Annotated in this window: 48 protein-coding genes and 2 pseudogenes (2 of these 50 running past the window's edge); 31 read left to right on the forward strand and 19 right to left on the reverse strand. The window is 58.2% G+C overall.

Annotation, left to right across the window (positions count from 1 at the left end; all coding sequences use genetic code 11):
- Positions 1 to 523, forward strand: the 3' portion of a protein-coding gene (locus AFIDRAFT_RS03110; RefSeq protein WP_009337625.1) for a prephenate dehydratase. It extends 344 nt beyond the left edge of the window; only the last 523 of its 867 coding nucleotides appear in the window; the start codon falls outside the window, past its left edge; the stop codon is at positions 521 to 523.
- 4 nt (positions 524 to 527) lie between these two features.
- Here AFIDRAFT_RS03110 and AFIDRAFT_RS03115 read toward each other — a convergent pair whose 3' ends face one another.
- Complete coding sequence (locus AFIDRAFT_RS03115; protein ID WP_009337626.1) at positions 528 to 1547, reverse strand: LLM class flavin-dependent oxidoreductase; 1020 nt, start codon at positions 1545 to 1547, stop codon at positions 528 to 530.
- Between the two features lie 322 nt (positions 1548 to 1869).
- Here AFIDRAFT_RS03115 and metF point away from each other — a divergent pair, with 322 nt between their 5' ends.
- The 3 genes from metF (at position 1870) to AFIDRAFT_RS03130 (ending at position 7446) form a co-directional block, all read left to right on the forward strand.
- Complete coding sequence (metF, locus tag AFIDRAFT_RS03120; RefSeq protein ID WP_009337627.1) at positions 1870 to 2775, forward strand: methylenetetrahydrofolate reductase [NAD(P)H]; 906 nt, start codon at positions 1870 to 1872, stop codon at positions 2773 to 2775.
- 58 nt (positions 2776 to 2833) lie between these two features.
- The gene (gene metH, locus AFIDRAFT_RS03125; protein ID WP_009337628.1) at positions 2834 to 6682 is read left to right on the forward strand and encodes a methionine synthase; all 3849 of its coding nucleotides are present in this window, start codon (positions 2834 to 2836) and stop codon (positions 6680 to 6682) included.
- A gap of 233 nt (positions 6683 to 6915) precedes the next feature.
- Positions 6916 to 7446 carry a hypothetical protein gene (locus AFIDRAFT_RS03130; protein ID WP_009337629.1) on the forward strand — a complete coding sequence of 177 codons (531 nt, stop codon included), beginning with the start codon at positions 6916 to 6918 and terminating at the stop codon, positions 7444 to 7446.
- A 60-nt stretch (positions 7447 to 7506) separates the two neighbouring features.
- Here the strand turns inward: AFIDRAFT_RS03130 and glpK are convergent, their stop codons facing one another.
- Both glpK and AFIDRAFT_RS03140 read right to left on the reverse strand, forming a co-directional pair.
- Entirely contained in the window at positions 7507 to 9009 is a 1503-nt protein-coding gene (glpK, locus tag AFIDRAFT_RS03135) for a glycerol kinase GlpK (RefSeq protein WP_009337630.1), read from the reverse strand.
- A gap of 9 nt (positions 9010 to 9018) precedes the next feature.
- The gene (locus tag AFIDRAFT_RS03140) at positions 9019 to 10206 is read right to left on the reverse strand and encodes an acetyl-CoA C-acyltransferase (protein ID WP_009337631.1); all 1188 of its coding nucleotides are present in this window, start codon (positions 10204 to 10206) and stop codon (positions 9019 to 9021) included.
- Positions 10207 to 10434: 228 nt separating this feature from the next.
- Between AFIDRAFT_RS03140 and AFIDRAFT_RS03145 the strand changes: the two genes are divergently transcribed.
- Complete coding sequence (locus AFIDRAFT_RS03145; RefSeq protein ID WP_009337632.1) at positions 10435 to 11715, forward strand: glycerate kinase type-2 family protein; 1281 nt, start codon at positions 10435 to 10437, stop codon at positions 11713 to 11715.
- Positions 11716 to 11798: 83 nt separating this feature from the next.
- Here the strand turns inward: AFIDRAFT_RS03145 and AFIDRAFT_RS03150 are convergent, their stop codons facing one another.
- The 5 genes from AFIDRAFT_RS03150 to AFIDRAFT_RS03170 all read right to left on the reverse strand — a co-directional run bounded on the left by AFIDRAFT_RS03150 (position 11799) and on the right by AFIDRAFT_RS03170 (position 15025).
- Positions 11799 to 12185 carry a hypothetical protein gene (locus AFIDRAFT_RS03150; protein ID WP_009337633.1) on the reverse strand — a complete coding sequence of 129 codons (387 nt, stop codon included), beginning with the start codon at positions 12183 to 12185 and terminating at the stop codon, positions 11799 to 11801.
- Between the two features lie 80 nt (positions 12186 to 12265).
- Positions 12266 to 12889, reverse strand: a complete 624-nt coding sequence (locus AFIDRAFT_RS03155; protein WP_009337634.1) for a hypothetical protein — start codon at positions 12887 to 12889, stop codon at positions 12266 to 12268.
- Between the two features lie 112 nt (positions 12890 to 13001).
- Positions 13002 to 13505, reverse strand: a complete 504-nt coding sequence (locus tag AFIDRAFT_RS03160) for a TPM domain-containing protein (protein ID WP_009337635.1) — start codon at positions 13503 to 13505, stop codon at positions 13002 to 13004.
- A gap of 11 nt (positions 13506 to 13516) precedes the next feature.
- Positions 13517 to 14377: a TPM domain-containing protein gene (locus AFIDRAFT_RS03165; RefSeq protein WP_009337636.1), complete on the reverse strand. Its 861-nt coding sequence runs from the start codon at positions 14375 to 14377 to the stop codon at positions 13517 to 13519.
- A 24-nt stretch (positions 14378 to 14401) separates the two neighbouring features.
- Positions 14402 to 15025, reverse strand: coding sequence for a LemA family protein (locus AFIDRAFT_RS03170; RefSeq protein ID WP_009337637.1), 624 nt, complete (start codon positions 15023 to 15025; stop codon positions 14402 to 14404).
- A gap of 314 nt (positions 15026 to 15339) precedes the next feature.
- Here AFIDRAFT_RS03170 and AFIDRAFT_RS03175 point away from each other — a divergent pair, with 314 nt between their 5' ends.
- From AFIDRAFT_RS03175 to AFIDRAFT_RS03200, 6 genes and pseudogenes are all read left to right on the forward strand, one after another.
- Positions 15340 to 16512: an ABC transporter substrate-binding protein gene (locus tag AFIDRAFT_RS03175; protein WP_009337638.1), complete on the forward strand. Its 1173-nt coding sequence runs from the start codon at positions 15340 to 15342 to the stop codon at positions 16510 to 16512.
- Positions 16513 to 16571: 59 nt separating this feature from the next.
- Positions 16572 to 18689 (forward strand): methyl-accepting chemotaxis protein, encoded by a 2118-nt coding sequence (locus AFIDRAFT_RS03180; protein WP_009337639.1) that lies wholly within the window; start codon positions 16572 to 16574, stop codon positions 18687 to 18689.
- Between the two features lie 372 nt (positions 18690 to 19061).
- The gene (locus tag AFIDRAFT_RS03185) at positions 19062 to 20165 is read left to right on the forward strand and encodes an HlyD family secretion protein (RefSeq protein WP_156786830.1); all 1104 of its coding nucleotides are present in this window, start codon (positions 19062 to 19064) and stop codon (positions 20163 to 20165) included.
- Positions 20162 to 22933 (forward strand): ribosome-associated ATPase/putative transporter RbbA, encoded by a 2772-nt coding sequence (gene rbbA / locus AFIDRAFT_RS03190; protein WP_009337641.1) that lies wholly within the window; start codon positions 20162 to 20164, stop codon positions 22931 to 22933. The genes AFIDRAFT_RS03185 and rbbA overlap by 4 nt, the downstream gene beginning before the upstream one ends.
- Positions 22934 to 22939: 6 nt before the next feature.
- Complete coding sequence (locus AFIDRAFT_RS03195; RefSeq protein WP_009337642.1) at positions 22940 to 24067, forward strand: ABC transporter permease; 1128 nt, start codon at positions 22940 to 22942, stop codon at positions 24065 to 24067.
- 91 nt (positions 24068 to 24158) lie between these two features.
- A pseudogene (locus AFIDRAFT_RS03200) lies at positions 24159 to 25959 on the forward strand (HAD-IC family P-type ATPase); the annotation flags it as partial.
- A 609-nt stretch (positions 25960 to 26568) separates the two neighbouring features.
- On the opposite strand, the gene AFIDRAFT_RS03205 reads toward AFIDRAFT_RS03200, so the two are convergent.
- Complete coding sequence (locus AFIDRAFT_RS03205; RefSeq protein ID WP_009337645.1) at positions 26569 to 27402, reverse strand: universal stress protein; 834 nt, start codon at positions 27400 to 27402, stop codon at positions 26569 to 26571.
- Positions 27403 to 27591: 189 nt separating this feature from the next.
- Here AFIDRAFT_RS03205 and AFIDRAFT_RS03210 point away from each other — a divergent pair, with 189 nt between their 5' ends.
- A complete protein-coding gene (locus AFIDRAFT_RS03210; RefSeq protein WP_009337646.1) occupies positions 27592 to 29358 on the forward strand; it encodes a PHA/PHB synthase family protein in 1767 nt (588 codons plus the stop codon).
- 92 nt (positions 29359 to 29450) lie between these two features.
- Positions 29451 to 29837: a hypothetical protein gene (locus AFIDRAFT_RS03215; RefSeq protein WP_009337647.1), complete on the forward strand. Its 387-nt coding sequence runs from the start codon at positions 29451 to 29453 to the stop codon at positions 29835 to 29837.
- Positions 29838 to 29991: 154 nt separating this feature from the next.
- Here AFIDRAFT_RS03215 and AFIDRAFT_RS03220 read toward each other — a convergent pair whose 3' ends face one another.
- Positions 29992 to 30339: a hypothetical protein gene (locus tag AFIDRAFT_RS03220; RefSeq protein WP_156186797.1), complete on the reverse strand. Its 348-nt coding sequence runs from the start codon at positions 30337 to 30339 to the stop codon at positions 29992 to 29994.
- A 279-nt stretch (positions 30340 to 30618) separates the two neighbouring features.
- Here AFIDRAFT_RS03220 and AFIDRAFT_RS03225 point away from each other — a divergent pair, with 279 nt between their 5' ends.
- From AFIDRAFT_RS03225 to AFIDRAFT_RS03245, 5 genes are all read left to right on the forward strand, one after another.
- The gene (locus AFIDRAFT_RS03225) at positions 30619 to 31593 is read left to right on the forward strand and encodes a CHAD domain-containing protein (protein ID WP_040298008.1); all 975 of its coding nucleotides are present in this window, start codon (positions 30619 to 30621) and stop codon (positions 31591 to 31593) included.
- Between the two features lie 115 nt (positions 31594 to 31708).
- The gene (locus AFIDRAFT_RS03230) at positions 31709 to 32356 is read left to right on the forward strand and encodes a BON domain-containing protein (protein WP_009337649.1); all 648 of its coding nucleotides are present in this window, start codon (positions 31709 to 31711) and stop codon (positions 32354 to 32356) included.
- 103 nt (positions 32357 to 32459) lie between these two features.
- Positions 32460 to 32717 (forward strand): hypothetical protein, encoded by a 258-nt coding sequence (locus AFIDRAFT_RS03235; RefSeq protein ID WP_009337650.1) that lies wholly within the window; start codon positions 32460 to 32462, stop codon positions 32715 to 32717.
- Positions 32714 to 35278, forward strand: a complete 2565-nt coding sequence (gene mgtA, locus AFIDRAFT_RS03240; RefSeq protein WP_009337651.1) for a magnesium-translocating P-type ATPase — start codon at positions 32714 to 32716, stop codon at positions 35276 to 35278. Before AFIDRAFT_RS03235 ends, mgtA begins: the two co-directional genes overlap by 4 nt.
- Positions 35279 to 35347: 69 nt before the next feature.
- The gene (locus AFIDRAFT_RS03245; RefSeq protein ID WP_009337652.1) at positions 35348 to 35821 is read left to right on the forward strand and encodes a hypothetical protein; all 474 of its coding nucleotides are present in this window, start codon (positions 35348 to 35350) and stop codon (positions 35819 to 35821) included.
- Positions 35822 to 35868: 47 nt separating this feature from the next.
- Here the strand turns inward: AFIDRAFT_RS03245 and AFIDRAFT_RS03250 are convergent, their stop codons facing one another.
- Together AFIDRAFT_RS03250 and AFIDRAFT_RS03255 are read right to left on the reverse strand one after the other, a co-directional pair.
- Positions 35869 to 38238, reverse strand: a complete 2370-nt coding sequence (locus tag AFIDRAFT_RS03250; RefSeq protein ID WP_009337653.1) for a phosphoketolase family protein — start codon at positions 38236 to 38238, stop codon at positions 35869 to 35871.
- 126 nt (positions 38239 to 38364) lie between these two features.
- Entirely contained in the window at positions 38365 to 39045 is a 681-nt protein-coding gene (locus tag AFIDRAFT_RS03255) for a helix-turn-helix domain-containing protein (RefSeq protein WP_009337654.1), read from the reverse strand.
- Positions 39046 to 39254: 209 nt separating this feature from the next.
- On the opposite strand from AFIDRAFT_RS03255, the gene AFIDRAFT_RS03260 reads away from it, so the two are divergent.
- Together AFIDRAFT_RS03260 and AFIDRAFT_RS03265 are read left to right on the forward strand one after the other, a co-directional pair.
- The gene (locus AFIDRAFT_RS03260; RefSeq protein WP_009337655.1) at positions 39255 to 40457 is read left to right on the forward strand and encodes an acetate/propionate family kinase; all 1203 of its coding nucleotides are present in this window, start codon (positions 39255 to 39257) and stop codon (positions 40455 to 40457) included.
- Between the two features lie 124 nt (positions 40458 to 40581).
- A complete protein-coding gene (locus tag AFIDRAFT_RS03265) occupies positions 40582 to 40854 on the forward strand; it encodes a hypothetical protein (protein ID WP_009337656.1) in 273 nt (90 codons plus the stop codon).
- 128 nt (positions 40855 to 40982) lie between these two features.
- On the opposite strand, the gene AFIDRAFT_RS03270 is transcribed toward AFIDRAFT_RS03265, so the two are convergent.
- A complete protein-coding gene (locus AFIDRAFT_RS03270) occupies positions 40983 to 41711 on the reverse strand; it encodes a CBS domain-containing protein (protein ID WP_009337657.1) in 729 nt (242 codons plus the stop codon).
- 82 nt (positions 41712 to 41793) lie between these two features.
- Complete coding sequence (locus AFIDRAFT_RS03275; RefSeq protein ID WP_009337658.1) at positions 41794 to 42777, reverse strand: zinc-dependent alcohol dehydrogenase family protein; 984 nt, start codon at positions 42775 to 42777, stop codon at positions 41794 to 41796.
- A gap of 127 nt (positions 42778 to 42904) precedes the next feature.
- On the opposite strand from AFIDRAFT_RS03275, the gene AFIDRAFT_RS03280 reads away from it, so the two are divergent.
- Entirely contained in the window at positions 42905 to 43378 is a 474-nt protein-coding gene (locus AFIDRAFT_RS03280; RefSeq protein ID WP_009337659.1) for an Hsp20/alpha crystallin family protein, read from the forward strand.
- 65 nt (positions 43379 to 43443) lie between these two features.
- On the opposite strand, the gene AFIDRAFT_RS03285 is transcribed toward AFIDRAFT_RS03280, so the two are convergent.
- Positions 43444 to 43839 carry a hypothetical protein gene (locus AFIDRAFT_RS03285; protein ID WP_009337660.1) on the reverse strand — a complete coding sequence of 132 codons (396 nt, stop codon included), beginning with the start codon at positions 43837 to 43839 and terminating at the stop codon, positions 43444 to 43446.
- A gap of 166 nt (positions 43840 to 44005) precedes the next feature.
- On the opposite strand from AFIDRAFT_RS03285, the gene AFIDRAFT_RS03290 reads away from it, so the two are divergent.
- Genes AFIDRAFT_RS03290 through AFIDRAFT_RS03300 form a run of 3 tightly spaced genes read left to right on the forward strand, consistent with a single transcriptional unit; the run spans position 44006 to position 47042 of the window.
- On the forward strand, positions 44006 to 45139 hold the full coding sequence (locus AFIDRAFT_RS03290; RefSeq protein WP_009337661.1) for an MlaE family lipid ABC transporter permease subunit: 1134 nt from the start codon (positions 44006 to 44008) through the stop codon (positions 45137 to 45139).
- A gap of 2 nt (positions 45140 to 45141) precedes the next feature.
- Positions 45142 to 45921 (forward strand): ABC transporter ATP-binding protein, encoded by a 780-nt coding sequence (locus AFIDRAFT_RS03295; protein WP_009337662.1) that lies wholly within the window; start codon positions 45142 to 45144, stop codon positions 45919 to 45921.
- 8 nt (positions 45922 to 45929) lie between these two features.
- Positions 45930 to 47042, forward strand: coding sequence for an ABC-type transport auxiliary lipoprotein family protein (locus tag AFIDRAFT_RS03300; protein ID WP_009337663.1), 1113 nt, complete (start codon positions 45930 to 45932; stop codon positions 47040 to 47042).
- A gap of 46 nt (positions 47043 to 47088) precedes the next feature.
- On the opposite strand, the gene AFIDRAFT_RS03305 is transcribed toward AFIDRAFT_RS03300, so the two are convergent.
- Complete coding sequence (locus AFIDRAFT_RS03305) at positions 47089 to 47373, reverse strand: c-type cytochrome (RefSeq protein WP_048756807.1); 285 nt, start codon at positions 47371 to 47373, stop codon at positions 47089 to 47091.
- A 215-nt stretch (positions 47374 to 47588) separates the two neighbouring features.
- Here AFIDRAFT_RS03305 and AFIDRAFT_RS03310 point away from each other — a divergent pair, with 215 nt between their 5' ends.
- Together AFIDRAFT_RS03310 and AFIDRAFT_RS03315 are read left to right on the forward strand one after the other, a co-directional pair.
- Positions 47589 to 47831, forward strand: a complete 243-nt coding sequence (locus AFIDRAFT_RS03310) for a lipoyl domain-containing protein (protein WP_009337665.1) — start codon at positions 47589 to 47591, stop codon at positions 47829 to 47831.
- 49 nt (positions 47832 to 47880) lie between these two features.
- On the forward strand, positions 47881 to 48342 hold the full coding sequence (locus AFIDRAFT_RS03315; RefSeq protein WP_009337666.1) for a baeRF12 domain-containing protein: 462 nt from the start codon (positions 47881 to 47883) through the stop codon (positions 48340 to 48342).
- Positions 48343 to 48349: 7 nt separating this feature from the next.
- Here AFIDRAFT_RS03315 and AFIDRAFT_RS03320 read toward each other — a convergent pair whose 3' ends face one another.
- On the reverse strand, positions 48350 to 49576 hold the full coding sequence (locus AFIDRAFT_RS03320) for a cyclic nucleotide-gated ion channel (protein ID WP_009337668.1): 1227 nt from the start codon (positions 49574 to 49576) through the stop codon (positions 48350 to 48352).
- Positions 49577 to 49786: 210 nt separating this feature from the next.
- On the opposite strand from AFIDRAFT_RS03320, the gene AFIDRAFT_RS03325 reads away from it, so the two are divergent.
- A complete protein-coding gene (locus AFIDRAFT_RS03325) occupies positions 49787 to 51346 on the forward strand; it encodes a thymidine phosphorylase family protein (protein ID WP_009337670.1) in 1560 nt (519 codons plus the stop codon).
- Between the two features lie 9 nt (positions 51347 to 51355).
- A complete protein-coding gene (locus AFIDRAFT_RS03330) occupies positions 51356 to 52948 on the forward strand; it encodes an MBL fold metallo-hydrolase RNA specificity domain-containing protein (RefSeq protein ID WP_009337671.1) in 1593 nt (530 codons plus the stop codon).
- A gap of 83 nt (positions 52949 to 53031) precedes the next feature.
- Here AFIDRAFT_RS03330 and AFIDRAFT_RS03335 read toward each other — a convergent pair whose 3' ends face one another.
- Together AFIDRAFT_RS03335 and AFIDRAFT_RS03340 are read right to left on the reverse strand one after the other, a co-directional pair.
- Positions 53032 to 53436, reverse strand: a complete 405-nt coding sequence (locus AFIDRAFT_RS03335; RefSeq protein WP_009337672.1) for a response regulator — start codon at positions 53434 to 53436, stop codon at positions 53032 to 53034.
- A gap of 43 nt (positions 53437 to 53479) precedes the next feature.
- Positions 53480 to 53661, reverse strand: a pseudogene (locus AFIDRAFT_RS03340) (LuxR C-terminal-related transcriptional regulator); the annotation flags it as partial.
- Between the two features lie 175 nt (positions 53662 to 53836).
- On the opposite strand from AFIDRAFT_RS03340, the gene AFIDRAFT_RS03345 reads away from it, so the two are divergent.
- The 3 genes from AFIDRAFT_RS03345 to AFIDRAFT_RS03355 form a co-directional block, all read left to right on the forward strand.
- Positions 53837 to 54505: a CBS domain-containing protein gene (locus AFIDRAFT_RS03345; RefSeq protein WP_244469007.1), complete on the forward strand. Its 669-nt coding sequence runs from the start codon at positions 53837 to 53839 to the stop codon at positions 54503 to 54505.
- 259 nt (positions 54506 to 54764) lie between these two features.
- A complete protein-coding gene (locus tag AFIDRAFT_RS03350) occupies positions 54765 to 55610 on the forward strand; it encodes a universal stress protein (RefSeq protein ID WP_009337674.1) in 846 nt (281 codons plus the stop codon).
- Positions 55573 to 57671, forward strand: the 5' portion of a protein-coding gene (locus AFIDRAFT_RS03355) for a cation-translocating P-type ATPase (protein WP_156786832.1). 502 nt of this gene lie beyond the right edge of the window; only the first 2099 of its 2601 coding nucleotides appear in the window; its start codon is at positions 55573 to 55575; its stop codon lies beyond the right edge, outside the window. The genes AFIDRAFT_RS03350 and AFIDRAFT_RS03355 overlap by 38 nt, the downstream gene beginning before the upstream one ends.

Here is a 57671-nt window from a genome sequence, read left to right on the forward strand (position 1 = left end):
CAACATCATCCGCAGGCTCGGCGTGCGCTCGATCGTGTCGCCCGATACCGCGGGTTCGGCCCGCGCGGTCGCGGCGGCGGGCGACAAGACCCGCGCGGCGCTCGCGCCGAAGATCGCAGCCGATATCTACGGTCTCGACATTTTGGCTGAAGATGTCGAGGACGAGCATCACAACACCACGCGCTTCGTCGTGCTGGCCCGCGAGCCGAAATGGGCGCCGCACGATTCCGGGGCCACGGTCACGTCGTTCGTCTTCCGCGTGCGCAACCTGCCGGCCGCGCTCTACAAGGCGCTCGGCGGCTTCGCGACCAACAGCGTCAACATGACCAAGCTGGAAAGCTACATGGTGGAAGGCAATTTCGCCGCCACGCAGTTCTTCGCCGATGTCGACGGCCATCCCGACGACCAGAACCTCGCTTATGCGCTGGAGGAACTGAAATTCTTCTCGGCGGAGCTGCGCATTGTCGGCGTCTATCCGGCGCATCCGTTCCGCATCGCGTTCAACGGCAGGAACGGCAAGTAGGCGGCTACGCCGCCGCTTGCTTGTTCAGCCCGAACGCCTCGGCGAGCAGCCGATAGGACCGCTTGCGCGCGCTATGGTCGTAGATCGCGCTCGTCACCATCACCTCGTCGGCTCCACTCGCCTCGATCAATGGCGTCAGCCGCTCCAGAACTCTCGCAGGCGAGCCGACGAACAGCTTTGCGCGGTTGCGGGCGATGATCGCGCGGTCGGCCTCCGAATACGGATAGGCTTTCGCCTCCGCGACGCTCGGGATCGGCAGATAGGCGCCCCGCTCGCGCTGCAGGCGGTTGAGGTCCATCGACATCGCCAGTTCTTCAGCCTCCGCATTGGTCGGCGCCGTGACGACCGCGACCGCGAGAATGCCGTGCGGCGTCTGCCGCCAGCGCGAGGGACGAAAATGCGCGCGATAATGGGTGAGCGCTGCGACAGCATCGAACGATGCGAAATGATGTGCGAAGGCGAAGCCCATGCCGACCTGCGCCGCGAGTTGCGCGCTGTAGTCGCTGGAGCCGAGCAGCCATAAAGGCGGCAGCGGCGTATCGTCGGGCATCGCAACCACCTTGTTGAAGGGATGATCGACCGGGAATTCCCGCGTCTCCCACAACATCAATTCCTGCAGCCGCTCCAGAAAATCGTCGCCGGGCCGCGCTTCCAGTCGATTGCGCAGCGCATAGGCGGTCACCCCATCAGTCCCCGGTGCGCGACCCAAGCCCAGATCGATGCGGCCGGGAAACAGCGCCTCCAGCATCTTGAAGCGCTCGGCCACAACGAGCGGCGCATGGTTCGGCAACATCACGCCGCCGGAGCCGACGCGGATGCGCTGCGTCACCGCCGCGATCTGCCCGATCATGATGTCGGGCGCGGGACTTGCAACCGACGCCAGCCCATGGTGCTCGGCAAGCCAATAACGGGTGTAGCCCAGCCGGTCGGCCTCCTGCGCCAGATTGATGCTGTTGCGCAACGCCTGTGCAGGTTTGGTACCGGTGGTGACGACGGAAAGATCGAGAACGGACAAAGGAGGCATGGGCTCTCAGGTAATGGCTGCGCCAGCGCGCTCAAGTTGCCGGTGGGCAAGGACGCCTGACAAGCCCTTGAAAGTGTTCTTCAGCCAACCGCTTTCCGAGACTTTCAGCGGAAATGTAGCGCCAAACCCTCCTCGCCTTGGCCCACCCGATATTCAGTAATTGGATTTTCCCGCAATTTTTCTCCTGTTATGGGCAATTTCCCACCATAACATGCGCCTTGGTGGGCTGTCGGACCGAAGCCTTATGGCCTATTTTAGCGTTTGCGCGGTAGGCTGAAGCCATTGCGCATCATCACATCCCAGCCGGTTCTTCCGAGGCGTCATGAGCGACACCCCACCTTCTGCCCACACGCAGGCTGCACGGCCTTCCATCTCGTTCGAGTTCTTCCCGCCGAAGACCGAGGAGATGGAGCAGAATCTCTGGGGCGTCATCAACCGCCTTGCACCGCTGTCACCGAATTTCGTCTCCGTGACCTACGGCGCGGGCGGCTCGACCCGCGAGCGGACCCATTCGACGATCAAGCGCATCCTTGAGGAAACCAGCCTCACCCCCGCCGCGCACCTGACCTGTGTCGACGCGACCTGCGCCGACATCGATGACGTGGTGGATCGCTATCATGAAGTCGGCGTGCGCCATATTGTGGCGCTGCGCGGCGATCCCTCGGGCGGCATCGGCACCGCCTATCGGGCCCATCCGAACGGCTATCAAAATTCCGCCGATCTGGTCGCCTCGATCAAGCGCCGCCATCCGGATATGGAAGTCACAGTCTCGGCCTATCCGGAAAAGCATCCTGAGAGCGCAACCATCGACGCCGATATCGACGTGCTGAAAGCCAAGGTCGATGCAGGCGCCGACCGCGCCATCACCCAGTTCTTCTTCGACAACGATCTTTACTTCCGCTATCTCGACCGCGTGCGCGCGGCGGGCATCACAATTCCGATCGTGCCGGGCATCCTGCCGGTGCAGAACTTCAAGCTGGCGAAGAATTTCGCCACGCGCGCCGGCGCAACGGTGCCGGACTGGCTGGCGGAAAAATTTGAAGGCCTCGACGACGACGCCGAGACCCGCAAGCTCGTCGCCGCCACCGTGGCCGCCGGACAAGTCCAGAAGCTCGCCAAGCACGGCGTCGAGAATTTCCACTTCTACACCATGAACCGCGCGGACCTCGTGTTCGCCATCAGTCACCTGCTCGGCATCCGCCCGAACGGATCGCAACAGGCCGCCTGATATTTTCTTCCGTCATGCCCGCCCGCCGCGGACGTGACGCATGCAAGGTAATGAGTAAATGACCTCTTCAACCGCCGACAAATTCCGCGCCCTCGCCCGCGAACGCATTCTGGTGCTCGACGGCGCCATGGGCACGATGATCCAGCGGCTCGAACTGGACGAAGCGGCATTCCGCGGCGAGCGGTTCAAGGATTTTCACCGCGACGTGCGCGGCAACAACGACCTGTTGATCCTGACCCAGCCGCAGGCGATCGAGGACATTCACTACGAATATCTGAAAGCCGGCGCCGACATCGTCGAGACCAACACCTTCTCCTCGACCTCCATCGCGCAGGCCGACTACGACATGTCGAACCTCGCCTATGAGCTGAACCGCGAGGGTGCACGGCTCGCGCGCAACGCCGCCAACCGCGCCGAAGCCGATGACGGCAAGCCGCGTTTCGTCGCGGGCGCGCTTGGCCCGACCAACCGCACCGCCTCGATCTCGCCGGACGTCGCCAATCCCGGCTATCGCGCGGTGACCTTCGACGGCCTGCGCATCGCCTACAGCGAACAGATCAACGGCCTGCTCGACGGCGGCGCCGATCTCCTGCTGGTCGAAACCATTTTCGACACGCTCAACGCCAAGGCCGCACTCTACGCCATCGCAGAAATCTGCGAGGCGCGTGGCATCGACGTGCCGGTGATGATCTCGGGCACCATCACCGACAAATCCGGCCGCCTGCTGTCAGGCCAGATGCCGGAAGCGTTCTGGTACTCGGTGCAACACGCCAATCCCATCACCATCGGCTTCAACTGCGCGCTCGGCGCGGAAGACCTTCGCGCGCATATCGCCGATATCGGCCGCGTCGCCGATACGCTCGTCTGCGCCTATCCGAACGCGGGCCTGCCGAACGAATTCGGCCAGTATGACGAGACGCCGGAATACATGGCCCGCCTCGTCGGCGAATTCGCCCGTGATGGCCTCGTCAATGTCGTTGGCGGCTGCTGCGGTACCACGCCCGATCATATCAAGGCGATCGCGCAGGCCGTCGCTCCACACAAGCCACGCATCGTGCCGGCAATCGAGCCGAGACTCCGGTTGTCCGGCCTCGAGCCGTTCGTGCTGACCAACGACATTCCGTTCGTCAATGTCGGAGAGCGCACCAACGTCACCGGCTCGGCCCGCTTCCGCAAGCTCATCAAGGAAGGCAATTACACCGCAGCACTTCAGGTCGCCCGCGATCAGGTTGAGAACGGCGCGCAGGTGATCGACGTCAACATGGACGAAGGACTGCTCGACTCCAAGCAGGCGATGATCGACTTCCTCAACCTCGTCGCCTCCGAGCCGGACATCGCCAAGGTGCCGGTGATGGTCGACTCGTCGAAATTCGAGGTGATCGAGGCAGGATTGCAATGCATTCAGGGCAAGTCGATCCTCAACTCGATCTCGATGAAGGAAGGCGAGGAGAAATTCCTCCACGAAGCTGCCATCGCACGCCGCCACGGCGCCGCCGTGGTGGTGATGGCGTTCGACGAGATCGGCCAGGCCGACACCTACCAGCGCAAGATCGATATCTGCAAACGCGCTTACGATCTCTTGACGACGAAGCTGAACTTCCCGCCGCAGGACATTATCTTCGACCCGAACATCTTCGCCATCGCGACCGGGCTTGAGGAGCACAACAATTACGGCGTCGACTTCATCGAGGCAACGCGCTGGATCCGCCAGAACCTGCCGCACGTCCACATCTCGGGCGGCGTCTCGAACCTGTCATTCTCATTCCGAGGCAATGAGCCGGTGCGCGAGGCGATGCATTCGGTGTTCCTGTATCACGCCATCAAGGCGGGCATGGACATGGGCATCGTCAACGCCGGGCAGATGGTGATCTATGACGACATCGATCCCGAACTGCGCGAGGTTTGCGAGGACGTCATCCTCAACCGCGATCCCGGCGCGCCCGAACGGTTGTTGCAGCTCGCGGAAAAATTCCGCGGCCAGGGCAAGCAGGTCAAGGAACAGGATCTTGCCTGGCGCGAATGGAGCGTCGAGAAGCGGCTCTCCCACGCGCTGGTCAACGGCATCACCGAATATATCGAGGTCGACACCGAAGACGCACGCCTCACCGTGGAGCGGCCGCTCAACGTGATCGAGGGCCCGCTGATGGCCGGCATGAACGTGGTCGGCGACCTGTTCGGCTCCGGCAAGATGTTCCTGCCGCAGGTGGTGAAGTCCGCCCGCGTGATGAAGCAGGCGGTCGCCTATCTGATGCCGTTCATGGAAGAGGAAAAGGAACGCAACAAGGCCGCAGGCCTTACCGAAGGCCAGCGCTCGTCCGCCGGCAAGATCGTGATGGCCACAGTGAAGGGCGACGTTCACGACATCGGCAAGAACATCGTCGGCATCGTGCTCCAGTGCAACAATTTCGAGGTGGTCGACCTCGGCGTGATGGTCCCCGCCGCCAAGATTCTTGAAACTGCGAAGAAAGAGAACGCCGACCTCATCGGGCTTTCCGGCCTGATTACGCCCTCGCTCGACGAGATGGCGTTCGTCGCATCCGAAATGGAACGCGAGGGCTTCGACATTCCGCTCTTGATCGGCGGCGCGACCACGAGCCGCGTCCACACCGCCGTGAAGATCGATCCACGCTACCGCAAGGGCGCGGTCGTGCACGTCAATGACGCGAGCCGCGCGGTCGGCGTCGCTTCTTCGCTGCTCTCGGCGGAGAAGCGCGACGAATACATCGCCGAAGTCCGCGCCGACTACGCCAAGATCGCGGACGCGCATTTCCGCGCCCAGCAGAACAAGAAGCGGCTCTCGCTCGCAGCCGCGCGCGCCAATCACCTGAAGATCGACTGGAGCAAGACCAAGCCGGTCAAACCGTCGTTCCTCGGCTTGAAGACCTTCACCAACTATTCGCTCGCCGAACTCGCCGAGTGCATCGACTGGACGCCGTTCTTCCAGGCGTGGGAATTGTCGGGCCGCTTTCCGGCGATCCTGAAGGACCCGAATGTCGGCGAGGTTGCGCAGTCGCTCTACAACGACGCGCGCAAGATGCTCGACACCATCATCAAGGAAAACTGGTTCACCGCCAACGCCACCATCGGCTTCTGGCCCGCCAATGCGGACGGCGACGACGTGACGCTTTATAGCGACGAGGCACGCACCAAGCCGCTTGCAACGCTGCACACGCTGCGCCAGCAGCTTGAGCGGCGCGCCGGTGTCCCCAACCTCGCGCTCGCCGATTTCATCGCGCCGAAGGGAAGCGGCGTCGCCGATTACATCGGCGCGTTCGTCGTCACCGCCGGCATCGGCGAGGAAGCGATCACCATGCGCTTCAAGAAATCCAACGACGATTATTCCTCGATCATCGTCAAGGCGCTGGCGGATCGCCTCGCGGAAGCCTTCGCCGAGCGGATGCACCAGCGCGTCCGCATGGAGTTCTGGGGTTACGCCGCCGACGAAGCGCTGTCGAATGACGACCTGATCCTCGAGAAGTATCAGGGCATCCGCCCGGCGCCGGGTTATCCCGCGCAACCCGACCACAACGAGAAGACCACGATCTTCAAACTGCTCGATGCCGAGCGCAATGCGGGCGTGACCCTGACCGAAAGCCTTGCGATGTGGCCGGGCTCATCGGTGTCAGGCATCTACTACAGCCACCCGCAGAGCGAGTATTTCGGCGTCGGCAAGATCGAACGCGATCAGGTCGAGGATTATGCCGAACGCGTCGGCGCGACCGTGGCCGAGACCGAGCGCTCGCTTGCTTCCGTTCTGAACTACATTCCCGCGAGCGAACCTCAGCCGCCAGCACCTGCTGACGACGACATCACCAGTCTGCCCCCCGCCCAGCATCCGCCGGGCTGCGGCTGCGCGATCCACATGCGCCTGAACGTGAAATCACGCACCGATGCGCGGCCTGACTAACTCTCGGCTTCGTCACTGAATCTCTGAAGATATCCCGCGAAGGCCGAACGGAACTTCAAACCCGTTCGGCCTTCGTCCTTTCACGTCTGTGTGACGTGAGACAGCGGTGGAACTGCATCGCCGGCGGTTCGTTTTGACCACACAGCGTCGAAAATTCGGCGGCGCTGTGCCACGTCGAAACTTTCCTCCGCCTTCTCATCAAATTTTCATAACAGAAGAAAAGGAGACGCACTGTGAACAAGGCAACCCTCCTCGCAGCCACCGCCGCGATTGCGCTGATCGCGATCCCCGCCCTCGCACGGGATATGGTCAAGACGCATTCCAATGTGCAGATGAAATCATCCAAGCTGCATCAGCATAGCGTCCACCATGCTCGCACCATGCGCTCAGGCGATCGCCTCGCGCGGCGCGGTGAACGCGACAGCAATTGGAACCATCGCAGCGGCTTCTGGCCCGCCGCCACCGCAGGCGCCATTGCCGGCGGCGCGATCGCAACCGCCGACGCGATTGCAACTGCACCCTTCCGGGCCGGCTATTATGATAACGGCTACTACGGACGATACGACCGGCCCTATGGCGATGTCGCCTATCGCAGCGGCTATCGTTACGGCGGCACCTATGCGTCCATGGACGAAGGCTTCGGCGTATATAATTACGATGGCACCGCCATTCCGGGCTCACCGAGCTTTGACGCCCGCAACGGCTTCACCTGCCGTCCTGGCACCATCATCAAGCTGAATGGGCAACCTACGCTCTGTCAGTAAACTGCCCTGCAATGACACCGGGATGGTGGCGCTCGCCACTGCCGTCCCGGTGTCATGACATCAACCATCCCTATCGCTCACGAGCAGTCCTTTCACGGCCTGCGACCAGCCGTGTAATTTCCGCGCGCGCGTTGCATCATCCATCGCTGGCGTGAAGCGGCGATCGAGTTGCCATTGCGCAGCAAACGTCTCCGGCGGCGGACAGACATTCGCTGCAAGGCCCGCAAGATAGGCCGCGCCCAGCGCCGTCGTCTCCGGGATCATGGGACGGTCGACTATTGCCTTAAGGATGTCAGCGAGGCGCTGCATGGTCCAGTCCGAGACGGACATCCCGCCATCGACGCGAAGCGAAACGTCTTTCGCCGCAAGATCCGGCCAGTCGGCGCGCATCGCCTCCCACAAATCGCGCGTCTGGTAGCAGACACTTTCCAGCGCCGCGTGCGCGAGTTCGGCGGGGCCTGTGTTGCGCGTCAGCCCGAACAGCGCACCGCGCACGCGCGGATTCCAGTATGGCGCGCCGAGCCCGACGAAGGCCGGAATGAGATAGACTGATTGCGTCTCGTCCGCCTGCGAGGCGAGATCGTCGCTGTCATGCGCAGTCTTGATGAGGTGAAGGCCATCGCGCAGCCATTGCACGGCGGAGCCCGCGACAAAGATCGAACCTTCCAGCGCATAGGTGCGCCGACCATTTAATTGATAGGCGATGGTCGTCAGCAGCTTGTTTTTTGACGCCACTGCTGTTTCGCCGGTGTTGAGCAACGCAAAGCAGCCAGTGCCGTAAGTCGACTTCATCATCCCCGGCGCGAAGCAGGCCTGACCGACGGTCGCCGCCTGCTGGTCGCCCGCGATGCCGCGAATGGCAATCGGCCCATCGAACAATTCAGGCAGTGTCGCGCCGAAATCAGCCGCGCAGTCGCGAACCTGCGGCAGCAGCGCGCGCGGCACCCGCAACAGCTTGAGCAGGTCGTCGTCCCACGCGCCGGTGTGGATATTGAACAAGAGCGTGCGCGAGGCGTTGGTCGCATCGGTCGCATGAACTGCGCCGCCCGTGAGCCGCCAGAGCAGATAGCAATCGACCGTGCCGAACAGAAGCTCGCCACGCATGGCGCGTTCGCGCGCGCCGCTGACATGATCGAGAATCCACGCGACCTTGGTCGCCGAGAAATACGGATCGGCGATCAGCCCCGTTCGCGCGGCAATCAGCGGCTCGCTGCCATCCGCCTGCAACCGCGCGCAGACATCCGCCGTGCGCCGGTCCTGCCAGACGATGGCCCGGTGGATCGCCTGTCCTGTCTTGCGGTCCCACACCACAACCGTCTCGCGCTGGTTGGAGATGCCGATGGCCGCGATGTCGCCCGCGTGGACATTGCCTTCGCGCATCGCGGCGCGGCAGGTCGCGAGCGTGCTTGTCCAGATGTCTTCGGGCTCGTGCTCGACCCAGCCCGATGCGGGAAAGTGTTGCGGATATTCCTGCTGCGCTCTGGCCGCGACCGAAAGATCGCCGCGAAAAAGCATCGCGCGCGAGGATGTCGTGCCCTGATCGATGGCGAGAAGATAAGCCATCGCCGATGCCTAGTGCACGATCTCGAACAATCCGGCCGACCCCATGCCGCCGCCGACGCACATCGTCACCACGGCGTATTTCGCCTTGCGACGCCGGCCCTCAATCAGAACATGGCCTGCAAGCCGCGCGCCGGTCATGCCGTAGGGATGACCGACTGCGATGGCGCCGCCGTTGACGTTGAGCTTCGCCGGATCGAGGCCAAGCCTGTCGCGGCAGTAGATCACCTGCACCGCGAAGGCTTCGTTCAATTCCCACAGGTCTATGTCATCGACGGTCAGGCCATGGCGCTTCAGGAGACGCGGCACCGCGAACACCGGGCCGATGCCCATCTCGTCCGGCTCACATCCTGCGGACACCATGCCGCGAAAGATTCCGAGCGGCTTGAGATTCCGCCGCGCCGCCGTCTTGTCGCTCATGATGACAACGGCGCTCGCACCGTCCGACAACTGGCTCGCATTGCCTGCGGTGATGGTGAAGCCCTCACCCATCACCGGCTTCAGCGCGGCAAGGCCTTCGGCGCTGGTGTCGGGGCGCGGGCCCTCGTCCTGCGACAGCGTCACGTCCTTGAACGACACTTCGCCGCTTGCCTTGTCGAGCACGCCCATTTTCGTCGTGACCGGCGCGATCTCATCGTTGAACTTGCCCGCGGCTTGCGCGGCGGCGATGCGGCGCTGGCTCTCCAGCGCGTACTCGTCCTGCCGCTGCCGCGAAATGCCGTAGCGTTTCGCCACCACCTCGGCGGTGTCGAGCATCGACATGTAGATCTCCGGCTTGATCTGTCTCAGCGCCGGATCGACGGCGTGAAACATATTCATCTTGTCGTTCTGCACGAGGCTGATCGATTCGCCGCCGCCGCCGATCGCGATTTCGACACCGTCGAACAGCACCGAGCGCGCGGCATTCGCGATGGCCTGCAGGCCCGAGGCGCACTGACGATCGACGCTCGTTCCCGCGACACCCACCGGCAGGCCCGCCCGCAACAACGCCTTGCGCGCGATGTTACCGAAGGTCGCGCCCTGCTGGAGCGCCGCGCCCATCACCACGTCCTCGACCTCCGCAGGATCAAGCTTGGCCCGCTCCACCGCCACCTTGATGGCATGGGCGAACAGGGTCGCCCCTTCCGTGGCGTTCAGAGCGCCCCGATAGGCCTTCCCAATCGGGGTGCGGGCTGTGGAAACAATGACGGCCTCCGGCATGCAACTCCCCCTTGTCAGACAGGCGCCGATTCACGCGCGTGACGATGTTGCACGCTTCACCAGCCAAAAACCATGACCGGCTACCCGGTGTTAGCCACGCCGGGTTCCGTCATAGTCCAAAGGTTGTAATCCGCCGCACTTTTCCTTATTCCGGCGCAGTCCGTTTGGTATGGCGTCGGCAGCAGTGTCCTGTTTCACGCGGTACCGAATCCATGCATAAGGTACCTAATGACCGACAAACGTACCCTGCTTCGCGCCATTTTCGACGCTGCCGTGAGCGCGGCCCACCCCGATAAGATGCTGCGCCGGCACCTGCCCGGCCCGCCGCCGGGACGGGTTTTCATCCTTGCTGCCGGCAAGGCCGCAGCCGCGATGGCTGCCGCCGCCGAGCGTCATTACATGGACGATGCCGGTCTGAGTGCGGACCGAATCTCGGGCGTCGCGACCACCCGGCACGGCCATGCCGTGCCGACCCGCCGGATCGAAGTCATCGAAGCAGGCCATCCCGTCCCCGACGAGGCCAGCGTGCGCGGCGCCGAGAAAGCCCTGGCGCTCGCTGCGGAAGCCGGTCCGGACGATCTCGTGCTGGCCCTGATCTCGGGTGGCGGCTCTGCCAACTGGATCGCGCCCGTCGAAGGCATCCCTTACGCGCAAAAGCAGCAGGTCAACAAAAGCCTGCTGCGCTCCGGCGCACCGATCTCCGAAATGAACACGGTGCGCAAGCATCTGTCGCGCATCAAGGGCGGACGGCTCGCCCGCGCTGCCTACCCCGCCCAACTGGTGACGCTCGCCATCTCGGACGTGCCGCATGACGACCCGGCGGTGATCGCATCCGGCCCGACCGTCCCCGATCCTTCCACGCTGGAGGACGCACGCGCCATCGTCGAGCGATACAAACTGCAAGTGGACGACGCGGTGCGCGCGGCGCTGGCCGATCCGCGCAACGAAAGCGTCAAGCCCGGCGACAAGGCCTTCGAGCGCGCGCGCTTCGACATCGTCGCCAGACCACGCGATTCACTTGACGCCGCGCTGCGGGTCGCCGCCCAGGCCGGATATGAAATCCTCGACCTTGGCGCAGACCTCGAAGGCGAGGCCCGCAAGGTTGCCGCCGAGCACGCCAAGCTCGCTCTGGATGCCCGCGCCAAGGGCAAGCGCATCGCCATCATGTCGGGCGGCGAACTGACCGTGATCGTGCGCGGCAACGGGCGCGGCGGCCCGAACCAGGAATACGTTCTGGCCGCAACCGCGGCACTGGCCGACACCAAGGGTATTTCCATTCTCGCCGCCGATACCGACGGCGCCGATGGCGGGGGCGGCTCGCCGACCGATCCTGCCGGTGCGATGGCCGACGAGACGACATTTGCGAAAATGCGGGAGCTGAAGCTCGACCCGATCGCCTATCTCGACAATAACGACGCCACGACGTTTTTCGAGAAGACCGGCGATCTCGTGCTGACCGGGCCGACGCTCACCAATGTCAACGACATCCGGATCATTCTGGTCGATTAAGGCGTCGACCGATTAGCGCTTGCCTCTCCCGGCAAGCGCAGTCCCGGCGCGTCCTGCGCCAGGATCGAGCGGCCTGATATCGATCAGGCGCTGAGCGGCTCGATATCGTCGTCGGCCATTTCGGGGATGGCCCGAAGCGGCTTGGTCGACAGCGTGATGGCACGGCGGCTGCTTGAAGCGGAAGCAACCTGTCCCGACGGCGCCTCGCGCGACATCGCAAACAAGGTCGCACCGACGGTGCCGCCCTGCTCTTTCAAATCCTGCTCGCTGCATGTCGCCGCGATCGCAAGGCTCATCGAATGCAGATGGGCCCGGCGGTAGCAGAACAGCGCCAGCATCGCCCGCACATCGCCCGACACCGTCTCGACCAACTGGGTCAGGCCGTGTTCGCTCGCGCGATAGAGGCTACCGAGCAGTTCGTCCCCGACGGGGCAGGAATCATTGTCCAAGGAATTACGGCTGGAAGACATTGCTCTCTCCTTCCGTAAAAGATGCGATGCAATTCGCTAACGGAAGGTTAACCATAAGAAACCACGGCGTCGGACGACGCTCAGTCTTCCTTCAGCCAGCGCTCGACCGGCATGACGTCGGGAGCCTCGGCGTATTTCTTCGGCCACAGATCGACCACCCATTCAACGCCGGTCGCCTTGTCGACCACGACCGCCGTGTTGTGCGGCGTCTGCAGCGCGAACGGATTGCCCCGATAGCGCGGATTGCCGACGGTATGGAATTTCAGAAGGCCCCACTCCTGGAGTACCAGCAACAGGCTGGTGGTATCGCGGGTGGTGTCGAAACAATCAAAATTGGTGGCGTCCGATCCGGCGCGGATATCGGCCTTGGCGACCCGCTTGCTGGTGCCGATCACCGGTCCCACGCGGCGGTCGAACCAGATGACGGCCTTCTGGAGCGCCCCACGTTCGGCAGCCGCATTTGCCTTCCCTGCCGACAGGATCTGCGTCAGCGTCCTGCGATCCGCGTCGGAGAACACCAGGGTCATGCGGCGGCGGCAGACGAAGCCGTAGCACACCGTCATCTCGCTCATGGACGGCGGATTGATCGACACCGAGGAATAAAGATCGGCCTGCGGCGGGGTCAGTTCCATCGCAAAGCCTGGAACCGGCGACATTGCAAGCATCGCCAGAAGCGCGCCCCGAAATGATGAACTGCGTGACATGACGACCCTCGACACCAACCAACGCTCCGAAAACTAATCGAGCAAAAGCGAGACGCCAAGCCACCGCGACAATCTTATCGCCGCGTGTGGAAATTTCCCCTGCACTGATGCATCAAAGAACCACTGGCGGGTCCGGCAATTCATTGCGATGCGTATCATACGCCGGAAAATGCGCCGCGAGCTCAGCCGTGATCCGCTCGATCCCGGACAACACGCCTTGTTCGAAATGGCCCTGCCGGAACGCACTCTCCATGATCGCGCAAACCTCGCGCCAACGCTCCGCGCCAACCTTCGCGTCGATGCCGCGATCGGCGACAATCTCGACATCGCGATCCGCCAGCAGCAGATAGATTAGCACGCCGGAATTATTTTCGGTGTCCCAGATGCGCAGGTGCGCAAACAGGTCGAGCGCGCGCTCCCGCGCCGATTGTCCGGCCAGCAGCGGTCGCCCGTCGAGCGCGCCTTCGACGACGAAACGTATCTGGCCGGTATGGCGCGCTTCGCTGGCCTTGATCGCACCCTCAATGCGCTTCAATCCCTGTGGCGAGAACGCCTTGCGCACGCGCGCGCGATTGCTGAGAAGATGCTTGCTCAATCGCCTGATGTTCAACGCCATCGCCGTTCCCGCTACCAGTTTCCCGATGCGCCGCCGCCACCGAAACTGCCGCCGCCTCCGCTAAAGCCGCCACCGCCCGATCCGCCACCCCAGCTCGATCCGCCACGGCCATAACCGCCGCCACCGCCGGAGAAGGGAATGGCATCGCCGATCAATGTGAAGAAGAACGCGATTATGCCGACGATCAGCGAGACCGCCCAGAACCCGACGAACCACCAGGCCACGATGGCGACGCCGCCACCCGTCAGCAACGAGCCCGGAAACCGGCCAAAGGCCTGACGCAGAATCCCGCCGATCACGATGGTGAGAATCAGAAGGACCGGAAAAGCCTGGCCGATCTCCTCCCAACTGCCCTGGCTGGCATTGTTGCGCGGAGCAGGCGCGGGCAGCGGCTCGCCATCGATCACCTTGATGATCCGATCAACCCCGGCATCGATGCCACCGGCGAAATCACCCTGCCTGAATTTCGGCGTGATGATCTCGTTGATGATGCGATTGGCGGTGACGTCGGGCAGCGCTCCTTCGAAGCCATAACCAACCTCGATGCGTAGGCGGCGATCATCCTTGGCGACCAGCAGCAACACGCCGTCATCGACACCCTTGCGCCCCAGCTTCCACTGCTCGACGACGCGGATGGAATATTGCGCGATGTCTTCGGGCTGCGTGGTCGGCACGATCAGCACCGCGATCTGACTGCCCTTGCGAGCCTCGAACGCGGCCAGTTTCTGGTCGAGATTCGAGATGTCGGCGGCGCTCAGCGTCCCGGTCTGGTCGGTGACGCGCGCGGTGAGCTGCGGCACCGCGACATCCGCCACGGCGACCGCCGCCCAGCACAGCAGGAACGCAAGAACGAGCTGCCTCGCGATCTTCATCGATGCGCCTCGCCGGCCACCCCGCTACTTGGCAGGCGCCGGAGCGGGTGCGGGTGCGGGTGCATTGAAATCGACCTTCGGCGCAGTCGATATATCTTTCTCATTATCGACGGTGAAGTTCGCCTTGGTCTTGTAGCCGAACACCATCGCGGTGAGGTTATTCGGGAAGGTGCGGATGTTGACGTTATAGTCCTGCACCGCCTTGATGTAGCGGTTGCGCGCGACCGTGATGCGGTTCTCGGTGCCTTCCAGTTGAGCCATCAGGTCGCGAAACAACTGGTCGGACTTGAGCTGCGGATAGTTTTCGGTGACGACCAGCAGGCGCGACAGCGCGCTCGACAGTTCACCCTGCGCTGCCTGGAATTTCTGCAACGCCGCCGGATCGTTGACGACATCGGGACCCGCCTGCACGCTGCCGACCTTGGCGCGCGCATTGGTGACGCCGAGCAGCACATCCTTTTCCTGCTGCGCAAAACCCTTCACCGAATTGACGAGGTTGGGCACGAGGTCCGCGCGGCGCTGATACTGGTTCACCACCTCCGACCAGGCGGACTTCACCTGCTCGTCGTTTTGCTGGATCGCATTGTATCCGCAATTGGTCAGACTAAGTGTCGCGAGCGCGGCGAGAACCGTCAGCAACCTGCGCATGAAAAATCTCCTGTCATTGAACGCGCACATCCGCGTGCGGTGATGGTCGCATCTTATATCATCACGAAGACTGCATCGTGCGCCAGCCGCCAGCATCGCACTGGCGAGGCGCAAACCTGAATGGGGGCAGCATAGCGTCAAGGCATAGATCAAGAAAATACATCGGTGCCATCGGCCCTGACGATTAATTCAAAATAGATGCTTTTGCTGGATTGTATGCAATCGGGACTGAGTCTTCGCGATGGCGGGACGTCGGACAGTTTTCGTCGACCTTGCCGGATCAACCATCACGATTGAAATCTAAGGATATTTCCATGCGCCCGTCGTTCAGAATGGCTTCGATTGCGCTGGCTGGCTTTATGGCCGCCCTGCCCGCTGCCCACGCCGAGGATGGCGTCTCGGCGGACAAGATCGTGCTTGGTCAGGCGGCAGCGTTGACCGGCCCGGCGGCAGCCCTGGGGCAGGGCATGAAGCTGGGCCTCGAAGCGGCATTCGCCGAGGCCAACAAGGCCGGCGGCATCAAGGGCCGCAAGCTCGAACTCAAGAGCGTCGACGATGGCTATGAGCCGACGCGCTCGATCGGGGTCGTCAAGAAGCTGCTGGAAGAAGACAAGGTCTTCGCGATTATCGGCACGGTCGGCACGCCGACCGCCGCCGCGATCCTGCCGATCGCGACCAATGCCGGTGTCCCGATGATCGGCGCATTCTCCGGCGTCGAATTTCTCCGCGAGCCTTATAAGCCATTGGTGATGAACGTCCGCGCCTCCTACTACCAGGAGACCGAGGCGATGGTCGAGCATCTCACCAAGGATCTCGGCTACACCCGCATCGGCATCATGTATCAGGATGACGGCTATGGGCAGGCGGGCCTCGCCGGGCTGCAGCGCGCGCTGGAAAAGCGCGGCATGAAGCTCACCGGTGAGGGGACGTACGAACGCAACACCGTCGCGATCAAGACCGCGCTGCTTGCGGTGCGGAAGGCCAAGCCCGAAGCCGTGGTGATGATCAGCTCCTACAAGCCGGCGGCGGCATTCATCAAGCTGGCGCGCGAGATCAAGTTCGACCCGACCTTCGTCAACGTCTCCTTCGTCGGCTCCGACGCTCTCGCCAAGGAGCTTGGCTCGAATGGCGCGGGCGTGGTCGTGACGCAGGTCGTGCCATTCCCGCTGGACAATAAGATTCCGGTGGTTGGCCACTATCAGGCAGCCCTCAAGTCCGTGGCGCCGGATGCCAAACCGGGCTTCGTATCGCTGGAAGGTTATCTGGTCGGCCGTACATTGATCGCCGGGCTTGAGAAGATCGATGGTGCGCCGACGCGCAAGGGATTGATCGAGGCGGTCCAGAAAGCCAGCCCGATCGATGTCGGCGGCATGAAGCTATCCTACAGCACCACAAGCAATCGCGGCTCCGATCAGGTCTTCCTGACGGTGATTCAGGCCGACGGCAGCCTGCAGGCGGTCAACCGCTTGCAAAAAGCCGGAATGTAACGGCGAAGGCTTCAGTGAAGACGGCAACAATGGATAAGGCACGAGCTTCGGGGGATACGATGAAGGCCGTACTGTCGAAATTGCATTTTGGTTTGCGGGGCCGCCTGTTCATGGCGTTCGGATTGGTCGCGGCATTGACCGTGATCGCAAGCCTGAACGCGATATTCTCCTATGTCAGCCTCGGCAATTCTCTCGGCGTGATCGCCGAGCAGAGCCTCCCCGAATTGACGCGATCCTCCAGCGTCATCAAGGCTGCAGGCGATGTCGGCGCGGCCGCCCCCAGCCTGCTTGCCGCAGCGAACAACGCCGAGCGCAGCGATGCCCTCAAGGCGCTTGCGGCTGCGCGCGAAGAAATGAAACACAGTATCGGCCTGTTGAGCGCGGATGATGCCGCCAAGCTCAACGGCACCGCCGGGCGCATTCTCGAAAACCTGACACGGCTGGAGAAATCCGTCACCGAGCGCCAGTCGATCGCCGAAGCCCGTCATGCCCTGATCGGCGAATTGCGCAAGACACACCAGAAGCTTGCTGAAAAACTGATCCCGATTGCGGACGATGTTGGCTTCGCGCTCACGATGGCGCTGGAAAAGGCCGCTGACGAGCCCGACCCTGCCACCGTACATACAACCCTGATGGGGCTGGCCGATAATGAACTCGGCGAACTTCAGGCGGTGCTGGCGCTGCGTGCCGAATCCAACCTGATGCTCGGTGTCCTCGTCGAGGCCGCCGATCTCACATCCGCCGACCTGCTGCCGCCGGTGAAGGATCGCTTCAATGCAGCCGCCAATCACATCAACAAGGCGGCGGCGATCCTCAAAAACCCGGAAACGACCAAGCTTGTCGGCCAGTTGGTCGCTATCGGTCGCGGCTCGAACAATATCTTCGATCTGAAGCAGAAGGAAATCGCGGCCACCAAGGCCGGCGTGGACGTGGTGGCTCAGAACCGCGTGCTCGCAACCGAATTTGCAAAGGAAGTGGCCGGGCTCGGCCAGCGGAGCGAAGTCGCCGCCGCAGGCGCGGTGCAGGCTTCCCAGGCCGAAATCGGCCGGGGCCGGGTCGTGTTGATCACGATCGCCCTTGCGAGCCTGCTCGCGGCGCTGCTGATCGGCTGGTTCTATGTCGGCCGTGGCGTGGTGCGTCGCCTCGTCGGATTGCAGACGAACATGAAGGCGATTGCCGCCGGAGACCTCGCGGTGGACGTGGCCACCAAGGGGTCGGATGAAATCGCCGCGATGGGCGAAGCGCTTCAGGTGTTCAAGGACAACATGGCGGAATCCAACCGCTTGCGTGCCGAGCGGATCGAAGGCGAGAAGCGCGCCTCGGCCCAGCGCCGGAGCGAGATGTCGCAACTCGCCGACGAATTCCATGCCGCGGTCGGCGAAATCGTGCAAACGGTGTCGTCCGCTTCCACCGAGCTCGAGGCGTCGGCGAGGACACTGACCTCAACCGCAGCGGAGACTCAGCAACTGTCCGCGATGGTAGAAACCGCGTCGGGCGACGCATCCCGGAATGTCGATTCTGTCGCCGCCGCCACCGAGGAGATGACCGCTTCGATCGCCGAGATCAATCGCCAGGTGCAGGAGTCCAACCGCATCGCCTCCGACGCGGTGCATCAGGCTGAAATGACCGACGGCCGCATCAACGAATTGTCCAAGGCGGCGACGCGGATCGGCGATGTCATCAATCTCATCACCTCCATCGCGGAGCAGACCAACCTGCTGGCGCTGAATGCGACCATCGAGGCGGCGCGCGCCGGCGAATCCGGCAAGGGGTTTGCCGTCGTCGCGCAGGAGGTCAAGTCGCTGGCGACCCAGACCAGCAAGGCGACCAACGAGATCAGCTCCCAGATCGCAGGCATGCAGGTGGCGACGCAGGAATCGGTCGGCGCGATCAAGCAGATCAGCGCCACCATCGGCCGCATTTCGGAAATCGCTTCGGTGATCGCCGATTCGGTCGGACAGCAGGGCAGCGCCATCCAGGAGATTGTCCGCAGCGTTCAGGGCGCGGCCAAGTCAACCAGCGAAGTTGCCGGCAACATCAGCGAAGTGAACAAGGGCGCCAATGAAACGAGTTCGGCATCCTCGCAGGTGCTTTCGTCGGCGCAATCCCTGTCCGGCGAAAGCAATCGCCTCAAGCTGGAAGTCGATCGTTTCCTGGAGACCGTACGCGCCGCCTAACGGGCGGAAGCCTGCGAGACGATGTGAATGGCGCAGACTGGCGATAGCGAAACCCGCTATCGCCACACAAGCTACAAGCTGGCTTTGACCTGCTGATTTGAATGGCGCGCCCGAAAGGATGCGTTCCAGCCCTGTGCAGCACTTCTATCACTATCCCGTCAATGGCAGCCCCATCCCGCCCCTCTTCTTTTTCCAAGACGTCGCCTGGTTCTCCAGCAACGGAACGCCTACAGGAGCATAAAACAGTTTGTGTTTTGTGGCTCGTAGCTTGCAGAAATCGGACCAGGAAGTGCCCCAGTTCCTTCTTCACTTGAGCCAGATCAAGCACTGCAGATAAGAAAGTGCGACTGAGTTTCGGTGCGGAGCTGAAGCATGGTCACGGGTCAAGAAAACTCCCCCTCACAAGAAACGCAAACGTACAAAACCTCATCTGAGAACGGGATCGTTTTCCCCGGCAGTGAGCACCTTCCCGTGCCTCAATCACGAGACAACCGAACAGTCAGGCATCGATGGATGCCAGCAGCCTTGCTGCTGCTCGGTGCCCTATCTGGCGGAGCAGGATACTACTGGTGGGAGCGATTGCACCCATCTCTCCCGATTGGGATCAGTTACGGAAACGGCCGCATCGAAGCAGACGAAATTGATATCGCCACAAAATACGCAGGCAGAATCGCTGAGTTGGGAGCGGACATTGGCGATCTGGTGTCTCCCGGACAGGTCGTGGCCAAAATGGATACCCAGGATATCCAGCAGTCCCTTTCGAAATCCGAAGCCACGGCGCGCCAAGCGCAGAAGGCGATCGACGAAGCGCAAGCAAATCTTGTCCAGCAACAGACTCAGCAGAGGCTCTCCGAACAGGAGATCAAGCGAACCCGCACCTTGTTGAAGAGTGGCTGGGCAACAAAAGAATTGATGGACCAACGGCAACAACAGCTTGACGCCGCCAATGCCGGCCTGACTGCCGCGAAGGCCAGGGTTCTTCAGACAGAGCATGCGCTCAGCGCAGCAGAGCACGATGCCGCCTTCTATAGAGTCCAGATCGGTGACAATGCCCTCATCGCGCCCAAGAGAGGGAGAATCCAATACCGGCTTGCCAATATTGGCGAAGTCCTTCCCGCTGGGGGCAAGGTCTTCACCATGCTCGACTTCTCATATGTCTACATGGACATCTATCTACCCACCGCGGAAGCGGGCAAGGTCAAGGTCGGCGACGATGCCCGTATCGTTCTTGACGCCTATCCCGATCATCCAATTCCCGCGAAAGTCTCGTTCGTCGCGAATCTATCCCAGTTCACACCGAAGACAGTGGAGACAAAAAGCGAGCGCGATAAGCTGATGTTTCGAATCCGGGTGCGGATTGATCAGGACCGTTTGCTTGCACACAGCGATTCCATCAGAAGCGGCCTGCCAGGCGTGGCCTATGTGCGCTGGGACTATTCAGTCGGTTGGCCCGCAAAACTTAAGAGCGCTCCATGAGTGGCTGTAATGGTCCAGTGGCGGTCGTTCGGGGTCTCTCTCACAACTACGGCTCCGTGACCGCTTTGGACGACATATCGGTCGACATTCCCATGAGCCGGCTCACTGGACTGATCGGCCCCGACGGCGTCGGAAAATCGTCGCTACTCGCGATCATGGCTGGCGCGCGCAAAATCCAGCAGGGCTGCGTCACGATCCTCGGCGTCGATATCTCAAACTCCTCGGCACGTACTCAGATCTGCCCCAAAATCGCATACATGCCGCAGGGACTCGGAAAGAACCTGTATCCTGATCTCAGCGTTCGTGAAAACATCGAGTTCTTTGCCAGGTTGTTTGGCCAGTCCCATCGGGAACGCGAATGGAGAATCAAAGAGCTTCTGGAAAGCACCGGACTGAGGCCTTTCGTCGATCGGCCCGCCAGCAAACTTTCAGGGGGAATGCGGCAGAAGCTCGGCCTGTGCTGCTCGCTCATTCACGATCCTGATCTTCTGATCCTCGACGAACCCACCACCGGTGTCGATCCGCTGTCGCGCCGGCAGTTCTGGGATCTCATCGGCAGGCTGCATGCACGTCGGCCGGAAATGAGCGTGGTCGTTGCAACCGCCTACATGGAAGAGGCGGAACATTTCGACTGGTTGATTGCCATGAACGAAGGACGAAGCCTCGCTGCAGGCACGCCGTCCGACCTGAAACAGCAGACGCATACAGGATCGGTCGAGGACGCCTTCGTCACATTGCTGCCGCGGCGGGAGCCGACTCGCGCTGAAAAGCAGAGTGCGGAGAATGCTCAGCCGCTCCTCGCTCCGACAGAGCCAGTCATTGTTGCAAAGAATTTGACATGCCGCTTCGGCAATTTCACCGCCGTCGATGGAGTCAACTTCACGATCCGACAAGGTGAAATCTTCGGCTTTGTCGGCTCGAACGGATCCGGCAAAACAACCACCATGAAGATGCTGACGGGACTTCTGCCGCCCACCGAAGGCGAAGCTCTTGTCTTTGGAAAGCCGCTGGCAGCCGATACCATCGAGTCTCGTCGCCGCGTCGGTTACATGTCGCAATCCTTTTCGCTTTATAGCGAGTTGACGGTTCGGCAAAATCTCACTTTGCACGCCAAGCTCTTCCACCTTCCGGAGAAGTTTGCGGAAGAGCGGATTGCCGAGCTGATCGATAAATGCAATCTCACCGGTTACCTTGACAGCCTTGCCTCCGCACTACCGCTTGGGATCAGACAAAGGCTTTCACTTGCCGTTGCCATCGTTCACAAGCCAGATCTTCTCATATTGGATGAGCCGACCTCCGGCGTTGATCCGGTGGCCCGCGATCAGTTCTGGAACTTGCTGATTCACCTGTCGAAAAACGAAGGCATTACCATCCTCGTATCGACGCACTTCATGAACGAGGCCGAGCGTTGTGATCGAGTATCGCTGATGCACGAAGGGCGGGTGCTCGCCACCGACACGCCTGTCGACTTGATCCGGGCCAAGAACGGCAACAATCTTGAAGATGCCTTCATCAGCTTTCTCGAGCAAGAAGAGCCAAGCGAGCAGACGAAATCTCTCGGCATCCCGACAATCACATCCGACGCATCACGAACTACCAGCGTTGCGTCAGACGGAACAAATTACCGAGACCGTCCTGCCATTTTTCAGAGCTTTCAGAGATTGGTCGCCTGCACCATTCGAGAGAGCCTCGAACTCCTCCGCGATCCCATCCGACTCATGTTCGCGTTGTTTGGCACCACTCTGCTGATGGTCGTTTTCGGCCTTGGGATATCCACCGACGTCAACAACCTGACATTTGCCGTTCTCGATCGCGATCAGACTCCCGAAAGCCGTGCTTATCTCGAAGAAGTCAGGGGATCGAGCTACTTCGTTGAGAAGGCCCCGCTGAAGGACTATGCAGACCTCGACCGGCGTTTGAAGAACGGAAGCATCGATGTCAGCATCGAAATTCCGCCGAATTTCGGATCAGACATCAAGCGGAGCCGACCGGCCTGGGTCTCCGCGTGGATCGACGGAGCCATGCCTTTCCGGGCAGAAACCATCCGTGGCTATCTCCAGGGTATGCACCAACTTTATCTGAGCGATCCGGCTATCAAGACGACGCAACCATCGAATCCGCTCCCCGCCGACATCGAAGTAAGATTCAAGTACAATCAGGATTTCGACAGCATCTATGCAATGGTGCCGTCGACCATTGCGATGATGCTGGCGCTATTTCCGGCGATCCTGATGGCCCTTGCCGTGGTGCGCGAGAAAGAGCTCGGCTCCATTACCAATCTCTATGTCACGCCGGTGACCCGGCTGGAGTTTCTGGTCGGCAAGCAGCTGCCTTACGTCGCGGTCGCGATGATTAACTTTACAGTCATGTTCGCAATAGCCGTGTTGCTTTTCCGTGTACCCCTGAAAGGCAGCTTCCTGGCCCTGCTTATTGGCACGATCATCTATGTCTTCACTACCACCGGCTATGGAATGTTGATCTCGACATTTTGCAGCAGCCAAATAGCAGCGCTGTTCGGAACGGCAATCCTGACAATCCTTCCAGCCCAGCAATTCTCCGGCATGATGACGCCGGTATCTTCTCTGTCGGGGACGGCACAACTGATCGGCTTGATTTTCCCTATGACCTACTATCGACCGATCAGCGTCGGGACCTTTACCAAGGGACTGGGGTTTTCCGATCTCACCTCCAGCATCCTGCTTTTGATACTGTTCATTCCGGCGCTGACGGTGCTCAGCCTCTGGCTGCTTCCGAAACAAGAACGATGAAAACCGATGCGCAGTCTCTCCAACATATTCTGGCTCGGCACCAAAGAATTGAGGAGCTTCTTCAGCGACTGGGTCTTACTTGCCTTCGTAATCTATTCATTTTCACTGGCCGTCATCAGTCAGGCACAAAGCAGTTCGCAAGAGCTGTATCACGCATCGATAGGCGTGGTAGATGAAGACCATTCCGAGTTATCGCGACGGATTACGCACGCGTTTCTCATGCCGTATTTCAAACCACCGGTCCTGATCGATGAAGCCGACATCGAACCCCTGATGAATGCGGGCCGGTATACCTTCATCATCGATATTCCACCGAACTTTCAGCGGGACGTTCTTGCGGGCCGTCAACCGGCGCTTCAAATCAATGTCGACGCTACCGCCATGGTCCAGGCGGGCCTTGGCTCCGGGTATGCTCAGCAGATCATCAGTACCGAGATCGCACAATTTTTGTCACGCCGCGAAGGCACGCCGCTATCACCTGTCAATCTGGCAATCAGGATTGCCTTCAACCCCAACGTAACGACCTCCTGGTTCACCGGCGTGATGAGCATCATCGGCAGCGTCAACATATTGGCGATTATCCTCGCCGGCGCAGCCCTTGTCAGGGAGCGTGAACACGGCACCATGGACCACCTCATGGTCATGCCCATCACCCCTTTCGAAATCGCGATGTCGAAGATTTGGGCGAACGGACTTGTGATTGCTGTCGCCGTTGCGCTTGCGATCTATCTCGTGATTCGGCTGCTTCTCCAGATTCCGATTGCCGGTTCCATTCCGTTATTTTTGTTCGGCACCATCCTGTATCTGTTCTTCGCTACAGCGCTCGGCCTGTTTCTCGGCACCGTGGCCCGGTCCATGCCGCAGCTTGGCCTGCTCTTCATGCTTGTGGCGACGCCGATGAATATTCTCTCAGGCAGCGCTACCCCGCTGGAAAGCATGCCGCCTTGGCTTGCGACCATGATGCAGGCATCTCCCTCGACGCATTTCGTTGCTCTTGCTCAGGCGATTCTCTATCGGGGTGCAGGATTCGACATCGTCTGGCCGGAGTTCCTGGCAATCAGCGGCATCGGCGTTCTGTTTGTATGGCTGGTGCTCATGCGCTTCCGATCTGCCATCGGTTCCGCGTCGTCTTAGCTCCGCAATCTGTTGTTTGACCTATAGCAAAAAGCCAATGCAGGCGGCTGCTAGAAAGGCCGATTGATCGATACCAGCAAATGATGGCGCTATGGCAGGCAATCCGGCGGTAATCAGCTCTCCCCAAAAGGATATTGGCCTGTCGACACAAGAGGCAAACCGCCGCCTCCAGACCTTTGGGCCCAACTCCGCGATTGATGTCGAGGAGAGCACTTGGCGCCTGTTGTGGGCCAAGTTTCTTGCGCCCATTCCCTGCCTGTTGGAAGGCGCGATCGTCCTTCAGATCATTCTCGGCGAGTACATCGAAGCCTCCCTGATCGCCGTATTGCTGATCTTCAACGCAACGCTCGGCTTCTTTCAGGAGAGCCGCGCCCGAGCGACGCTGGAAGCCCTGAGAAAACGCCTGGCCCTAAAAACGACGGCACTTCGCGACGGAGCATGGACGATCCTGTCTGCAGAGAAGCTCGTACCCGGAGATATCATCAAACTTTCCCTGGGAAGCGTCGTTGCAGCCGATGTCCGCTTGAAATCCGGCTCCGTACTGCTCGATCAATCGATGCTTACCGGAGAATCCCTTCCCGTCGAAGCAGGGCCCGGCCATGATACTTACGCTGGCGCCCTGATCCGCCGTGGCGAAGCCGTCGCCGAGGTCACTGCGACTGGTCATGCCACAAAATTCGGAAAAACCGCCGAACTCGTGCGCACGGCTCACAATGCGAGTTCCCAACAGCAGGCCATCTTTCGGGTCGTCCTTTATCTCGCAATAACCAATGGCATATTTGCGGTTGCCCTGATCGGATATTCGATTTTCCTCAAACTCTCGGTCGAGGAGATCTTGCCGCTGGGTTTAATTGCAGTGCTGGCTTCTGTGCCGGTCGCCCTGCCCGCTACCTTCACGCTTGCTGCGGCGAACAGTGCCCAGAAACTTGCGAAAACGGGCGTACTGCCGACACGGCTTTCCGCCGTCGATGAAGCAGCCACCATGAACGTGTTGTGTGTCGACAAGACCGGTACTCTGACTCAGAACGAGCTTGCGATCGCAAAGGTTGTGCCGTTCGACGGATACGACGAAAACAGCGTTCTCGGATTGGCGCGGCTCGCCAGCTCCGACGGCGGATTGGACCCCATCGATGCCGCCGTGCGCGGGTCTGCCCGCCCAGCGCCGGCCGGTTTGAGGCTCGAGCGATTCACTCCGTTCGACCCCAACACCAAGATGGCGCAAGCCATGGTGCTGGACTCGTCGGGATCGCAAAGGACGATCATCAAGGGCGCCTTTTCCTACGTGGCAAAAGCCAGCCGTTGCACACCGCTCGCCACTAGCGAAGCCTCCAAGTTGGAAAACCAAGGTCTGCGAGTCCTTGGCGTCGCCGAAGGGCCTCCCGGAAACATGCGTCTTGCGGGGCTGCTGGCGCTGAGCGACCCGCCGCGACCTGACGCTCGGGAGTGCGTCAGAACTCTGCAGCAGATGGGGCATCCATGTCGTGATGGTGACAGGCGACGCACCCGAAACCGCTGCAACAGTTGCACGGGCCGTCGGACTCGAAGGAAAAGTCTTCGCTGGAAGAACGATACCGGATCGGATCGAGCCAGAAGACTTCGCAGTTTTTGCTGGCTGTCTCCCGGAAGACAAGTTCACACTCGTTAAAGCATTTCAATCGGCTGGCCATATCGTCGGAATGTGCGGCGACGGCGCGAATGATGCGCCAGCATTGCGGCAAGCGCAGTTTGGCATCGCTGTATCCACCTCGACCGACGTTGCCAAATCGGCTGCCGGGATTGTCCTGACAGAACCGGGATTGTCCGGAATCGTCAACGCCGTCACCCAAGGGCGCATCGCGTTCCAGCGCATTCTCACCTACACGTTGCGTTCGATCCTGCACAAGGTCCGGCAGGTGCCGTATCTCGGAATCGGACTTTTCATGACAGGCCACGCCATTCTCACACCGATGCTCGTGGTGATTTCGATGATCACCGGCGACTTTCTGGCGATGTCATCGACCACGGACAACGTCATTCCTTCGCCTAGACCGAATATATGGAAGATCGGCGATCTGACACTGATGGGAATCATGATGGGAGCATTCGATTTGCTCTTCTGCGTCCTTATCCTGTGGATCGGACATGCGAAGCTGCATCTTCCAATTGAGACGATGCAGACATTGACGCTCGTCAATCTGGTCGTGAGTGGTCAGGCCATTTACTATGTGGTCAGAGAGCGGCGCCACCTCTGGTCATCGCGGCCGAGCAAGATCGTCGCCGCCTGTTCAATGATCGATCTTACGCTGGTGCCATCGCTTGCCGTGACCGGAACGTTGATGGCGCCCTTGCCTGTTCCGATCATCGCCGGATTGTTCGGAGTTGCTGCCATCTTCGCATTCACGCTCGACGGCGTGAAAACAGTCCTTCTGCATCATCTCACGATAGATTGATAAAGCACAGCCATCTTAATCGAAATGCAAACGCGCGACTCAACTCTCTCGCCGTTCTCAATTCCATTCGCGCTAATGCGAAATGAATACGGGGACAGTCATCGTCGCCAGGATTCCGCGCGTAGCACCACCCAAGATGAACTCATGCAATCGCGAATGCCCGTAGCCACCCATTACAAGCATGTCTCCGCCGCAGTCGGCAACATGCGAGAGAATGACGTTTGCGACGTCGCTGTCCGCACCGGGCAGCGCCGTCATCTCCACTTTGACATCGTGCCGGGCGAGATGATTGGCCATATCGGCACCGCGAAATTCGTTGCCGCCCTTGGTCTTTTCGTTCGTGACGATGAACAATTCAACCAATGCCGCCCTCCTCAGGATTGGCAGCGAGTCGTTGATGGCACGCGCCGCAGCACTGCTTCCATCCCAGCAACAGACAATCCGTTCTACTTTCAGCCCTCCCTTTTGAATATAAGGGACAACGATCATTGGACGCCCCGAGTCGAATAGCGCCGCTTCAATCAGCAGATCATTCGCTGGACCATTGGTGTCGTCGGATTGCATGATGATGCTCAGATCGAAACGACGCGCCATCGTTGAGAAACTCTGGGCTGGCGAGAAGCCGTTTTCGGTATCGAGTCTACATTCGACCGAAAGGGCGCTGCGTTTGGCTGCAGCCTCAAAGCGCTCCAAGGCAGCAGCTGCTTGCTGATTTGAATCTCTCAGCACGTCATCGAGAACATAAGGTGGAACGCCTGGCATGAAATAACTGGGAACGACACCCCTACCCGCGAAGGCCACCCCCGCCAGATGAGCGTCAAAGGCTTCCGCAACTGAAATGGCATAGCCGCAGACACTGTCCCGCGACTTTTCCGTCTCAAGATTCAAGATGATGTCCTTAATCATGGTTCTCTCTCCGGGAGGAAAAGATATACGTGATCCAAGACGCTCTCATATGTCGCAGATACGATATTGACCGAGGTCAAGAGGCTCCCGCAATCAGCAAGGTTTCCCGCGTCACTTAACGGGGCTTGATCGATATCAACCGGATGGGACGGCGTACGACCTAAAATAAATAATATGACGGGAAGAATAATGGCTGATCCTTTTGCCTCGAAAGCTGTTCCATTGACGAGCGCGATCAAAATTCCGACTGCTCCGGTTGAGGCGACTCCGGCATCACAGCCGCTTTCGATCGATCGTGTTGTTCACGCTGCCGAAGCGCGATTGACAGGCTCCCTCTCCACAATCTCTCTCGCGCTTGCCTATCTGGATTTTGCATGGCATCTCGCGAACTCGCCTGGGCGCCAGATTCAACTGGCCTGCCGCGCTTTCGAATTGTTCGAACAGCTCACCAAGTCGGAAAAATGGATCCACCCCTTACCCCAGGACTGGCGCTTCAATGACCCGGCATGGGATGATTATCCGTTCAATGTGATCTCGCAGAGTTTTCTGCTCATCGAGGAGTGGTGGCGCGAGGCAACCACGGGACCCGCCGGCGTCGCGAAATCGCACGGCGATGTCATCTCCTTTGCCGCGCGGCAGATCCTCGACATGTATTCGCCCTCCAATTACGCGTGGCTTAATCCAGAGGTTCTAAGAGCGACAGTTCGACAAGGCGGCTTCAACTTCGTGAAGGGATTCTACAATTGCGCCGAGGACCTCGTCGGCGCCGCAACCGGCGGAAAGCAGGGCGCGGGTCATTTCGTTGTCGGCGAGAATGTGGCGATCACCCCCGGCAAGGTTGTATTCCGAAACGAGTTGATCGAACTGATTCAATACGAACCGGCCACCGTGACCGTCCATCCGGAGCCGGTGCTGATCGTGCCCGCATGGATCATGAAATATTATATTCTCGATCTTTCCCCCGAGAACTCGCTGATCCGCTACCTCGTTTCACAAGGCTTCACTGTGTTCTGCATATCCTGGCGGAATCCGAATGCCGGAATGCGCGACGTCTCGTTCGACGACTACCGTCGCCACGGCGTCATGGTGGCGCTCGATGTCATCCAGGCGATTTGCGGAAATGCCAAAGTGCACGCCTGCGGCTATTGTCTGGGAGGCACGATTCTCGCCATCGCGGCAGCCACGATGGCGCGGGATCGCAACGACCAGTTAGCCACGGTGACGCTGCTCGCCGCACAAACCGATTTCAGCGAACCTGGCGAGCTCCAGCTTTTCACGGACGAGAGTGGATTGGCGCTGCTCGACGATGTGATGTGGCGTCAAGGCTATCTCGACAGCACACAGATGGCAGGGGCATTCCAGCTCCTCAGATCGAATGGCCTGATCTGGTCACGGGTCGTCAAATCCTATCTGCTAGGTGAGCGGGAGCAACCAAGCGATCTGATGGCGTGGAATGCGGACGCAACACGCATGCCCTATAGGATGCATTCGGAATATCTCCATCAGATGTTTCTTCATAACGATCTGGCAGAAGGCCGCTACATTGCGGGCGGCGAGAGCATCGCGCTGCAGGACATTCATGCGCCGATCTTCAGCGTCAGCACGGAGACCGACCACGTTGCACCCTGGCGCTCGGTCTACAAAATTCATCTTCTGAATAGCGGCGATATCACCTTCGTTCTGACGTCTGGCGGGCATAACGCAGGAATCGTCAGCGAACCGGGTCATCCTGGCCGCCATTTTCGTATGATGAACCGTCCGTCAAAAAGCGATTATCTATCGCCGGATGAATGGGCGATACGGGCGGCGAAACAGGACGGCTCATGGTGGCCGGCATGGGTTGACTGGCTCAAAGATCATTCAGGCGCCGCGCTTTCACCTCCACCATTAGGTGCTCCGGAAATGGGATATCCGGCTTTGGAAGATGCACCCGGCTCCTACGTCCGCGAGCATTAGGAACTCGGTGTCTGGACTAACGGCATTGATCCGCCTCAAGACAGGGCGCGTTCAATTCACTACGCTAAAAACCTCAACCGGAGACTTGCGTCATGTGCAGTGCAAAAACTCCTATGGAATTGTTCGCCATCTGGAACTTCCACAACGGATCGACGAGAGACTTTGCCAGCAAGTTCTGGGAAAGCCAGTCGAAGGTCCTCGATAGCATGCAGAGATTTTCGGCCGGCTGGTTCGATCGGCGCCATGTCGGCACACGAGCCGCGCTCGAGGCCTCCCTGCGTGCTTGCGAGTCAAAAAACGCCGCCGAGATGATCGCGTGCTATCAGGAATGGGCCGCAGGAGCAGCATCGCGCATTCTCGACGACCAGATCGCATACCAACAACTCGTTCATACTGCGGTTTCATCAATGGCGTCGGCTCAGGCCGGACAGCAGACCAACGAGGAAGCCCTCCCCTTTATTTGGCCGAGAGCCGCGTAAATCGAGCTTCAGGAAAACGCTTCCTGATTGGCACAGTTGCACCTACAAGTTATTGGCGCTGAGCGGATGCAGAGGTGATATCTGCCGCCTTTACCGGCCGATCCTTTGGCCGCAAGGTGGCCGAGAGCGCCCCGCACCACGCTGGCTGTCCATCTTACTCGATAACATGAAGCAACATTACCTCCTGTTCAGGGGAGGTTGCGTCGCATTTGCCACCAGTGCTCACGCCTGCAGTCAGCGGAGGTAATATGCCGCCAGCTCGTCCCAGGGCTACGCCGGCATTCCAATAGAGATCCTGGACGATTCGCGCCTGATCGAGTCCTTTAGCGACCTGCCCAGCAGAATAATTGCACCACGCTACGAAAACATCCGACGCCGACTTCGACGCGAATAGGTCGCGCACCAAGTCTTCGCTCTTTGTAGCTTCAGTGAGCATCCTCAAGCCGCAATCCCAGCTACCTGCGGCAAGATCACAAAGCGTTGCCGAAACATGATCGGTCAAGATATCGGACCTTCCGTTCGCACGATTGAATACTCCCTCGTGAAATCCTTACGGCGTATCCTTTCGAGACCTCTGAGCGACCACAATCCCAATCCCGCCCATGAGCTTGTCATTCATGATCCTCCCCGTACTTAGAGATCCCATCTATTCCAGAATGCGCACTGGCTGGGGGAACCACATGAGCTAGATCAAACGAAACGATACATTTCATGCTTTTAGATTAGTCCGAGAATCACCAATCAATACTTTGCTACGGTCAGGCCGGTGCGGATGCAGCGCATGGTAAGACAAACGAAACAACAACTATCGACCAGACCTGGACGAGGCTCCGTCGCAAGAAGCGGCGGGAATCCGTCGGAAGCTGGAATCATCGCGCTCGATCCGAACATGACGACAGCGGAAGCGTTCATATCCATCGGGATCGAATGCCTCTGCCATATCGCACGCAATCGGGAAGCTGTGCTCCGGGGAGACAGTGAAGGCATCCATCAAATGCGCATCGGTTTGCGGCGGCTACGCGTGGCGCTATCGATTTTCAAGAAGATGCTGCGCGGGCGCGACATCATAGCAATCACAGATAAAGTCAAATGGCTGGCGAACCAACTCGAGCCGACACGAGAATATCATGTTTTTCTGACAGACGCCTTTAAACATGCGCACACGACCGGCCTCGAATTTGAGGTTTTGAAAGCTGACATTAGAGCTAGACACGATCTTTTCCTAAATTCATCCAAAAAGGTCGTCGGTAGCGATGGCTTTCGAGCATTTATCGCCGAATTGGCCTTGTGGCTGCTGGATGGTCCTTGGTTGCACGACAGAGACAGCCGCACCACCTTTGCCCGCGAAAAGCTCCTGAAACATTTTGCCCAACATGAGCTACGAGAGCGTGCGTGGAAAATTTCCAATGCAGCGCGCGGAATCGACAAGCTCACTCCTGCGAGACGCCACAAGCTTCGCATTGCAGTGAAGAAGATACGTTACACATATGGATTTTTTGAACACCTCATCACGACGAAAGCAATAAAGGGAATAAAGCTGAGCTTTATGGAGGAGCTGGATTCATTGCAGGACAAGCTTGGGAAATTGAATGACATCGCAACTCAGATGGAGCTTGCATCGAAGCTTTCCCGCGAATTGAAGGACGACAAAGAAGCTCTTGCGCTTGGTTTCGTGATCGGCCTCAGAATATGTCGTATCCAGCCGATCCTGAAGAAAGCGAAAAGATCCGGCCGCCGCCTTTACCGGCTAGCTTGAGTTCCAAAATCTCGCCCTTCCCTAAAATACAGCTTAACGGACCTTGAGGTGAATCAAACGGGGCGCCCTGCGGCAGGCTTTAATCAGGCTCCAGCATCGTGAGGGAGTTCTAGCCATGAACGATATCCAACTGCGCCAAGATATTCTCAATGAACTTGACTTCGACCCGCGGGTGGAGGCGAGCCATATCGGAGTCGCCGTCAAGGACGGAATCGTCACCCTGACGGGATATGTCAACAGCTATGCCGAACGCGTCGCCGCGGGACATGCCGCTCAGCGTGTCAAAGGTGTCCACGGAATCGCCCAGGACATCGAGGTCCGCTATCCCGATGAGAAAAAAACCGCGGACGACCAAATCGCAAGACGCGCGCTCGATATTATCGCCTGGGATACGACAATTCCCGACGAACATATCCAGGTCATGGTCCAGAACGGGTGGGTCACCCTCAAGGGCCACGCCGATTGGGCGTTCCAAAGAAACAATGCAGAGGCCGCCGTACGCCGGCTCGGAGGCGTCCTGGGTGTCACCAACCTCATTGAAGTTCGCCCCAAGGTCAGCGCCCCCGACGTCAAGCGCCGCATCGAGGAGGCGTTGAAGCGCAACGCACAGATGGAATCCAGCAACATCATCGTCGGAGTCACCGGCAACAAGGTCACCCTTAACGGCAAGATTCACGCATGGCACGAAAGAAATATCGCCGAACAAGCCGCCTGGGCCGCCGCCGGCGTGAGCCAGGTTGAAGACAATCTCAGGATTGCCTGACCAAATACGTGGCCAGCCCGGCTTCGACCGGGCTGGCTACGTCTTCCGCCACTGCCGGCTTGACTCATCTCAACGCATGGATTCGTCGAGAGAGGAAAACGACATGCCATATGTCGATCATCATGTTCTGACACCGCGGGAAGCCTATAACGCCAACCACTGGCGTCGCAGGGCCAAGCTGACGTTGGACAAAGCGAAGTCCGTTGAAGATCCCCAGTTCAAGGCCCACCTGATCCAGGTGGCTGCCGAATATCAAAAACTTGCAAGGTGTGCAGACAACGTCAGGGCCGAACTCGGCATACATTCCGGGAGCCCGCACACCACCACCCGCGGGAGGCCCAAGACACAGGGACCTGTATGAGTTCCAATACCATCACGGCGGACGATTGCTTCTGGACTGCAACCAACCTCGATCTTGCATCCGGAGTTTCGTCCGACACCCGCGGTCTCTCCAGCCAGGAGGCCACCGCGAGGTTGGCGCTCTATGGCCCGAACGAACCGGTCACATCTCTGCGGCGAAGCCTTCTCATCAAGATTGGGCGGCGGCTGATTGAACCGCTCACCGCTATTCTCCTGCTGGCCGCTTTGATCACCGGCGTCATGGGCGACCGGGAAAGCTGCGTGATCATTGTCGTCATCCTCACCTCCTCCATCGCTCTGGATCTGTTTCAGGTTCAACGCGCGGAAGCCGCTGTCGAAGCGCTGCGAAAATCCGTGGCCGTCACCGCACAGGTGCGCCGCGACGGCCTGTATCAGACGGTTCTCGTTCGCGATATCGTGCCAGGAGACATCATTCAACTCAAGGCAGGCGGACTCGTCCCGGCGGATGGCGTTGTCCTGACTTCTCATGACGCCCGCACCAATGAAGCCATTCTGACCGGCGAACCTTATGCGGTCGAAAAGCGCCCGGGACCAAGCTCCGGCGCGCTGCCAGCCGATGCATTCAACGCGTTGTTCAGCGGCACGTGCCTCGTCAATGGCACAGCCGAAATGCTCGTGATCCGCACCGGCACACAAACGCGCTTCGGCAAAATATCCTCGTCACTGCAGGATCAGGAGGCGCCGACAGCGTTCGAGACAGGCATTCACTCTCTCGGCGTTCTCATTCTGCGGCTTACCGGATTTCTGGTTCTCTTCGTCGTTCTTGTCCAAGTGAGCAGCCACCGCTTTTCGCTCGATAGTTTTCTCTTTGCGGTCGCGCTGGCGGTCGGGCTGACACCCGAACTGCTTCCCATGATCGTGACCGTCACTTTGTCGAAGGGCGCCGTTTACATGGCCCAACGCAAGGTCATCGTGAAGAAACTGTCGGCCATTCACGACCTCGGGGCCATGGATATCCTCTGCACCGACAAGACTGGAACACTTACGGAAGCGAGCATTGCGTATGACGGCAGCTTCGATTGCGATGGACAAAAAAGCGCCGATGTCGAGGCTCTTCTCTATTTGAACTGCAAACTCTCGCGCTACGCTCACAATGAAATGGACGACGCCGTTCTTAAAACGGCAACGCCCGCCGCAGTGGACGGCTATCTCGACGCCGCGCCCTTTGACTTCGAGCGGCGGCGCTCCTCGGTTCTTTTCACTCGCGCAGGCACCCCGACGATCGTGACCAAAGGGACTCCCGAAAGCCTCATCCTGTTGTGCTCGAAAGTACAGCACGCAGACGGCTCAATCCGCCCGCTGGACGCGTCGATAAGCAACAAGCTGAGGGCTCTGGTGGAAGATCGCGGCGCACAAGGCTATCGCCTCCTGGCGGTCGCATGGCGGGCGATGCCAAGCGACCGTACCACGATCGACATACACGACGAATGCGACCTCATTCTCGCAGGCTTTGCCTCGTTTCTCGATCCCCCAAAGGCTTCAGCCAAGGATGCCATCCGTGAATTATCGGAAGCAGGTGTCAACGTGAAGATCATCTCCGGCGATGCAAAGCCGGTGGTGCGTCACTTGCTGGGGGTATTCGGCTGGAAGTCGCCGCAGATCATATCGGGCGACGAAATTGAACAGATGAGCGCGCCGGCACTCGAGGCATGCGTGGCGGATATCGACGCATTCGTGCGGACCTCTCCGGATCAGAAAATGCGGATTGTTCGTACCCTTCGACGATGTGGCCACACCGTCGGATTTCTGGGCGACGGGATCAATGACGCGCCTGCGATCCATGCGGCGGATGTCGGCATCTCAGTTGACACAGGAACCGACGTCGCCCGTGCGGCTGCCGATATCATCCTGCTCGCGCCCGATCTCGGCGTTCTCAGCGCCGGCATCAAGGAGGGCCGTCGGACATACGCCAACATCATGAAGTATATCCGGATGGCAACCAGCTCCAATTTCGGCAACATGTTGTCGATGGCGTTTGCTTCGCTGCTGTTGCCATTTCTGCCGCTGACGCCTCTCCAGATTCTGCTCAACAATCTTCTGTACGATTTGTCCGAAACCGGCATCCCGTTCGATCGCGCCGACAAGGCTGATGTCGACAAGCCCCATGCCTGGGACATGCGATCTATCCTGCGCTTTACACTTGTCATGGGCGCACTGTCCTCTCTGTTCGACATCGCGACCTTCGCCCTGCTGCGGCTTGTCTTTGCGCTCGACGTCTCGGCCTTTCGGACGGCTTGGTTTGTGGAATCGATCGCCAGCCAGATCCTGGTGATTTTTATCATCCGGACTGTGCTTTCCCCACTCAAAAGCCATCCGCATGAAATGCTAGCGCTGACGTCGCTGGGCGCGCTGGGCTGCGCGCTCGTCATCGCCCTGACCCCGCTCGGCATATTGGCGCAACTCGTGCCGTTACCGTCCATGGTGGTCGCGGCCATGATGGCTATGGTCGGGGCATATTTGCTGTGCGCCGAAGCCGTCAAACGCACAGGCGCGAAGTGGCTTTATCCACCCCGTGAGATATCCCCTAAGACCGCGCCGTAATCGTATTGAGTCAAATCAAACTTGGGGTTCCTCGCTCGGCTAAAATATTATTTGACAAAGGAGGCTTACATGCGCGCTTTGCGGACGAGAGAAATTTGCCAAGCAATCTTATTTGCGACTGCACTGACACTCGGCGTACCAAAGGGAAGCGCCGCTGAGTCACTTTCCCGAGAGGCTTACTTACCGCATCTCGGCGACCTCATGAACACCATGCAAGCGCGGCACCTCAAGCTATGGTTCGCCGGCAGATCGAATAACTGGCCTCTGGCCGCCTACGAAGTCGACCTGATGATGGAGAATTTCCGGGATATCGCCATCCTCTATCCGAACGTGCCTGTCGCCGATGTGGAAATGCTTATCGGTCCCACCAAGGATATTGGCGAGGCCATCAAGGCCAGGGATGCCGTGAAATTCAGCGAAACTTACAAGGAGCTAACGGCGGCCTGCAATTCCTGCCACCAGGCGATCGGTCGGGAGTATATCGTCATCCAGGTCCCGACCGCTTCGCCATTCAGCAATCAGGTTTTCCCGCTGAAGAAATAAGGCAGTTCCCGCCTCACCAAAGACCGCGCTCATTCAAGGCCGGTGAGTTATTTGGTGCCCTTCCACCGCCAATTTCTTACCTCTGGCAAATCCACACCGTGGACCCGGATGTACCGTTCATGCTCGACCAGCTTGTCGCGAATGGCCTGCTTGACATATACGGCAGCCGCGCCGAGTTGCGGCACCCGGTCAATGACATCGGCGACAAGATGGAAGCGATCAAGCCTGTTACGAACGGCCATGTCGAAAGACGTCGTCGTTGACCCCTCCTCCTCATAACCTCGCACATGGATATTGGCGTGATTAGCGCGCTTGTAGGTGAGCCGGTGGATCAACGGCGGATAGCCGTGATAGGCAAAGATCACAGGCTTGTTCGTGGTGAACAATGCATCAAAATCGTTATTGGTCAGCCCATGCGGATGCTGCTCTTTCGATTGCAAGGTCATCAGATCGACGACATTCACCACCCGGATTTTCAGCTCCGGAATTTGGTTCCTCAGCAGGTCGACAGCAGCAAGCGTCTCCAATGTGGGCACATCTCCCGCGCAGGCCATCACGACGTCGGGCTCGCCGCCCCTGTCATTGCTGGCCCATTCCCAGATTCCGACACCTTGCGTGCAATGCTTGATCGCCGCGTCCATTGATAGCCATTGCGGACTTGGCGCCTTGCCGGCAACAATAACGTTGACGCGGTCCCAGCTCCGCAGGCAGTGATCCGTTATATACAGCAGACTGTTCGCGTCTGGTGGCAGATAGACGCGAACGATGTCCGCCTTCTTGTTGACCACATGATCGATGAAGCCGGGATCCTGATGACTGAAGCCGTTATGATCCTGCTGCCAGACGTGTGAGGTGAGCAGATAATTCAGCGAGGCGATCGGCTGCCGCCAAGGCACTTCGCGCGAGATCTTGAGCCATTTAGCGTGCTGATTGAACATTGAATCCACGATGTGGATGAACGCCTCGTAGCAGGAAAACATGCCGTGCCGGCCCGTCAGAAGGTAGCCTTCGAGCCATCCCTGGCAGGTATGCTCGCTCAGGATTTCCATCACGCGGCCATCGGGGTTGAGATGATCATCCTCCGGAATTCTTTCGGCGTCCCATGACCGGTCGGTGACCTCGAACAGCGCCTGCAACCGGTTGGAGGCGGTCTCGTCCGGACCAAAGACACGAAAATTCCGATTGGCCTTGTTCGCCGCCATGGTGTCGCGCAGAAAACCTCCCAGCACGCGCGTAGCCTCGGCGTCGGCTTTTCCAGGTGTCTCGACATCGACGGCGAACGTTGTGAAATCGGGCAGGCAAAGCGGCCGTCTCTCGGCGCCGCCATTGGCATAAGGGTTCGCGCTCATCCGCCTTGTCCCTACCGGCGCGAGAGCGGCGATCTCTGCGCGGAGCTTGCCTTGCTCGTCGAACAGCCGTTCGGGAAGATAGCTGCGAAGCCAGTGCTCCAGCAGTTGCAGGTGACCCGGCTTCTTCATGTCGCCGAAAGGGACCTGATGTGACCGCCACGATCCTTCGGCCTTCTGGCCATCCACCGTCTTCGGTCCGGACCACCCCTTCGGGCTTCTGAGAACAATCATGGGCCAGCGAGGACGCTCCGGCACGATCTGATCTCGGGCATGCTTTTGAATTTTGGCAATGTCCGAAAATGCCGATGCCAGCGCGGCTGCCATCTTCCGGTGCATCTCGAAATGGTCATCACCCTCAACAAAGATCGGCGCATAACCATAACCTTGAAACAAAGAACGGATTTCCTCAGAAGAAATTCGCGCAAGGACGGTTGGATTCGCGATCTTGTAGCCATTGAGATGGAGAATGGGCAACACCGCCCCGTCCGAGGCCGGATTGAGGAATTTATTGCTGTGCCAGCTCGTCGCCAACGGCCCGGTTTCGGCCTCGCCGTCTCCCACGACGCAGGCAACAATCAAGTCCGGATTGTCGAACACAGCTCCAAAGGCATGGGATAGCGAGTAGCCGAGTTCGCCGCCTTCATGGATGGAGCCGGGTGTTTCAGGCGCGGTATGGCTCGGGATCCCACCCGGAAACGAAAACTGACGAAACAGGCGCTTGATGCCCTCAAGATCCTGCGTGACGGCTGGATAGAGTTCGCTGTAGGTGCCCTCAAGATAGGCATTCGCGACGATGCCCGGCGCGCCATGGCCGGGCCCCGTCACGAACAGGATGTTCAGGTCCCGCGCCTTGATCAGACGATTGAGGTGCGCGTAGATGAAATTCAGCCCGGGCACGGTTCCCCAGTGACCCAGGAGCCGCGGCTTAACATGCTCGATGGCAAGGGGGATTTTCAGCAACGGATTGTCGAGCAGGTAAACCTGCCCGACGGAAAGATAGTTGGCGGCCCGCCACCAAGCGTCGATAAGACCCAACTCGTGGTCCGTCAGAGGTGTATCCGCTACCATTTGACCTCCGGCACGCACACAATATTTTTGATCGCCGGGCCGACATAACAAGGCTGTCTGCCCGGCAAGAGTTAGCACGCGATAGGGTTCCATCGCAGGCTGACGTTTAATCCGACAATCGCCGTATCATTCCAGCATGGTTGCCAGACGGTTGCGGTCGCGAAGCGTGATGTGTCGGGCCCCTGAAAATGCCAGAACGCCCTCATCGTTGAGTTGAGACAAGGCGCGAGAGACCGTCTCAAGGGTTAACCCCAGATAGTCACCGATATCACGGCGGCTCATCGGCAACCCCATCATACCGGCCGAGGAAAGCCGCTTGTCCATCTCGACCAAGAATGTTGCGACGCGTTCCATGGCGGTTTTTCGCCCGAGCAGCAGCATGTGGTCTTCTGCATGTTTGAGGTCGGCAACCGTGATCGTCCACAGATGGTGCGCAACCTTGGCATTCGCTTCGGCAAATGTATCCAAGCTGCTTCGCTTGACCAGGCGAACGGTCGTATCGATGATGGCTTCGGCGCTGAGCCGGTGCGCCGAAGCCGATTCCAGACCGAAAACATCACTCGGCAAATGAAAAGCGCCAATATGCCGGCGACCATCGCTCATCAGCTTGTACGTTCGAACCGCTCCGCGCACGACTTGATAGACGAATTCAGCGGCCTCCTCCTCGCCATAAATTTCCTCGTCCTTCCCGTAGTTAAACTCCGTCGCAACCAACCCGCAGTGATCGGCGATGATGCTGAAACGGTCGGAAGGCGGCGGGATCGGTGGCAGTTGCTTCAAGCGCAGGGCACTGGACTGGATCTGCATGGCGACCTCCTCGGGAACACATGGGCCCCTCTTCTAGGTCTCCTGGCCGTTCGCTTAAATTCAGGTCGATATCCTAAGGGGTTTACCGGATACGATATATTTTATGGATTCAATACCTAGGATAGGCTTCTCTTCCCTATACTGAAGGAGGGCCTATTGAAATCATTGCTCTATCTTCAAGATACAGACACCGGACCGGAGAGCACGAAGTGGGAAAGGCAATTCTGACGATCAACGCAGGCTCCTCCAGTCTGAAATTTTCAATATATCGCATCGATGATCAAAGCGAGTTGAGCCTGAATTTCGAGGGTGTAGTAAGCCCCCTCGATAAAATTCCCGTCTTGAAAATCAAGGACGCCTCGGGGAGTCAGGTCAGTGATCAGACATGGGACCGGTGTCCAGAGTTCTCCGAAATTCTCTCAGCCGTCATGGAGCGTTCTGAAGCCCTTCTCGGCACGGATACCCTGTTCGCCGTAGGGCATCGCGTGGTCCATGGAGGACCGGATCACACCTGTCCCGAACTCATAACGCCGAAGCTCCTGGACACCCTCACCCACCTCACCCCACTCGCCCCCCTTCACGAACCGCACAACCTCCATCCGATCCATCTGCTTGCCGCTCTGCGTCCCCGTCTGCCTCAGGTTGCCTGTTTCGATACAGCTTTTCATCACAGCCTCCCGCCAGTGGCGACTCGCTTTGGACTGCCCCGGATCTACGAAGCCGACGGACTGCGCCGTTATGGCTTTCACGGCCTGTCATATGAATACATCGCGGAAAGGCTTGGCACCGCATCGGCACGTCTGGCGAATGGTCGCGTTATCGCCGCGCATCTTGGCAGCGGCGCGAGCCTTTGCGCACTGAAGGCCGGTCGAAGCATCGAGACAACGATGGGATTCACTGCTCTCGACGGACTTCTGATGAGTACGCGGTGCGGAAGTCTGGACCCGGGCGCGGTTTTATTCCTCGCCCAGACGGAGAAAATGACACCTGCCCAACTTTCGGAGCTGTTCTACACCAAATCTGGCCTGCTGGGCGTATCTGGGCTGTCGGGTGACTTGAGGGTATTGCTCGAGAGCAAGGACCCGCATGCCAAAGATGCGATCGAACTGTTTGTTTATCGGATCGTGAAGGAGATCGGCGCGCTGACTGCCGTACTGGGCGGGCTTGACGGTCTAGTGTTTACCGCCGGCGTCGGCGAACACGCCTTTCAAATCAGGCAAATGGTTTGCGACCAGCTTAAATGGCTCGGCGTTGAGATTGATGCGCAGAGCAATCAACATAATGCCACGACGATCAGCACACCGGACACGCGAGTCGAAATACTGGTGATTCCCACCAATGAAGAGCTTGTGATTGCGCGACACACCTTCCGTGTCGTTGCCGAGAAGTATCCTGAACTCGAGAATGGGTAACAGCATAGCCCGGCAGGGCGGGCCATCATCTTGCGCAAGATCAAATACGCATTCTCCTGGCGCACTATCCTAACGCAAACGAGCCCGTTGCACAGCTTCGGGGCCTTATTCCAGGAGAAGGCAAATGCACCTCGACAACATCCTCGTCGATGCAAAGCAACCCGCCGACCTCATCAGGGGAAGGATCGTCATAAAATATCCGACCCTTGCGGAGGCTGCGGTTGAATTTCAAAGACTCTCGCCGTGCGAGCAGAACAACGCGCTTATGAAAAGCGCCGGAATCACCTATACGCGCGATGAAATCGAACGGCTGTGCTATGCAAAAGACTATCTTACGCACAGCACCCTCACCAAAACACCTCGGAAAATTGGTTCGCGCGCAAGGCTGCGACTATAGAGCCTGAGGCTATAAAATACACAGACCAAGACCAGCGGGGGTGGATTTCCCAGCCACCGGCCTCAGTCTGTAATCACACTCCCACCGGCATCCAGCCACAGAAGACCGCCAACCGCCTTTGGCCCTGATCAGCTACGGGTCGCGGCGCTCTCATCTTCCGGAGACAAAAGACTCAGACCGGACATCGGCTCGATCCAACAGAGATGATCGTGAACCTCTTTGACGCCTTCAATATTCTCGGCGGCGACAATGGAGGCTTGTCGCGATCGCTCATCGGTGATGATACCGTCTATCTGGACGACTCCATCACGTACGCGAATACCGAAACTGATCGGTCGCCAGGGATTCTCCTGGATTGCCCGGACGATCCGCTGCTGAAGGTGGTCGTCATCCGCTGTCGGATCAGGAACCTCACGGTCCAAGCTGGCGACAGTGCGCAATAGGTCCGTGCGTGTGACAATTCCCAGGAGCTGCAGTCCCCGCACTACCGGCAGCCGCTTGATGTTGTGCTTCTCCATAAGGCGCACTATTTCCTCAAGGCTGGTCTGCTCGGTGACTGTCACGGGCTGTGCGTTCATCACTTCTCCAACCTTGCGACCCTGCTCGTGAACGAACTCGGTCGCGGCTCTACCCGGACCAACGAAAAAAGCCAACCATCGCGCGCGTCTTGTTTGAGTGCCGATCTCCGCTCGGCGAACGAAATCTCCTTCCGTGATAATACCGACGAGCTTGCCGAACTTATCAACGACGGGAAGGCCGCTGATCCGGTTCTCCAACATCAAAAGAGCTGCCTCTCTCAAAGAGGTGCCTTCGGTGACGGTGATCGGATTCCGTGTCATGACCTGATGCGCACGCATGTTTCTCTCCTTCGGTTGAAGAAGGAGTAGCTCAGCGAGAAGCTGTCGTTTTGATACGGATCAAGCGGACGATTACGCGCGATCACGGCTTGAGTACCGCGGCTCCGACAAGATCGCCTCTTCGCAACATGGCCAATACCTCATTGGCCCGCTCCAGCGGAAAGGTCGTGGTGTGCGTCCGAACCTTGGCCTGTGGAGCGATGTTGAGAAACTCAACTCCATCGTGGCGCGTGAGGTTTGCAACCGAAACAATCTGTCGTTCTTCCCATAACAGGCTGTATGGGAAGGACGGGATGTCGCTCATATGGATGCCTGCGCAGACGACCCGGCCACCTTTCCGCACCGCGCGCAGTGCCGCAGGAACAAGCGAGCCGACAGGCGCGTACAAGATCGCTGCATCGAGAGGTTCCGGTGGTAGCGCGTCGGACGATCCGGCCCATACCGCGCCCAGTTCTTTTGCAAATGTCTGCGCTGTCGTATCGCCGCCGCGAGTGAATGCATAAATCGAGCGGCCCTGCCACTTCGCCACTTGAGCGACGATATGGCCGGCTGCGCCGAACCCATATATGCCAAGACGCTTTGCATCTCCACTCATGATCAAGGAGCGCCAGCCAATGAGGCCCGCGCAAAGCAATGGGGCAAGCGCCTCGTCGCTACCTTCTTCGCCCAATGGAAACGCGAAATCCGCATCAACAACGGTGTGAGTCGCAAATCCGCCATCGCGCGTATAGCCCGTGAACAAAGGCTCGTCGCAGAGATTTTCCATTTCGCTCCTGCAGTAGAAACACTCTCCGCAGGTGTGGCCCAACCAGGGAATGCCGACGCGCTTAGCAAGGCGATGGCTGGAAACGCCGGGTCCGACAGCATCGACGCGCCCGACAATCTCATGTCCAGGAACGATCGGATATTTGATGTGCGGCAGTTCGCCATCCAGAACATGCAGATCGGTTCGGCAGACGCCGCAAGCGCCGATCTTCACGCGGACCTGACCTCGCTGTGGCACGGGGTCCGGAAGCTCGGTCATCACGAGTTCCGTTCCCGGCCTGTTGAGAACCATCGCGCGCATTCGCAAACCTCTTGGCTTGCTCAGTTCCTAGGACTGCCCGTCGAATGAACCTTGACGCTGCTCAACATCAAACTAATTAGCCGCGCAAAAATGATTTTAGAGCATGTGCTCTGAAACGGAGGCTATGATGACAACGAAATCGGTAATTCCCGTAACGCAGGACCGCGCCGTTGCCCGCCGGGAGCAGAATCCCTTCTCCTTGCTGCAACATGAGATTGACCGTCTGTTCGACGGCTTTACGCGTAGCTTCGCGCCGTTCTCGCAAAATCCGGTTGTTCCCAACATGGATGTCGCCGAGACCGACAAGGAGATCGAGATCACGGCTGAACTCCCTGGACTCGAGGAAAAAGACGTTCAGATCAACGTAGCCGACAATCTGCTCACCATCCGCGGCGAGAAGAGAAATCAGCGCGAAGAGAAAGACAAAGATTATCATGTGGTGGAACGAAGCTACGGTTCGTTCCTTCGCACCGTCGAGCTGCCGGCGGGTGTCAATCTCGACACCATCAAGGCGACGATCTCGAAAGGCATCCTGAAAGTGACGGTGCCGAAACCCGCGCCCTCGCAAGTAAAGAAGATCGAGGTCAAGACCGCGGCGTAAATAAGCGAATGAACAAAAAGAGCGGCGTGGCGTGGACCATGCCGCTCTTTTTTGGGGCGACTGCGTTAGAGACGTTCCACTCTCATCACGCGGAAAGGATGGGTCTCTCCTTCCTCTCGGATTGAGACATACTCCCCTTCGACGAACCGCTCGTCCTCGAAATGATAACCCGCCTCATCGGGCCCCGTATCGTAGCGGAACGCCCAGGAGCCGCCCGGACGACGAACCAGATGGCCATGAGCTTCGCGCTCATCAGGCCTCAATCGTGAAATGCGGCAAGCTTCCTTATGCTGCCGCCATAGCTCGTGATCGATGTTTCCTTCGGGAGTCAGCGGCATAACGAGCACATAGCCGACCTCCTCGTCACCGACAGGATGACCCCGTTCACGGGCAAGGGTCAGACGAACTTTGCGGAAGGCAGGCGGCAGACTGGTGTTCAATATCGGATCAAGTTTCGACATGGGGCCTCTGATTGTTGATCGAACCAAGCCCAAGCAGGCTAATTCTCGCAATCTTTCAGGAATTGACCTTCGTCAAGCCGCTCCAATTGGCATTCTTGAGACAAATCAACACCCCTCGTGGGCCAATCCGCTTACTGGCTGTCGAAAACAAGGCTGAAGGCAGACCATGAGCGCCGCACCAACACTGACGACAAACCTAGTCGATGGCAGTGCACAGCTTTACGCCGCCGGCTCATGGACCGCATCTCAGGTCTCCTCACTCGAACCCGTGGTGAATGCGGCAATACACAATGTATCGGGTGCACGGGTCCTGCAACTCGACATGTCCGCGGTCGACCAGATCGACACCATAGGCGCATGGCTTCTCGAGCGCATGATCCGTCGTGTCCATCAGGCAGGCTCAGAAATCCGGACTGTGGGTATCCACGAACGTTTCGCAGGACTGATCGACGAACTGCGATCTGTCAATCTGCACCCTCCGGTCCACGAGCGTCAGAATGCCGTTCTGCTTAAGCTCTATCAGATCGGCCAATCGACAGTTGCCTCTCTGCAGGAATTGCTGGTCTTCCTCGAAATGCTCGGCCGGCTCGGCAGCGTTCTTGCAAGACTGGCTTTCAAGCCGAGTCGTTTGCGTCTGACGTCCACGATCTATCAGTTGCACAAAGTGGGATGGCAGGCAGTGCCTATCATGGTGATGATCACATTTTTAATCGGCGCCATCATCGCCCAGCAAGGCATCTTCCATTTCCGGAAGTTCGGCGCCGATGCCTACGTCGTGGATATGGTCGGCATTCTCGTCTTGCGGGAAATCGGTGTGCTGATCGTCGCCATCATGGTCGCTGGCCGGTCTGGCAGCGCCTATACCGCAGAACTCGGCTCCATGAAAATGCGCGAGGAGATCGATGCTCTAACCACGATGGGCCTCGATCCGCTCGAAGTGCTGGTGCTGCCGCGTGTGCTCGCCCTGGTCATCGCGTTACCGATCCTGGCATTCATCGGATCGATTGCGGCGCTCTACGGTGGCGGCCTGATCTCATGGCTTTACGGCGGCATGAGCCCCGCGATTTTCATCGCCCGACTTCACGAGGCGGTGTCCGTCACTCATTTTGAAGTCGGCCTGATCAAGGCGCCTTTCATGGCGCTCGTCATCGGCATCGTCGCCAGCAGCGAAGGATTGCGTGTCAAGGGAAGCGCCGAGTCTCTGGGGCGACAAACCACGACATCGGTCGTGAAATCGATTTTCCTCGTTATCGTCCTCGACGGCCTGTTCGCGGTCTTCTTTGCATCAATCGGAATGTGACCATGACCGATCAGCACTCCGACATTGCCATTCACGTCCGCGATCTCATCGTCGCGTTCGGCAAGCATACAGTCCTGGACCGTCTTTCGCTCGATGTCCGGCGCGGGGAGATTCTCGGCCTGGTCGGCGCCTCGGGCGGAGGCAAGTCAGTGCTGATGCGCACCATCATCGGGTTGCTTCCCAAGCAAAGCGGTACTGTCGACGTCATGGGTACCGAAATTCACGGTGCCGACGACAGGCAGACGCAAGAATCGGCCGCCCGTTGGGGCATCCTGTTTCAGCAAGGCGCGCTATTTTCGTCATTGAATGTCCGGCAGAACATACAGGTGCCGATGCGCGAACACCTGTCTATGTCTCAGGAACTGATGGATGAGGTCGCCGATGCAAAGCTCGAAATGGTCGGCCTGAGCGCGGCCGACGGTGACAAATACCCTTCGGAACTGTCAGGCGGAATGACGAAGCGCGCTGCGCTTGCGCGCGCGCTGGCCCTGGACCCTGCGATCGTATTTCTCGATGAACCGACCTCCGGGCTCGACCCCATCGCAGCCGGTGATTTCGACGCGTTGATCAAAACCTTGCAGAAGACGCTGGCATTCACCGTGTTCATGGTGACGCATGATCTGGCCAGCCTCCACACCGTCTGCGACAGGATCGCCGCTCTGGCCGACGGCAAGATCGTCTCGATCGGCCCCATGAGCACCCTCCTCGAAGCAACGCATCCATGGGTGCGCGCATATTTCCATGGCGCCCGCTCCGAAATGCTACAACCCCACAACAGTTGAGGATCCTGATGGAGACCCGCGCCCCATACATCATCGTCGGTCTGTTTGTCCTCTCGATCGCGGCGGCGATATTCGGCTTCGTCTACTGGCTGAACAATGCTGGCGGCCTCGGCGCGCGCAGCGTCTATCAGGTCCGGTTCGACGAACCGGTGCCGGGATTGCTGGTCGGCGCAGGCGTTCTGTTCAACGGAATACGCGTGGGTGAAGTGACACGGCTTGCGCTCGATCCGCAAAGTCCCCGCCGGGTGAATGCATCCGTCAGCGTTCTGACAGATACGCCCGTTCGCGCCGACACCAAGGTTGGGTTGGAGTTTCAGGGCCTGACCGGCGTGCCTGTGGTAGCCTTGGAAGGCAACAAGGATACGCTCTCCACAGCACCTATCGGCGTTCTGATTGCCTCACCTGGAGCGGGCCAAAGCATGACGCAGGCGGCCCGCGAGGCGCTCAGGAAAATCGACTCCGTTCTCAGCGACAATTCGCAGCCGCTCCACGACACCATCGTCAATCTGAGTACGTTTGCTGAAGGGCTGGCCCGTAATACGGGGCGTCTCGATGGCATCATCGCGGGATTGGAAAGGATGACGGGAGGGGGTGCTTCAGAGACAAAGAAGCACATCTACGATCTGGAAGCCGTTCAGACATATGTCGCCAGAAGCCCTCTCGCGCTACAGCTCGCCATTCCTGAGCCGACCGTGATCCTGGCTCTCGATACGCAGCGCCTGGTCATAACGCCGGAGAGCGAGAATCTTGATCCCTCGATCGTGCAAGCGCAATGGGCCGACAGCATTCCCAAGCTCGTCCAAGCGAGGTTAATCGAGAGCTTTGCGAATTACAGTGAGGAGAGAGCGCCGATTCGTCCCACCGAAGGAGTACAGGTCGATGCGACGCTGTTGAGTGAGATCCAGCGGTTTCAGGTCGACATGACCAGCAACCCAACTGCCGAAGTGTCCCTCGCGGTCAAGATTGTCGGCAAGTCGGGGAAGATCGTGGCTTCCCGTATTTTCCGAGCCAGTCAGCCGGTGGCACATCTTGATGCGAAGACTGTCGTGTCGGCCCTGAACTGGGCCTTCAGCGACGTGACCAAACAGATCGTGACATGGACCGCCGGTAATCTTAAATGAGATCGGCGCGACGGCGTCTAGGAATGTTGGAACGAGCCGCGCGGATTCACCGGCTGTTCTCAAAGGTCTTCAGAAACGCGATGAAGTCTCCGACTTGATCAGGATCCAGCCGGAATTCCGGCATGCTCGGATGCCCGGTCGAAATGCCCTCCGCAAGCGCCTCAGCAAGCGTCTCGACGGGGTATCGCGTGTGCAGGGTGCGGAACGGCGGCGCTATCTTGAGCGGACTGGCGGTCACGCGATCGATCGAATGACATTGAGCGCAGTTGACCCGTGCAAACGTCCTTCCACGTTGCACTGCCGGATCTTCCATCGCCCAGCACGAACTCATCAGTCCGGAGGCGAAAAAAGCAGCAAGCGATATGTCCTTCAACCTCAGAAAACCTCTGTCTTTTTCCATGAGAGCACCGACCCATCCGCCTTACGACTATCTTGTAATATTGCCATTCGAGAACGAGGCACACCTTGATAAACGTCAAGGCGGGTCCGACCCTTTCCGCGTATCAATATAACTGTTCACGATGCCCCGTATGCGGAGGATCAATTATGACCGATCTGATCGTTCAACCAAATCTCTGGGTAACCAGAATGCTTCCCGAAGGAATCGTCGAGAAGTGGCTTGTCGCCGATGGCGCAAACGTTACTTCGGACGACCCCCTTGTCGATGTTCGGATCGAAAATCAGCTTAGACGGTTGAAGTCACCTGATACCGGGCGGCTGACGATCTACGCGCCACAAAATAGCGTCGTGGAACCGGGCATGGTGATAGGCAGGGTCGAGGCTGCCTAAAGTACAGTCGGGCAGATCGGTTGCCCTCGCCAGAAGGGATGCGTTTTACATGACCAAGCTCAAGCTGCGCCCTGCCTCGCTGGTCCTTGTGGCCGACGGCACGAAAGCGCTTTTTCTTCGAAACGCCGGAGACGAGGTCTTTCCAAATCTCATCGTCGCGCACGCGTTCAAAGACAACAATCCTCCGACCAGAGATCAGGGAACCGACCGCCCGGGACGTGTCCACGAGAGTGCGACCTCAAGGCGCAGTCAGGTTGAAACGACAGACTGGCATATTGTCGAGAAACATAAGTTCGTAGAAGCAACAGCGGCTTCCCTCGAACGATACATTGAGGATGAAGGCGTCAAAAGCATCGTTATCGTCGCCCCGCCACGAGTAGTTGGCGCCCTCCGCGCGACACTGCCTGAAAATATCCGGAAGCATATTCTCGCTGAAATCGAAAAAGACCTGACGAACCAGCCGGTTCATGAGATCGAAAAATACCTCACGGATTATTTTCTCCCCGGCTGAAATGAGGTCAGTCGAGATCGACGGCCGGAGGCTCCTTCGAAGTACCGGCCACTGGAGCATTTTCCGCCCGCTGCGATGCAATTCGCCGGATGTGGGAGGCAATACGAGGCTCACGCTCCATCAGTAGTTCCAGATCGCCAGCGCCGAGGACCAATAGCTTCGCTCTCGTACATGCTCTCGCCGTCCCCGAACGTTTTGTCCTGCTCAGTAAAGCCTGCTCCCCGAAAAACTGACCCGCGCTGAGTTGGATTTTGTGCTTATCTGAAAGCACGACTTCTATCGTTCCACTTGCGACGAAGTACATGGCATGTGCCGGGTCCCCTCGGCGTACAATGACCTCGCCTTTTTCGTAGCGGCGCGCACGCAACAGCCCCATAACTTCTGCAATATTTTCTGCCTTGAGATGGGCAAACGCGGGGACCTGAGCGATCATGCTCCAGGTGATGACGAAATCGCGGCGGTGAATGACATCTGAAAAAGCGTGGGCGATGATGCCAACCGGTAAAGCGATCATGATCAAGCCGCCTATGATCGTGCCGGCGGCAACCAGCTTGCCTACTCCTGTCAGCGGGACGACATCACCATAGCCTATTGTGGTCAACGTAACGAGCGACCACCACATAGCATCTGGAATTGTACCGAACTTGTCTTTCTGCACGTCCCCTTCAAGCATGTGCATGAGGCTGGCTGAAATAACAGTGCAGCATATCAAGATGATCAAGCACGCGCCGAGCGCCCAGCGTTCGGCCCATAACACTTCCATGAGCGAACTCATACCGGGCGAATAGCGGACCAGTTTTAAAATTCGCATCGTCCGGAAAACCACCAATCCTTTCAGATCGGCGTCGCCAAAGATCGAGAGCCAGAGCGGCGCAACGGCCAACAGATCGATCAGCCCCCAAGGGCTGACCAGATAGCGAAGACGAGCCATAAGCGTCGACTTACCCCGGTAGGGAATGTGTTCCGGCGCGATCCAAATACGGGCCAAATATTCAAGGCTGAAGACCGAGACGCTTATAAACTCGACTCCGCGAAAAATAACAGTGTAACGCGCATACAGTTCAGGAACAGATTCCAAAATTGTTGCAAGAACGCTGACGAAAATGAATATTCCAATAGACCAATTCAGAATATACCCAAGCCCATCTTCGTCTGATCTGGCTTCGAGCGCTTGATAAAGATGGCTGCGTGACCGCCTGGACGCAGACAGAACAGCTCCTTTTCGTGAGGCCATTGATTGCATCTGATCGCCGCTTCAATCCTTCGTATCTGCCAGAGAGACGGGTCGACGACACTAAGGATGATTTCATTTCGACCTTGGGGATTCCGCCCCATCAACACGTGAAACGGGTTGAGGTAAATCAAGTCCGCCGTTCCCTCCAAGGCTCACGGTGCTTGATTTAGATCATCGCGCTTCCACAACAAGCGCGGGATCGAAGATAAAATGGGAAAGATCGCACCAACGGGAATTTTAACCTCGGCCGATGAGGTTGGCCGCCCTCCGCTCAAGATCCGTTTCGTTAATTTGGATACCGGCCGCGAGAACATTGCCGTTATCTCGCGACGATCCCAGGCACTCCGCCCTGACGTCTTCTGTGGATTCAGTCGGATTCAAATCCAATGCGGGGATAAGCTGCTTCTCGCAACTCTGTTGATCACGGACGATGAGTCTCTTGTCGGGACGAACGAACTCGGGCTTGCCACTCCGGCTTTCAGAAGGATGAACGAGCCCGAAAATACGCTTGCGACCGTTTCGCCCGCGCCGCCCCCAAAGAGTCTGGATTTTGTCCGATCGAAGATTCAGGGCGATATTCTCGATGCCGTTGAAATCGCAGCTATCGTCGACGATCTGACGAACCATCGATATTCGGAACTGGAAATTGCTGCATTCCTCGTAGCGACTGCCCGTTTGATGACGGCCAGCGAATTGCTCGCGTTGACATCCTCAATGGTTGACGCCGGCACTCGGCTCCATTGGCAGAAGCCAATGATCGTTGACAAGCACTGCATCGGAGGGATTCCCGGTAACCGAACCTCGATGATCGTAGTCCCGATCGTCGCGGCGCACGGCCTTACCATGCCGAAAACTTCCTCGCGAGCGATCACCTCGCCAGCAGGTACAGCCGATACAATGGAGGTTCTGGCCAAAGTCGATATTGATACAGATCACATGAAACGAGTGGTCGACAAATGCGGAGCATGTCTGATCTGGGGCGGACACGTTAATCTATCACCGGCGGACGATATTCTCATCTCCGTGGAGCGCGTTCTGGGTCTGGACACCATCGAGCAGATGGTGGCCTCCATTATGTCAAAGAAGATAGCCGCCGGCGTTACTCATCTTCTCGTTGATATTCCCGTTGGCTCCTCGTCGAAGGTTCGCACGCCCACAGAAGCACTACGCTTGAGAAAACTGTTCGAACTGGTGGGAGATCATTTCGGTATCGCCGTGGAAGTCGTCACCACAGAAGGCCGGCAGCCGATTGGGCATGGTGTCGGACCCTTGCTGGAGGTCCATGATGTGATGTCCGTGCTTGAGAACAGACCGGATGCGCCACAAGACCTTCGGGAAAAATCGCTCAATCTCGCTGCCCGGCTCCTAGAATATGACCCGGCCCTGCGTGGCGGCACCGGCTACGCACGGGCCCTTGAATTATTGGAAAGCGGCGCAGCTCTTCGAAAATTACAGAGCATTATCGCAGCACAAGGTGAGCCACCCTATGCGGCAAGTCTCGGGCATCTGCAAAGAGATATCGTTGCATCGAAGCACGGAATCGTCAGCAACATCGACTGCCTGAGAATAAACCGTATTGCGCATATGGCAGGCGCTCCGATCGACAAAGGAGCAGGCATTCAAATCTTCAAAAAAATTGGAGAACACGTTTCTCCAGGCGATCCTTTGTATCGGATCTTTGCTTCCGAGGCGTCGGGCTACGATCTCGCCCTGCGTGCATCATTTGAACAAAATGGGTTTTCCATAGACGACCGCCCGGAACCTCAGTGAGGACGCGTCATGAATACGACTCTTCAATTCTGCGGCGCGGCCCACACCGTTACGGGCTCCTGTTATGTTTTCAACACCGGTCAGGCCCGCTTTCTGGTGGACTGCGGGATGTTCCAAGGTTCGAAAACCTTGAAGTCCATGAACTATGGTCCCTTCCCCTTCGATCCCCGTGAGTTGGACGTCCTTCTTCTCACACATGCACATATCGATCATAGCGGGCTTATTCCAAAACTCATAAAGAGCGGGTTCAAGGGCCGGATCCTGGCCACTCAGGAAACCATTGATCTGTGCTCTTACATGCTGCCGGATGCCGGCGGCATTCAGGAAATGGAGGTTAAAAGTCTCAATCCCCGCAATCAGGCTCGTGGAAGAGCGCCAGTCACTCCGATCTACACCGAAGAAGACGCAATAAACTCGCTCCAGGCCTTCGACGCAGTGAGATACGAAACCTGGGTCGAAGCGGCAAAAGGCGTCCGCGCGCGCTACTGGAATGCAGGCCACCTGCTCGGTTCAGCATCAATTGAAATCGAGATCGATAATGGAGCGCAAGAGCCACCACTCAGAATTTTAATGTCGGGTGATATTGGTCCAAGCGAGAAGCTTCTTCAATCGGCTCCTTCGGGACCAAGCGGGCTCGACTATGTCGTCTGCGAGTCGACTTATGGCGATACCGTCCGCCCACATTCTACAACCGAGGAGCGGCGCGCCCGCCTTGCCCTGGAGGCTCATGAAGCGGCTGCTGGAAAAGGCCCACTAATCATTCCGGCCTTTGCCGTTGAGCGAACGCAGGAGTTAATCGTCGATCTGGTCGATCTAATGGAGCACGATAGAATACCGCATTGCCCGATCTTTCTCGACTCTCCCCTCGCCATTCATGCGACCGAAGTGTTTCGCAAGCACTCCGCCGCTCTGCAGCCGGATACGGACGCCGGGCGGCTTCTGCACTCACCTCAACTACGATTCACCAGGGATGTGGGAGAAAGCAAAGCCATCGAGAGACTTTCGGGTTTTCATATCATTCTGGCCGGAAGCGGCATGTGCGAAGCCGGGCGGATTCGTTATCACCTCAAAAACTGGCTATGGCGCAAGCAGGCGACCGTGCTTCTGGTCGGCTTTCAGGCATACGGGACGCTCGGACGCATTCTCCTTGACGGCGCCAAGGCGGTCCGCATTCAGGGAGAAGAAATTCGAGTGAACGCGCGCATACGCAAGATGGATGAGTACTCCGGCCACGCCGATGGATCGGAGCTTGAGAACTGGATCAGAGCTCGACTTCCGATCCGAAGCGGATTGTTTCTTTCTCACGGCGAGGATGCTGCGATTGAAAGCCTCCGAGGAAAAATCGCGGACACCGCCATTCCAACGAATCAGATTTTTGCACCCGTCCTCGACGAAATCTACGCGCTTGATCCACAGGAGGCACGGTCAGTGCCTTCGACCCGGCGGCGCCTCCAGCCGGAAGCCGTCATCCGTCTCGATTCCCATAACGACATGTCGAAATTTATTCTGGCCCTCAATGATAAGATCGAAGCAGCGGCCGATGAGCGCGCACGGCGCCTCATTATCAGGCGACTTAATAAAACGCTCGATGAGCTGCCATAACAGCTATGAGAGAATGGCGAGTTCCACGTAGTGCTTCACGACAAGCGAACTCTTATCAAGATCAATTAAACTTCCGATCGCCATCACAGAGATTCCTTGGCTGCAAGCACCTCCCGCAGCGATCGAACAACGCTGTCTTCGAGGTGAGGTTTCAGCAGCACCGTCGACACGCCCACAGCTTTGGCCTTGGCTTCAATGCGCATGTCGGGGAAACCCGTGATGAGAATGATGGGCGCTTTTATCCCGATATGGCGCAGACTCTCAGCAAGTTCGATGCCGTCTATCGGCTGCATTTTGTAATCGATGATAAAACATTCGGCGTTGCCGCATTCATTGAAATTCAGGAGCTTCTTGGCATTCGGAAAAGCTAAAACCTGGAATCCCTCGACTTCGAGAAAAAAGGTGAGCGATTGGCGCACGTCATAGTCATCATCAACCACAAAAATAAGTTCTGAACGGCAATGATGCTTCCTCTCTTGAATCTCCATATTTTCATTTAGAATTTTAAGAACTAGCCGGTGTTGATCTCGCTCAACCCTCAATCATTCCGCTGCGGATTGCAAACCGGACCAACTCAGAGAGGCTGCCGACTTGCAGCTTGGCCATGACGTTTGCCCGATAAACTTCAACGGTCTTTGGGCTGATGTCGAGATCGCCGCGATCATCTTGTTCGACAAGCCTTCGGCCAATCCCTGCATAACCTGCCGCTCGCGTTGGCCAGCGATCGGACCCGCACGGCTGCCTCTGACAGTCTGCGTCAAGGCCCATCAGCTCACGCAGAGGCCCTCATGCCATTGATCTGCATCAATGGCACTCCTTCATGCGCTGCCAATCTACATGGGGCAAACAGCTAACAGAGGAGACGCTCCGATGAAAGTAAGAGACGTTATGACCAAGCATCTGGTGAGCGTTCTGCCCAATGTACATGTGCGCGAGGCGGCTAAAATGATGGTCGGCAATGGAATTAGCGCACTGACCGTTGTCGACGAGCGCGGATCTCTTGTCGGCCTTCTTTCTGAAGGCGACTTGTTGCACCGGCGTGAATTGAATACAGAGACGCGCCGCTCCTGGTGGCTCGACCTATTCGCATCTGATCGCGACCTTGCGGCCGATTACGTAAAATCAAACTCCCGAATGGTGCGAGACGTCATGACCACCAAAGTTCTCACCGCATCTCCAGACGATACTCTCGGAGACGTCGCCAGACGTTTCGAGAAGCATCACATCAAGCGGCTGCCCGTGATCGAAAATGGACACCTGATTGGTATCATTACTAGAGCGAACTTAGTGCAGGCTCTTGCCAACACAAAAGAGCTGCCCTTGCCGCGCGACACGGACGCCATGATAAAGCGTGAAATCGACCACAGGATCGCAGAGCAGCCTTGGGCTCGTCGCCCATTCAGCATCTGCGTCAGCAATGGCAATGTGGACATAACCGGGATCGTTTATAACGATAACGAACGTGATGCGATCCGCATAGCGGCTGAAAATACACCCGGCGTAGGAGTCGTAGCGAATAACTTGCGCGTGGTGGCGCGCCCCATGGAGGATGGTTAGCCTGCAGGCTGACAGCTATGGCTGCGCATCGACAAAGCAGATTGCGCTATTGCAGTCGCATATCTCGGTATCTCACTGCAGATCCAAGAAAATGTCAGATCGTCGGCTCGCACCGGCAAATGCACAATCCGATTCATCCGAAGCGTCACTTGATCTCACTCAAAAGCTTTATCGGATGACCAGCTAAAGTTCTGAACACGGCTGGCTTGTGAATACCGCTCTCCCACAGATTTGACCACGCGTTTGCGAGGAGGACAAAATGATAATTCAAGATGCGATGTTGGTGCTAAAGGCCTATCCGACACCCACCAGTGAAGAGGTCATCGCTTCTGGAATTCAGTTGGCTGGATCGCTCAACTGCCGCATCTCTGCTTTTGTGCCAGAAACCCTGATTCAAGTGCCGGGCTCGTTTCTGGGGAATTCTCTGATAAACATCTCGGGAATGGCGGCTCTCGAGATGGACAAGAGCAAACGAAACGCGGCCACTCTTATCAAGCTCTTTCGCGATTTAGCAGAACGAAATGGGATACAGCACGAAGTCATAAAGGAACGAGAACTCGCAGGCCGGATTCCCGCTTTGACGGCTGAGTATGCTCGCCTGAAGGATTTGATTCTTCTGCCCGTTAGCCAGAATGACCTCGTCGACCAGTGGGATACCGAGACCATTATTTTTAACTCCGCTCGACCGGTTCTGCTGTTGCCAGAGCGGGCCACCTCTCCAAATGCATCCATCGACTCGATCGGGGTTGCCTGGGACTACAGTCGTGCAGCCGCTCGTGCCGTGGCCGATGCAATGCCTATTCTCAGGCTCGCAAAAAAGGTGCACGTTGTTATCGTTCTCAACGAGAAAGACTTCGACGTTACTCGGAAGACACACGAAATCGGGGCTTATTTAGCTCGGCATCAAGTGAATGTTGAAGTTCACGGAATTGATTCCGCCGGGCAATCTATCGGCGAAGTGCTGAAAGATTTCGCCAATCATCATAGGCTGGACTTATTGGTGATGGGAGCCTACGGCCACTCTCGCTTTCGAGAATTCGTCCTTGGAGGCGCGACGAGATCCATGATTGCCAATCCGCCCGTTCCTTTGTTGCTTTCACATTGACGTCGAAGCCAACATCGAGGGGGCATTTGTGCCTATCGCGGATGGCGCTGAAACACGGATCAATGAAGGCCTGAGCGAGCGAGAGGCAAAGGAGCGCCTTCTTCGCGTCGGCCCTAACCTTCTTCGCAACGTTCGATCAAGAACGCTCCTGGACATCGTCAAAGACACGATGCACGAGCCGACATTCGTTCTGCTAATCATAGCTGCTGGCCTCTATCTGATATTCGGCGATATTGGTCAGGGCCTGTTTATATCCGCGGGTGCACTCGCTTCATTAGGATTAGTCATCCTCCAGGAAACGCGCACTGAACGCGCCTTGCGCGCCCTCAATGCGCTAGCCGAACCCCATGCCAGAGTCATCCGCGCTGGCAGGACGCATCGAATCCGTGCTTCTGAAGTCGTCCCTGGTGATATTGCTCTGATCGCGGCTGGCGAACGGATACCTGCCGACGGTGAAATTCTATCAGAACAACCGATTACCGTGGACGAGTCTTTACTCAGTGGCGAGTCTGTCCCACTCATTAAATTTGCCACGGCAAGCATCAGGGATGATTTCTCCGATCAAAGCACAAGGGCCTTCGCCGGAACGCTGGTCGTGAAAGGTGAAAGCATCATCCGCGTAACTGAGACGGGTCCTCAGACACAGCTCGGAAGAATTGGCGCATCGCTCATAAGCGTGCAATCCGAGCCTACACCATTGCAACAGACATCAATGAAATTGGTACGGCAGTTGGGGCTGCTTTCCATTATCTTTTGTCTGCTCATCATTTTTGTCTACGGGACCGTCCTGAACGACTGGATGGGCGGCGCTCTAGCCGGAATTACACTCTCGATCGCTCTCATTCCTGAAGAGTTTCCCATGGTGCTCGCCGTCTTCATGGCTTTAGGCGCATGGCGACTGGCAAAAAAGCGCGTTCTCGTTCGCCGGGGAGCGGCTGTTGAAACGCTCGGTGCCATAACTTCACTATGTGTCGATAAGACCGGCACGCTCACCGAAAATCGGATGTCAGTAGCAAGCATATGGGTAAATGGAAATTTCCATTCTGCCACCGATCATCAGTCGGACGTAGCGACGGTGTTAGCGGTAGCCGCTCTCGCTTCTCCGGTTCATCCGCTAGATCCGATGGATATCGCCCTTCATCAAGCGACGCCGTCGGCCGCAACTGATCTCCAAGTGACCGACAGTGACCCATACTCCGAGCATCCTCTTGAGCCAAAGCTTCTTGCGGTGATCAACGCCTGGCGAAGACACAGTGACACTTTGCTCGCAGCAAAGGGAGCACCGGAAGCCATTTTTGAAATTTGCAGAATGGAGGCCGATTTACGCGATCGACTATTGAAAATTGTCAAGCAGATGGCCGATGAGGGATTGCGTGTGCTCGGTGTGGCTTCCCGCACTCTCTCAGGCGTCGCGCCGAATAACCTAGCAGAACCGACATTTGAATTTGGAGGATTGGTCGGCTTTAGAGACCCCGTGCGCTCGGGCATCGCGAATGCAATTTCCACGGCTCGCCGCGCCGGTATCTCGGTTTATATGATCACGGGCGACCATTCCGCCACCGCTCGGGCAATCGCAAAGGCCGCAGGTATTTCAGTGAGTGCGGGCGTCATTAACGGCTCTGAAATCGCCGCCATGACGGTCGCAGATCGTCGGGAATGTTTGCGGACTGTGCGCGTTTTTGCCCGGGTCATGCCCGAAGAGAAATTGTTGATAGTCCAAGCGCTGAAAGAGGACGGAAAGATTGTCGCCATGACTGGAGATGGCGTGAATGACGGACCTGCCTTAAAGGCGGCTCATGTCGGCATCGCCATGGGAAACAGAGGAACGGACGTTGCGCGAGAAGCTGCGGATATCGTTCTGCTCGATGATAGCTTCATCTCGATTATGGAAGGTATCGAGCTCGGTCGACGAATCTTCGTAAATCTTCGAAAAGCACTCATTTTTATTACCGCTACGCATATTCCGATTGCGGGGCTGGCCTTGTTGCCCTTGCTCTTAGGGCTTCCTCCGCTTTTCTTCCCTGTTCATATTATTCTGCTCGAACTGGCAATCGATCCCCT

It is taken from the genome of Afipia sp. 1NLS2, assembly GCF_000178995.1.
GTDB lineage: Bacteria > Pseudomonadota > Alphaproteobacteria > Rhizobiales > Xanthobacteraceae > Afipia.

What these genes read in the sequence shown, in the direction of transcription:
- AFIDRAFT_RS03300 (WP_009337663.1), top strand. Translation starts at nt 45,930, where the DNA reads ATGGAGACCCGCGCCCCATACATCATCGTCGGTCTGTTTGTCCTCTCG.
- AFIDRAFT_RS03195 (WP_009337642.1), top strand. Translation starts at nt 22,940, where the DNA reads ATGCGCAGTCTCTCCAACATATTCTGGCTCGGCACCAAAGAATTGAGG.
- AFIDRAFT_RS03210 (WP_009337646.1), top strand. Translation starts at nt 27,592, where the DNA reads ATGGCTGATCCTTTTGCCTCGAAAGCTGTTCCATTGACGAGCGCGATC.
- metH (WP_009337628.1), top strand. Translation starts at nt 2,834, where the DNA reads ATGACCTCTTCAACCGCCGACAAATTCCGCGCCCTCGCCCGCGAACGC.
- AFIDRAFT_RS03255 (WP_009337654.1), bottom strand. Translation starts at nt 39,045, where the DNA reads ATGCAGATCCAGTCCAGTGCCCTGCGCTTGAAGCAACTGCCACCGATC.
- AFIDRAFT_RS03295 (WP_009337662.1), top strand. Translation starts at nt 45,142, where the DNA reads ATGACCGATCAGCACTCCGACATTGCCATTCACGTCCGCGATCTCATC.
- AFIDRAFT_RS03335 (WP_009337672.1), bottom strand. Translation starts at nt 53,436, where the DNA reads ATGGAGATTCAAGAGAGGAAGCATCATTGCCGTTCAGAACTTATTTTT.
- AFIDRAFT_RS03310 (WP_009337665.1), top strand. Translation starts at nt 47,589, where the DNA reads ATGACCGATCTGATCGTTCAACCAAATCTCTGGGTAACCAGAATGCTT.
- AFIDRAFT_RS03250 (WP_009337653.1), bottom strand. Translation starts at nt 38,238, where the DNA reads ATGGTAGCGGATACACCTCTGACGGACCACGAGTTGGGTCTTATCGAC.
- AFIDRAFT_RS03155 (WP_009337634.1), bottom strand. Translation starts at nt 12,889, where the DNA reads ATGTCACGCAGTTCATCATTTCGGGGCGCGCTTCTGGCGATGCTTGCA.
- rbbA (WP_009337641.1), top strand. Translation starts at nt 20,162, where the DNA reads ATGAGTGGCTGTAATGGTCCAGTGGCGGTCGTTCGGGGTCTCTCTCAC.
- AFIDRAFT_RS03140 (WP_009337631.1), bottom strand. Translation starts at nt 10,206, where the DNA reads ATGCCGGAGGCCGTCATTGTTTCCACAGCCCGCACCCCGATTGGGAAG.
- AFIDRAFT_RS03350 (WP_009337674.1), top strand. Translation starts at nt 54,765, where the DNA reads ATGATAATTCAAGATGCGATGTTGGTGCTAAAGGCCTATCCGACACCC.
- AFIDRAFT_RS03235 (WP_009337650.1), top strand. Translation starts at nt 32,460, where the DNA reads ATGCCATATGTCGATCATCATGTTCTGACACCGCGGGAAGCCTATAAC.
- AFIDRAFT_RS03345 (WP_244469007.1), top strand. Translation starts at nt 53,837, where the DNA reads ATGACCAAGCATCTGGTGAGCGTTCTGCCCAATGTACATGTGCGCGAG.
- AFIDRAFT_RS03285 (WP_009337660.1), bottom strand. Translation starts at nt 43,839, where the DNA reads ATGTCGAAACTTGATCCGATATTGAACACCAGTCTGCCGCCTGCCTTC.
- AFIDRAFT_RS03245 (WP_009337652.1), top strand. Translation starts at nt 35,348, where the DNA reads ATGCGCGCTTTGCGGACGAGAGAAATTTGCCAAGCAATCTTATTTGCG.
- AFIDRAFT_RS03280 (WP_009337659.1), top strand. Translation starts at nt 42,905, where the DNA reads ATGACAACGAAATCGGTAATTCCCGTAACGCAGGACCGCGCCGTTGCC.
- mgtA (WP_009337651.1), top strand. Translation starts at nt 32,714, where the DNA reads ATGAGTTCCAATACCATCACGGCGGACGATTGCTTCTGGACTGCAACC.
- AFIDRAFT_RS03270 (WP_009337657.1), bottom strand. Translation starts at nt 41,711, where the DNA reads ATGCGTGCGCATCAGGTCATGACACGGAATCCGATCACCGTCACCGAA.
- AFIDRAFT_RS03165 (WP_009337636.1), bottom strand. Translation starts at nt 14,377, where the DNA reads ATGAAGATCGCGAGGCAGCTCGTTCTTGCGTTCCTGCTGTGCTGGGCG.
- AFIDRAFT_RS03185 (WP_156786830.1), top strand. Translation starts at nt 19,062, where the DNA reads ATGGTCACGGGTCAAGAAAACTCCCCCTCACAAGAAACGCAAACGTAC.
- AFIDRAFT_RS03170 (WP_009337637.1), bottom strand. Translation starts at nt 15,025, where the DNA reads ATGCGCAGGTTGCTGACGGTTCTCGCCGCGCTCGCGACACTTAGTCTG.
- AFIDRAFT_RS03215 (WP_009337647.1), top strand. Translation starts at nt 29,451, where the DNA reads ATGTGCAGTGCAAAAACTCCTATGGAATTGTTCGCCATCTGGAACTTC.
- metF (WP_009337627.1), top strand. Translation starts at nt 1,870, where the DNA reads ATGAGCGACACCCCACCTTCTGCCCACACGCAGGCTGCACGGCCTTCC.
- AFIDRAFT_RS03275 (WP_009337658.1), bottom strand. Translation starts at nt 42,777, where the DNA reads ATGCGCGCGATGGTTCTCAACAGGCCGGGAACGGAACTCGTGATGACC.
- AFIDRAFT_RS03150 (WP_009337633.1), bottom strand. Translation starts at nt 12,185, where the DNA reads ATGTCTTCCAGCCGTAATTCCTTGGACAATGATTCCTGCCCCGTCGGG.
- AFIDRAFT_RS03225 (WP_040298008.1), top strand. Translation starts at nt 30,619, where the DNA reads ATGGTAAGACAAACGAAACAACAACTATCGACCAGACCTGGACGAGGC.
- AFIDRAFT_RS03160 (WP_009337635.1), bottom strand. Translation starts at nt 13,505, where the DNA reads ATGGCGTTGAACATCAGGCGATTGAGCAAGCATCTTCTCAGCAATCGC.
- AFIDRAFT_RS03145 (WP_009337632.1), top strand. Translation starts at nt 10,435, where the DNA reads ATGACCGACAAACGTACCCTGCTTCGCGCCATTTTCGACGCTGCCGTG.
- AFIDRAFT_RS03325 (WP_009337670.1), top strand. Translation starts at nt 49,787, where the DNA reads ATGGGAAAGATCGCACCAACGGGAATTTTAACCTCGGCCGATGAGGTT.
- AFIDRAFT_RS03305 (WP_048756807.1), bottom strand. Translation starts at nt 47,373, where the DNA reads ATGAGTTCGTGCTGGGCGATGGAAGATCCGGCAGTGCAACGTGGAAGG.
- AFIDRAFT_RS03115 (WP_009337626.1), bottom strand. Translation starts at nt 1,547, where the DNA reads ATGCCTCCTTTGTCCGTTCTCGATCTTTCCGTCGTCACCACCGGTACC.
- AFIDRAFT_RS03315 (WP_009337666.1), top strand. Translation starts at nt 47,881, where the DNA reads ATGACCAAGCTCAAGCTGCGCCCTGCCTCGCTGGTCCTTGTGGCCGAC.
- AFIDRAFT_RS03175 (WP_009337638.1), top strand. Translation starts at nt 15,340, where the DNA reads ATGCGCCCGTCGTTCAGAATGGCTTCGATTGCGCTGGCTGGCTTTATG.
- AFIDRAFT_RS03230 (WP_009337649.1), top strand. Translation starts at nt 31,709, where the DNA reads ATGAACGATATCCAACTGCGCCAAGATATTCTCAATGAACTTGACTTC.
- AFIDRAFT_RS03290 (WP_009337661.1), top strand. Translation starts at nt 44,006, where the DNA reads ATGAGCGCCGCACCAACACTGACGACAAACCTAGTCGATGGCAGTGCA.
- AFIDRAFT_RS03320 (WP_009337668.1), bottom strand. Translation starts at nt 49,576, where the DNA reads ATGGCCTCACGAAAAGGAGCTGTTCTGTCTGCGTCCAGGCGGTCACGC.
- AFIDRAFT_RS03205 (WP_009337645.1), bottom strand. Translation starts at nt 27,402, where the DNA reads ATGATTAAGGACATCATCTTGAATCTTGAGACGGAAAAGTCGCGGGAC.
- AFIDRAFT_RS03265 (WP_009337656.1), top strand. Translation starts at nt 40,582, where the DNA reads ATGCACCTCGACAACATCCTCGTCGATGCAAAGCAACCCGCCGACCTC.
- AFIDRAFT_RS03330 (WP_009337671.1), top strand. Translation starts at nt 51,356, where the DNA reads ATGAATACGACTCTTCAATTCTGCGGCGCGGCCCACACCGTTACGGGC.
- AFIDRAFT_RS03180 (WP_009337639.1), top strand. Translation starts at nt 16,572, where the DNA reads ATGAAGGCCGTACTGTCGAAATTGCATTTTGGTTTGCGGGGCCGCCTG.
- glpK (WP_009337630.1), bottom strand. Translation starts at nt 9,009, where the DNA reads ATGGCTTATCTTCTCGCCATCGATCAGGGCACGACATCCTCGCGCGCG.